Raw genomic sequence first — 56,624 nt, 5'->3', positions numbered from 1 at the left:
TCGGGGCCGGGGGCACGGGCCATGCCGTCGCCGAGCTCGGTGATGAGCGCGGCTGCGGCACGCCGATGAGGCCGAGCCGTGCGGCACGGGCGATCTGCTCGTCGGAGGCCACGCCGAAGTGCTCGATCCGGTTGCGCGGGTCGGTCCGCGGGTAGTCCCGCTGGGCGCCCTCGATGATGTCGAGGGCGTGGTCGACGGCGGCGTCGCCGATCGCGTGGGTGGCGAGCCGGAAACCCAGACGGTAGGCGCCGCGGAGGAGCTCGGTGAGCTCCTCGACGTCCCAGGCCATGTAGCCGCTCGACTCCTCGCCGTGGTAGCAGCACGTCATCGCCGCGGAGCGGCCGATGAGAGAGCCGTCGGTGAGCACCTTGACCGGGCCGATCCGCAGCCATTCGTCGCCCATCCCGGTGCGCAGGCCGAGGTCGAGGCCCTCACCGGAGGCGTCGTCGCGGCCGATGATGTGGTGCAGGGCCGTGAGGTACGGCATGACCGTGGCGCGCACGCCGAGTGCTCCGGTCTCCTACGCCGTGAGGTAGGCGTGGAGGTCGACCGGCGAGTTCCCGATGCTCGGCTCGGTGATCGAACCGATCCCCTCACGCAGCGCCTGCTCGGAGGCGGTGCGGAGATTGCGGACGATGTCGTCGACCGGCAGGGGCTTGTACACCCCGGTGATCAGGTCCATCGCTCGCTCCTGGACGAGCCCGGCAGCGGTGCGGCCGTCCTCCGTGCGCGCGACGTGCCCGCCGTCGACGTCGGGGACCTCGGAGAGCTCGGCGAATCCGGCGACCTCGAAGGCGCGGGAGTTCGCCACCCCCATGTGCCCGGACACGTGCTCGAGCCACACCGGGTTGTCCGGGGCCCGGCGGTCGAGCTCGGCGGCCAGGGGATGCGCGTCGTCGAGCTTGTTCTGGTCGTAGCCGGAGCCGTAGATCCACTCCCCCGGCTGCGCGTCGCGGGCCGCGGCGGCGACCGCGTCGTAGAGATCCTCCATCGAGGACACCGTGCTCGCCCGCAGGTCGACGCCGTTGAGGCGCTGCCCGCGCATGGAGAGGTGGTGGTGGACGTCATTGAAGGCGGGCGCCGCCGGGGCGCCGCCGAGGTCGTAGGTCCGGTGCGCCGGGAGCCGGGTGACGTCGTCGGCGAGCGCACGGATGCGGCCGTCGATGACGCCGATCGAGTGCGCCTCGGGGCGTTCGGGGTCCATCGTCCGGAACCGCCCGCCGGTGAATACTGCGTCGAAATGCATGATCGTCCCTCTCCGTTCCGTGTGCTCTCCGGGGGCCGACCGACCTCCTCACTGCGCCGTAGCAAAGGCGGGGATTTGGTGATCACCGGCGGGGCCAGAAGACTGGAGGCATGACCGACACCACGATCGCCCCGAATCATCCCTGCTGGGTCGAGCTCAGCTCCCCCGACGTCGAGAGCGCACGGACCTTCTACGGTTCGCTGTTCGGATGGGAGTTCACCGAGCCGGGTCCGATGGGCTTCGGGGTCAAGGCGGTCCGCGACGGCCGGGTCGTCGCGGGGATCAGCCCGCAGCCGGCCGAGGCCCCCGCCGGACAGCCGGCGTTCTGGTCGGTGTACTTCCGGGTGGCCGAGCTCACCGATTTCCTCGCCCGCGTCGACACGGGAGGCGGGCAGGCGATGATGGCGATCCCGGAGTTCGACGGGACCGCCGGCGTCGCTCTCGTCGCGGACCCCGCGGGTACCGCGTTCGGCGTCCTCGAGTACGAGGACGACCGCGGCCTCACCGGCGTCGACGTCACGGGTGCCGCCTGCTGGTTCGAGCTCCACACGAAGGATCCCGCGGTGCACGAGTTCTACGGCGCGGTGTTCGACTGGGAGATCAGCCCGGTGAGCGACACCGACGAGTTCCGCTACTCGACGTTCGCACTGCCCGGCACGGGGATCCCGCGCGGCGGGATCCTCGACACCTCGAACGTCGGGATCCCCGCGCACTGGGAGTCCTACATCCAGGTCGAGGACGCCGATGCGGTGGCCGGCCGGGTGCGTGAGCTCGGCGGTGACTGGCTCGCCGCCCCGCACAATTCCACCCACGGCCGGGTGGGCCGGTTCATCGACTCGCAGAACGCCGCGTTCACCGTCATCCAGCCGCGCTAGTCGCCCCTGTTCGGCCGCCGAGCGGAGCCGTGCCGGTGAGATGGCGATGGCAGTGGGATGACAACGGCTTTGGGGTGACAACGGAAACTGCTGCGGCGGCCGGAGAATTCGCAGTCTCCGGCCGCCGCAGCAGTTCGCGTTGCACTTTCGGGGAGCGCGGTCGACGGGTCGGCTGACCTGCCCGTGCGCCGGCCCGGATCAGTCGAGGTAGTCGCGCAGCACCTGGGAGCGGGACGGGTGGCGGAGCTTCGCCATCGTCTTCGACTCGATCTGCCGGATCCGCTCGCGCGTGACGCCGTAGACCTTGCCGATCTCGTCCAGCGTCTTCGGCTGCCCGTCGTTGAGCCCGAACCGCATCGAGACCACTCCGGCTTCGCGCTCCGAGAGGGTGTCGAGCACGGAGTGGAGCTGCTCCTGGAGCAGGGTGAAGCTCACGGAGTCCGCCGGCACGACGGCCTCGGAGTCCTCGATGAGGTCACCGAACTCGGAGTCGCCGTCCTCGCCGAGCGGGGTGTGCAGGGAGATCGGTTCGCGGCCGTACTTCTGCACCTCGACGACGCGCTCGGGCGTCATGTCGAGCTCCTTGGCGAGCTCGTCCGGGGTGGGTTCGCGCCCGAGGTCCTGGAGCATCTGGCGCTGCACACGGGCGAGCTTGTTGATGACCTCGACCATGTGCACCGGGATGCGGATGGTGCGCGCCTGGTCGGCCATCGCACGGGTGATCGCCTGGCGGATCCACCAGGTGGCGTAGGTCGAGAACTTGAAGCCCTTGGTGTAGTCGAACTTCTCCACGGCGCGGATGAGGCCGAGGTTGCCCTCCTGGATGAGGTCGAGGAACAGCATGCCGCGGCCCGTGTAGCGCTTGGCCAGCGACACGACGAGGCGCAGGTTGGCCTCGAGGAGGTGGTTCTTGGCGATCCGCCCGTCGTGGATGATCCACTTGTAGTCACGGATGTCGCGGGCCTCGGTCACGGTGCCCTCGGCGAGGAGGTGCTCGGCGTACATGCCGGCTTCGATCCGCTTGGCGAGGTCGACCTCCTCGGCGGCGTTGAGCAGCGCGACCTTGCCGATCTGCTTGAGGTAGTCCTTGACGGGGTCGGCGGTGGCGCCGGCGGAGACGACCTGCTGGGCCGGGGCATCGTCGTCGGCGTCGGAGACGACGAATCCTCCGGCCTCCTTGACGGCCTCGTTCTTCTTCTCCTCCTGGGAGTTCTTGGTCTCCGTCTCCTCCTTGGCGACGACCGCCTCGACCTCTTCGGCGGCACCGGGTTCGGGCACGGCTTCCTCGGTCGCCTTCGCTGCGGCACCGGTCGCCTTCGCGGTGGTCTTCTTCGCCGCAGGCTTGCGCGCGGTCGTCTTCTTCGCGGTCGTCTTCTTCGCCGTGGTCTTGGCGGGCGACTCGGCTGCGGCCGGCTCGTCCGCCTCCGACTGCGCGGCGGACTTCGCGGTCGTGCCCTTCGCGCCGGTGGACTTCGCGGTCGTGCTCTTCGCAGCCGTCGTCGTCTTCGCAGGTGCCCGACGGGCCGTGGTCTTCTTGGCCGGTGCCTCGGTGGCTTCAGCGGCGGTGTCCTCGACCGGGGTCGACTTCGCGGCCGTCGCCTTCTTCGCCGCCGTCGACTTCCTGGCCGGGGTCGACTTCGCAGCAGTGGGCTTCTCGTCTCCCGTCGCTGCCGCAGCGGGCTTCTTCGCAGTCGACCTGGCAGCAGGCTTCTTCGCCGCCGTCGTCTTCGCCGCCGTCGTCTTCGCGGCGGTGGTCTTCGCAGCGGGCTTCTTCGCCGTCGTCGACTTCGCGGTGGTCTTCTCCTCCGCGCCCGACTCCGCGGCCGTCTTCTTCGCCGTGGCCGTCTTCGCGGCAGTCGTCGACTTCGCCGCCGCGGGCTTCTTCGCTGTGGTGGACGCAGTGCGCTTGGTCGTGGAACTCGACCGAGTGGACTTCTTGGCAGGAGCAGTCTGTGCGGTGGTTTCGGCTGCTGTGCTCGAATCCTTCTCGTCTGTCGGCACGAGTTCACCTTTCGGGGAGTCTGGCGGCGGACCACCGATGCCGTGGAGGCATCAGTAAGACCCATGTCAAGCACGTCGGTGCAGAACAGGCCCTGCACAGTCGTACGACTGGGTCAACACCCCATTCTCGCACGATATTCCGGCTCGGGCGAATCCCCATCGGCGGTTCGACGGACCGGCGGACACGCCGATCCCCGGATCCGCTCCGGACCCCCGTGTCCGCTCAGCGGCCCGAAGCGGCCATCCAGCGCGGCGGCAGCCCTCGCGTCACCGCGCCGTGGACGAGACCGGCGAGCGTGTAGTCGGGGTCGAGCGCAAGGGACCGGCAGGCGTAGTGGTCGGCGAAGGAGTTGCGCGCCCGGCCCCATTCCAACCAGGCGAGCATCGCGAGGACGGCCGGACGGCTCGCCTCGTCCACAGCCGGGACCAGACAGTCGAGGTAGGCGACCGAGTACGCGGTCCGCGCGAAGTCCGGGCGCTCCGGGGACAGTCCGATCATCGACTCCGCTGCTGCGGCCGAGCGCGCGATCGGCCGCGCCCAGGCCGCGAAGGTGCCCGGCTCCAGCGCCGCGAGGCGGGCAGGTGAGAAATCGGGGTGGTCGAAGCCGAGGATCATCTCGATGCAGTCCCTGCTCCACAGCTCGGCGCACATGAGTTCCATGCCGACGACCCCGCCCGGACTCAGCACCTCGGGCACCTGGGCGACCGTCGCACTCGGATCCTCGGCGAGGTCGAGCAGCGCACGGAGGTCCGCGAGCGCCGCGTCGTAGCGGGCGGCCGCCGACGGTGCGGACGCCCGGATCCTCGCGGCGCCGGTGAGCAGCTCGGGCGGCGGGACCGGGTGGGCGGTCGCCGCGGCGAAGTCCTCGGCATGGCTGCGCCCATCGGCGATAAGGCGCACAGCGACCTCGGTGTCGGTGGTCTCCGCCCGGCCGTAGAGCTCCTCGGGGTCGTCGAGGCTGCCGCAGAAGCCGCCGCCTGCCCACAGCGGGTCGGCGACCTCGTACCCGGCCTCGGCGAGCGCGGCACAGATGAGGAACACGGGGAGTCGGAAATGGTCGACGAGGAGCTCGCTCTCCGGTTCGCCGAGCAGACCGAGCGCGGTGGGCACCTCGGCGCTGAACAGGATCGGGAAGACCGCCGCGGCGCCCTCGGCGTGCTCGAGCGTGGAGACGACGCCGGCGAGGTCCTCGGCGTCGAGGTGCGCGGCCTCGGAGAACCCGAAGTCGAAGCGGACGGTGAGGCCGACCTCGCCGCGGTCGCCGCTGCGGCTGCCGGTGACGAGGACGAGGGAGTCCGTGGGCGTATAGCCCAGGATGTGGGGGACGATGCCGACGAGGTCGGTGGGCCGGGTGACGGTGTATGCACTCATGGGTGCAGTCCACTCCGCGCGGGCCGGCGGCACCATGCCGCGTGTCCGCCTGTGGATATCCGCCGCCGTGCCAGGCCGGTTGTGACCTGCGGACGCGCTCACCTGTGACCTGACGAGGCCCGTCCCTGTGACATCGGGCGACGCGTAGGGTGGAGGACATGGGGAGGAAACGCGCCGCACACACCGCCGCGGCCCGCGAAGTGCCGATCTCCACCGGGATCGCGCGTCTCGAGCCGGTGCCCGGGGAGCCGGATTCGTGGGTGCTGTTCGTCAACGGGGTCCCGAGCTCCTCGATCACCGTCGGCGACCCGTTGCGCCTCGATTTCGAATACCTCGACTGGATGTCCCGGGTTGTCGACACCGTCTTCGCACCGAGGACGACGCTGCGCGCCGTGCACATCGGCGCCGCGGGGTGCGCCCTGCCGCGATGGCTCGATGCCTCCCGGCCCGGCTCGCGCCAGACCGCGATCGACATCGACGCCGAGCTCGTGCGGCAGGTGCGGGAGTGGTTCGACCTGCCCCGCTCCCCCGCGCTCGCACTGCGGTGCGGCGACGGCGCCGAGGAGATCGCCACCTTTCGCGACTCCGCGGTGGGCCTCGTCGTGCGCGATGCCTTCGCCGGCGACACCACCCCGGCGGCACTCGCCGCTCCGGAGTTCTTCGCCGAGGTCGCCCGGGTCCTCGGCCCCGGCGGACTCTACCTCGCCAACATCGCCGACCGGCCCCCGCACGCCGCGCTCCGCGCGGAGCTCGGCGAGATGCGCAGCCATTTCACCCACCTCGCGCTCGTCGCCGACCCCGGGCAGCTCCGGGGCCGGCGCTACGGCAACGTCGTCGTCGCCGGGACGCAGGAGCCGATCGACGCCGTGGGCCTCGCGAAGGCCATGCGCCGCGGCCCCGCCGTGGCGTCCGTGCGCTGCGGGGACGCGCTCGACGCATTCATCGACCATGGATCGCGGGCCGGCTGAAACCCGCGGGCACCGGCTCCCACCTGGAACGCGACATGACAACGGGGTGTCCGGGCGAGGAACTCTTCTCACGATGCGAGCGCGTCGACACCGTCGACCCCCGGCGACCCGGCATAATTGATTGCCGATTGGAAAGGTGGACGGTGAGCGAACAGACAGAGATCGACCACGAGCAGCAGAACCTCGACGTGGTGTATGCGCGCCTCGACGAGCTGCGGGCCGAGGCGCAGGGGAAGCTCGGCTCGGTGCGCCGCTCCCATGTGGGCGGGCATCACCAGAACCGCTCGGAGCGCGACGCCTTCGCCACGCTCTACGAGGACCAGCTCATCCGGCTCACCAACGCCGAGGAGGGTCTGTGCTTCGGTCGGATCGACTCCGCGGCCGGGGAGACGACCTACATCGGCCGGATCGGCATCTCCGACAGCGACCGCCGCCAGCTGCTCATGGACTGGCGCGCCCCCGCCAGCGAGCCGTTCTACCGCGCCACTGCGGCCGACCCCGGCTCGATCGTGCGCCGCCGCCATATCGCCACGCGCCGCCGCACGGTGATCGGCGTCGAGGACGACGTGCTCGACCTCGACGCGCTCGATGACGCCGAGATCCGCTCGCTCCACGGCGAGGGCGCGCTCATCGCCACCCTCGATGCCCATCGCACCGGCCGGATGAGCGACATCGTCGCGACCATCCAGTCCGAGCAGGACTCCATCATCCGCAAGCCGCTGTCCGGTGTCGTCGTGGTCCAGGGCGGACCGGGCACCGGCAAGACGGCGGTCGCGCTGCACCGCGCCGCCTACCTCCTCTACCAGCACCGGGAGCGGATCGCGAAGTCCGGCGTCCTCCTCATCGGCCCCTCGCCGGTGTTCCTCAAGTACATCGAGCAGGTGCTGCCGTCCCTCGGGGAGACCGGCGCGGTGCTGCAGACCCCGGGCCAGCTCATGCCCGGCTTCGACCTGACGGCCCGCGATCGCCCCGCCGCAGCCGCCGTCAAGGGCGATCTGCGGATGGTGCAGGTCATCGCCCGGGCGGTGAAGAACTATCAACGTGTCCCGCAGGAGCCGCGCCGGCTGCAGGTGGGGCGCCACACCCTCACCCTGACCCCGGAGATGGTGCGCACCGCCCGCGAACGGGCACGGCGCACCGGATACCCGCACAACCGGGCGCGCACGACCTTCGTCTCCCAGGTGCTCCGGCAGCTCGCTCCGGCGCTCGCCGATTCCATGGGGATCTCCGCCGACGAGGAGCGCATGCCCGAACTCCTCGAGGAGCTGCGCGGCGCCGCGGATGTGCGCGTGGCGATCAACCTGTGCTGGCTGCCGCTCACCCCGCTCGGCGTCCTCGACGCGCTGCTGTCCAAGCCCCACAAGCTCGTCGCAGCCGCCCACGGCCTGCTCGACTACGAGGAGATGGCGCTGCTGCGCCGGTTCAAGGGCGCCTCGCCGACGGTCGACGACGTGCCGCTGCTCGACGAGATCGCCGAGCTCATCGGCGGCTGGGCGGAGTCCGCGTCGGCCCCGCGGGCCGACACCGAGTACGCCGAGGCGGTGATCGAGATGACCGGCACCCAGGGCATGGTCTCCGCCTCGGCTCTGGCCGAGCGCTACGACTCCCGCGACCCGCATCTCACCGTGGCCGAGCGCGCCGTCGAGGACCGCGAATGGACCTACGGGCACCTCGTCGTCGACGAGGCGCAGGAGCTCAGCCCGATGCAGCTGCGACTGCTGTTCCGCCGGGTGCCGAGCAAGTCGGCGACACTGGTGGGCGACCTCGCGCAGGCGAGCTCAGTCGATCCCGATCGCACCTGGGCCTCGATGCTCCAGCCGCACGTCGGCGACCGCTTCGCACTCGAGCAGCTGACCGTGTCGTACCGGACGCCGGGGCGCATCATGGTGCTCGCCAACCGGCTGCTGCGCGATTACTTCCCGGATCTCGCCGTGCCCTCGCCTGCCCGCGAGGGCACGTGGGAGCCGCAGATCGAGGTGCTCGGCGATGTCGCCGCGGTGTGCGCGGGACTGCCGGGCATGATCCGGGAGGAGCTCGCACTGCTCGGCGGCGGGCGGGTCGCGGTGATCGCGACGGCCGGGCACGGGGAGCTCATCGAGCACGCGCTGACCCAGGACGGCGGGGTGGACTTCGGACTCGGTCCCGCCGGCATCGACCACACCGTCGCGGTGCTCACCCCGTACGAGGCGAAGGGGCTCGAGTTCGACAGCGTCATCATCGTCGAGCCCGCCTCGATAGCCCCTGCCGGTGATCCCACGGGGATCGGCGAGCTCTACGTGGCCCTCACCCGGTCGACCTCGCGGCTGCGCGTCGTCGGGGCGGAGCCGTCCGTGCTCAGCCCGTACCTCACCCGCTGACCGCGGACGGGGCCTGCCGGGTCACCTGAGCGGGTACGTGGCCTGCCCGGTCACCCGGATCGCTGTCCCGTCCGCAGCGTGAGATTGCACGAAATTGCGGATCCGCTCTCAGGAACCTTCGGAAATAGAGGTTTGGGGGTGGGTGAATAGAGGCCGCCGACGGCGTCGGCTTCCCCTCCGATGCCGCCGGCGGCGGGCGCGCCTGAGCGCGCAGAACTCATCCTATACCGAGAACACTCGGATTCGACAGCTCGATTTCACGAGTTCTGCTCAGGAACCTCGGAGGGAGCGGTCCCCGCAGCGGCCCCGGCGGGTTCGGCATCGCGCTCGGCGCGCAGCGAGGCGATCGCGGCCTCGAAATCCTCGAGCGACTCGAAGCCCTGGTACACGCTCGCGAAGCGGAGGAACGCCACCTGGTCGAGCTCGCGCAGCGGCTCGAGGATCGCCAGCCCCACCTCGTCGGCGTCGATCTCCGCGATCCCGCGGCTGCGGATCTTTTCCTCGACCCGCTGGGCGAGCTTCGCGAGGTCGTCCTCCCCCACCGGGCGGCCCTGGCACGCCTTGCGCACACCGGAGATCACCTTCTGCCGGGAGAACTCCTCGGACACCCCGGAGCGCTTGATCACCGCGAGGCTCGTGTGCTCCATCGTGGTGAAGCGCCGCATGCAGTTGGGGCACTGGCGGCGCCGTCGGATCGACGAGCCGTCCTCCGAGGTGCGGGAGTCGACGACGCGGGAATCGGGGTGGCGGCAGAACGGGCAGTGCATCAGTTCTCCTCATCCGCGGCGAAGCGCAAGCTCACCGCGGCGCCGTGGGCGGGCAGGTCCTCGTCCGCGGCGAGCGCGACGATGTGGTCGGCGACGGCGGCGAGCGCCGGGGCCGGGTAGTCGATGACCTGGCTGCCCTTGAGGAAGGACTGGATGCCGAGCGCGGAGGCGTGGGCCGCGTTCCCCATCGTCGGCAGCACGTGGTTGGAGCCGGCGCAGTAGTCACCGAGCGCCACCGGCGAGTGGTCGCCGAGGAACACCGCTCCCCCGTTCGTCACACGCTCCGCGACGGCGCGGGGCTCGGCGACCATGAGCTGCACGTGCTCCCCGGCGTAGGCGTTGAGCACGGCGATGCCGGCATCGAGGTCCCGCACGAGCACGATCCCCGACTGCGGCCCGGCGAGCGCCTCGGCGATCCGCTCCCGGTGGGCGGCGGCGGGCACCTGCGCGGCGAGCTCGGCGGCGACCGCGTCGGCCAGCGCCTCCGAGGCGGTGACGAGCACGGAGGCCGCCTGCGGGTCGTGCTCGGCCTGGCTGATGAGGTCGGCGGCGACGAAGCGCGGGTCGGCGGTGTCGTCGGCGAGGACGATGATCTCCGTCGGACCGGCCACCGAGTCGATCCCGACCACCGAGCGGACGCTGGCCTTGGCGGCGGCGACGAAGGCGTTGCCCGGGCCGGTGATGAGGTCGACCGGTTCGAGCACCTCGCCGTCGTCGAACCCGTGGGCGAACGCGGCGACGGCCTGTGCGCCGCCCATCGCCCACACCTCCTCGACCCCGAGCATCGCGGCCGCGGCCATGACGGTGGGGTGCGGCAGCCCGGTGGACTGCGGCGGCGAAGCGATCGCGAGCGAGGCGACACCGGCGACCTGCGCCGGCACGACGTTCATCACCACGGTGGACGGGTACACCGCGAGCCCGCCGGGCACGTAGAGGCCCACCCGGTCGACCGGGAGCCAGCGGGTGGTCACGGTGCCGCCGCCGTCGAAGCTCGTCGTCACCGGGGGCCGGGCATCGGCGGCGGCGACTGCGCGCGTGCGACGGATAGTCTCCTCGAGCGCGGCGCGGATCCGCGGGTCGAGCTCGGCGGCGGCGCGGGTGAGCTCGGCGGCCGGCACGCGCACGGTGTCGAGCGCCACCCGGTCGAAGCGCTCGGTGTACTCGAGGACGGCGGAGCGGCCGTGCTCGCGGACGGCGGCGAGCAGCGGGCCGACGGCGGCGACTGCGTCGGACAGGTCGACCTGGGCCCGCGGGACAGAGGCGCGCAGGGTGCGGCGGTCGAGTGCGGAGTCGCGGAGGTCGAGGCGATTGATCGGTGAAGTGGTCACTACCCCAGTCTACGACTCGCTACCGGCTGGTCGCCGTTCGCGCTCGAGCCCACAGCGCTGGATCGGCTCACCCGAACATCGACGGGGAGGACACCTGCAGGCACTGGGCGCCGAGGAGCGCCTTGAGGTCGCCGAACAGGCTCGGCCCCGGGGTCACCCGCACGCTCGCATCGAGCTTCATGACGATGCTGCGGCCGGGCTGGGTGAGGCTGAGCCGGACCTCGGTGGGCCCGGAGTTCGCGCGCAGGATCTCCCCGAGCTGCTCGACGAGCTCCGGGGTGCACCGCTGCACCGGCATGGTGATGTGGAGCGGCCGGTCCGCGGGGTCGGTGACGTCGGGGATCGTCATCGACTGCGCCATGAGGGAGGCCGGGCGGTCGTCGGAGCGCCGGATCCGTCCCGTCACGGTGACGACGAGGTCGGTCGCGAGCAGCGTCGCCACGGGCTCGTAGACGTCGCCGAAGAACATCACCTCGACGCTCGCCTCGAGGTCCTCGACGGTGACGATGCCGTAGGGCTTGCCGGAGTTCTTCGACACCCGGCGCTGCACCTGCGTAATCATCCCGCACACCTTCACCGAGGAGCCCTCCGGCCGGGTGTTCTCCGGGTCGACGATCTCCGCGATCGATGCCTCCGCCTCGCTCTGCAGGACGCCCTCGAGCCCGTTGAGCGGGTGGTCGGAGACGTAGAGGCCGATCATCTCCCGCTCGAACGCGAGCTTCTCCTTCTTCTCCCACTCCGTGCGGTCGGGGATCGAGACGGAGAAGCTCGTCTCGCTCGCATCGTCGCCGCCGAGCCCGGCGAACAGGTCGAACTGGCCCGCGGCCTCCTGCCGCTTGACGCCGATGACGGAGTCGACGGCCTCCTCGTGCACCTCGACGAGCGAGCGGCGGGTGTGCCCGAGCGAGTCGAACGCGCCGGACTTGATGAGCGATTCGATCGTGCGCTTGTTGCACACGTGGCTGGGCACCTTGTCGAGGAAGTCGGTGAAGGAGGTGAAGGCGCCCTTGTCCTGGCGCGCCTCGACGATGCCGTCGACCACGTTCGCCCCGACGTTGCGCACCGCGCCCATCCCGAACCGGATGTCGGTGCCGACCGGGGTGAAGTTCTGCGCGGATTCGTTGACGTCCGGCGGCAGCACGGTGATCCGCATCCGGCGGCACTCGCCGAGGTAGATCGCGAGCTTGTCCTTGTTGTCCCCGACCGAGGTCAGCAGGGCGGCCATGTACTCCGCCGGGTAGTGCGCCTTGAGGTAGGCGGTCCAGTAGGAGATCACGCCGTAGGCCGCGGAGTGGGCCTTGTTGAACGCGTAGTCGGAGAACGGCAGCAGGATGTCCCACAGCGCCTGCGCCGCGGCCTCGGAGAAGCCGCGCTCCTTCATCCCCTCGAAGAAGCCGACCTGCTGCTTGTCGAGCTCGGACTTCTTCTTCTTGCCCATCGCGCGGCGCAGGATGTCGGCCTGGCCGAGCGAGTATCCCGCGACCTTCTGCGCGATCGCCATCACCTGCTCCTGGTAGATGATGAGGCCGTAGGTCGTGTCGAGGATGTCGCGCAGCGGCTCCTCGAGCTCGGGGTGGATGGGCGTGATCGGCTGCTGGTCGTTCTTGCGCAGCGCGTAGTTCGTGTGCGACTGGGCGCCCATCGGGCCGGGCCGGTAGAGCGCGAGGGTCGCGGAGATGTCCTCGAAGTTGTCCGGCTGCATGAGGCGCAGCAGCCCCTGCAGGCCGGCGCCGTCGAGCTGGAACACCCCGAGCGTGTCGCCGCGGGCCAGCAGCTTGTAGGACTCCGCGTCGTCGAGCGCGAGCTGCTCGAGGTCGAGGTGGAAGTCGCGGTTGAGCTCGATGTTCGCGATCGCGTCGGAGATGATCGTGAGGTTGCGCAGGCCCAGGAAGTCCATCTTGATGAGCCCCAGGCCCTCGCTCGTGGGGTAGTCGAACTGGGTGATGACCTGGCCGTCCTGGAAGCGGCGCATGATCGGGATCACGTCGATGATCGGCTCCGAGGACATGATGACGCCCGCGGCGTGCACGCCCCACTGCCGCTTGAGCCCCTCGAGTCCCTTGGCGGTGGTGAAAGTCTCCTGCGCGTCCGGGTCGGAGGCGACGAACTCGCGGAACTCCCCGGCCTCGCCGTAGCGCTTGGCCTGCGGGTCCTCGATGTCGGCCAGCGGGATGTCCTTGGCCATGACCGGCGGCGGCAGCGCCTTGGTGAGCCGCTCCCCCAGCGAGAACGGCTTGCCGAGCACGCGGGCGGAGTCCTTGAGCGCCTGCTTGGTCTTGATCGTGCCGTAGGTCACGATCATCGCGACGTACTCGCTGCCGTACTTGCGGGTGACGTACTCGATGACCTCGCCGCGGCGACGATCATCGAAGTCGACGTCGAAGTCGGGCATGGAGACGCGCTCGGGATTGAGGAAGCGCTCGAAGATCAGGCCGTGCTCGAGCGGGTCGAGGTCGGTGATGCGCATCGCGTAGGCGACCATCGAGCCGGCGCCGGAGCCGCGGCCCGGGCCCACCCGGATGCCGTTGTCCTTCGACCAGTTGATGAAGTCGGCGACGACGAGGAAGTAGCCGGGGAAGCCCATCGAGATGATGACCTCGAGCTCGTAGTCCGCCTGTTTGCGCACCTCGTCGGGGATCCCGCCGGGATACCGGTAGTGGAGGCCCTTGTCGACCTCCTTGATGAGCCAGGAGGTCTCGTCCTCGCCCGGCGGGCAGGGGAACTTCGGCATGTAGTTCGCCGAGGTGTCGAAGGACACCGCGCAGCGCTCGGCGATCTCGAGGGTGTTGTCGCAGGCCTCGGGCATCTCCTTGAACAGGGCGCGCATCTCCGCCGGCGACTTGAGGTAGTAGCCGGATCCGGAGAACGCGAAGCGGCTGCCGCCCTGGTCGTAGGTCGGCTCGATGAGCTTGGAGCCGGACTGGATCGCGAGCAGCGCCTCGTGCGCCTTCGCATCCGATTCGTGCGTGTAGTGGAGGTCGTTCGTCGCGACGAGCGGGAGATCGAGCTCCTTCGCCAGCCGCAGCAGGTCCTTGATGACCCGGCGCTCGATGGACAGCCCGTGGTCCATGATCTCGCAGTAGTAGTTGCCGGCGCCGAAGATGTCCTTGTACTCCGAGGCCGCGCGCAGCGCCTCGTCGTACTGGCCCAGGCGCAGGCGCGTCTGCACCTCGCTCGAGGGGCACCCGGTGGTGGCGATGAGGCCGCTCGCGTGGTTCTCGATGAGCTCCCGGTCGAGGCGGGGCCACTTGCCGAACGCGGAGTCGAGCGAGGCCACCGAGGACGCCCGGAACAGGTTCTGCATGCCGGTGTTGTTCTCCGCCAGCAACGTCATGTGGGTGTAGGCGCCGCCGCCGGACACGTCGTCGCCGCGCTGGCTCTCGTCGGTCCGCCACTTGACGCGGGTCTTGTCCCCGCGTGCCGTCCCGGGGGTGACGTAGGCCTCGACGCCGATGATCGGCTTGACCCCGGCGCTCGTCGCCTGGCTCCAGAAGTCGAACGCGCCGAACAGGTACCCATGGTCGGTGGTGGCGATGGCGGGCATCCCCATCTCCTTGGTCGCCGCCATGAGATCGCCCACGCGGGCCGCTCCGTCGAGCATCGAGTACTCGGTGTGCACGTGCAGATGTACGAAGCTGTCGCTGCTCACGGATCCCTCTTCCCGGCCTCGGATTGTGCTCGTCCCAGGGTACCGCCGATCACGGACACGGGGGTGCTCCCGACTCCCCTGCGCGGTCCGTTCAGCGGACGATCGCGCGCACCTCGTCGCCCGTTCCCGGGCGCCAGGCGACCGGGTGCTCGGTGCCGGGGGCGAATCGTGATCTCTGCCACCGGGCGAGGTGCTTGATCTCCCAGCCGCGGAACGTGCGGCCGTCGGGGAGCCGGACGTCGTAGACGATGAGGTGCTCGTAGGCCTCGTTGCTGATCCGCCCCCGGAAGGTCTGCTCGGTCACGGTGCCGTGGGCCACCGGCGCCCCGACGAAGGCGGGGTCGAGGCGCCGCTCGCGGTGCCGGCGCAGCATCACACCGAGGACCGCGAGGCCGGCGACCGCGGCGAGGAACAGACCGCCGATGACGACGACGAGGCCGATCGCGAACAGCCGGTCCACGGGCGCCCCGTCAGCCCTGGGCGCGGCGCAGGCGGTCGAGCGCGGTCTGCAGATCCTCGGGATAGCTGCTCTCGAACTCGACGAACTCCCCGGTCTCCGGATGGGTGAAGCCGAGCCGCACCGCGTGCAGCCACTGGCGCTCGAGTCCGAGCTTGCCGGCGAGCACGGGGTCCGCGCCGTAGGGCAGGTCCCCGGCGCAGGGGTGCTTGGTGGCGGCCATGTGGACGCGGATCTGGTGGGTCCGGCCGGTCTCGAGCCGGACCTCGAGCAGAGTCGCCGAGCGGTAGGCCTCGAGGACCTCGTAGTGGGTGACGGCGTGCTTGCCGTCGGTGAGCACGGCGTAGAGCCCGTCGCGGCGCGGGTTCCGGCCGATCGGCGCCTCGATCGTGCCGACGACCGGGTCCGGCAGGCCCTGCACGAGCGCGTGGTAGGTCTTGGCCACGGTGCGCTCCTTGAACGCCCGCTTGAGCACCGAGTAGGCGTGCTCGCCCTTGGCGACCACCATGACGCCCGAGGTGCCGACGTCGAGGCGGTGGACGATCCCCTGCCGCTCGGCCGCGCCCGAGGTGGCGATGTCGTAGCCGGCGGCCGCGAGCCCGCCGATCACCGTCGGGCCCTTCCAGCCGGCGGCGGCGTGGGCGGCGACCCCGACGGGCTTGTCGACGACGACGAAGGCATCGTCGTCGTAGATCACGCGCATCCCCTCGACGGGTTCGGCGACGATCTCCAGCGGTTTCGCCGGCTCCGGCATGACGATGTCGATGCGGGCCCCGGCGCTCACCCGTTCGGACTTCCCGACGACCGTGCCGTCGACGTGGACGTCACCGGCGGCGGCGATCGCCGCGGCGGCGGAGCGCGACAGCCCGAGCATCCGGCTCAGGGCGGTGTCGACCCGCTCCCCCTCGAGGCCCTCGGGCACGAACATCGAACGCTGGGTCACACCTGCTCCTTCGTCTGGTCGTCGGCGGCCGGACCGGAGGCGGTGTCGAGCGTGCCGTCGAGGCCGATGCCGCGCAGGGTGGTGAGCACGATGACGACGGCGGCGGCCGAGATCGCGATGTCTGCGATGTTGCAGATGAAGAGCGAGAGGTCGATGAAGTCGACGACGGCGCCGTGGAAGAATCCCGGCGGCCGGAACAGGCGGTCGAGGAGGTTGCCGGTGAGACCGCCGAGGAGGAGGCCGAGGCCGCAGCTCCAGGCGCGCGAGCCCAGCCGCCGACTGGCGAACAGGATCCCGACGAGCACGATGATCGCGATGACGGCGAAGATCCACGTCGAGTTCGCGCCCATCCCGAACGCCGCTCCCGGGTTGCGGTAGAAGGTGAAGCCGGCGAGCTCGCCGATCACGGGGATCGAGGGCCGGCCCTCGAGCGTCGCGATCGCGATCTGCTTGGTGACCTGGTCGAGCACGATGACGGCGGCGGCGATCGCGAACAGCGTTCCGACGAGGAGCCCTCTCCTGCCGGTGGGGGGTGCGGTGCTCACGGCCGTGGGGTCTCCTCGGGTCGGGCGGCGATCGATTCGGCTCCCCAGTCTAGCGGCCGAACCGCCCTGGCTAGTACTCGGCGGAGCGCTGGGCGAGGAGCAGACCCTTGCCGACGGCGAGCATGAGCACAGCGAACCCGGGCGTCTCGCGCAGGGCGGCTGCGAAGTCGGCGGTCTCGTGCTCGTGGGAGATGACGTTGTCGACGACGAGCAGCCCGTCGAGCAGCCGCAGGATCTGCGGCAGGTAGTCGAGGTAGGCCGTGCGATCCGAATCGAGGAAGATCAGGTCGAAGGAGCCGTGGATCGCGGCGAGCTCCTCCCCCGCGTCGCCGACCCGCTGCTCGATCTGCGCCTCGAGGCCGACCTCGGCGAAGTGCCCGGCGGCCTCTGCGGCCCGCCCGGGGTGGTTGTCGATGGTGAGGATCCGCCCGCCGGGCGGCAGCGCCTGGGCGATCCACATCGTCGAGTACCCGTTCGAGGTGCCGACCTCGAGCACGTTCTCCGCACGCAGGCCGCAGACCAGGTCGGCGAGCAGGCGGGCCGAGGCCGGCTCGAGGTTGCGGTAGCGGCTCTCATGCGCTTCGACCCGGGAATCGTGGTCCCGGGACCGGGCGAGGACCGCGGCGCTGAAATCGTGGAAGTCGACCATGGTCCCACCCTAGGCTCCCGCGCCCGGCTTGGGAACAGTGCCGGACCGCACCGGGGAACAGCGGACGGCGTCGGCGAGCCGTGCTCGCCGACGCCGTCGCGTCGCTGCTGACCGAACCGGGGTGCGGCTCAGATCGAGTGCTGCGGGGAATTCCCGAGCTTGTTGCCGCCCAGCGTCTCCGGAGCCAGGGACCCGGAGTTCTCGAGCTCGCGCAGCTGATCGCCGAGGTAGCTCTTGAGACGGGTGCGGTACTGACGCTCGAAGTTCTGCAGGCCGTCGATCTCGCGCTCGAGGTTGGCCTTCTCGGTCTCGAGGTGACGCAGGGTGTCGTCGCGCTTCTTCTCCGCGTCTCCGACGATCTCCTGAGCCTTCTTCTCCGCGTCGGCGATGAGGCGGTCACGGGTGCGCTCGCCCTCGGCGAGGTGCTCGTCGTGGAGGCGCTGCGCCAGCGCGATGAGGCCGTGGGCGTCCTGCTCGGATCCACCGGACGTGGCAACTGCACCGGCGGCGGCGGGCCGAGCAGCACCTGCGGACGAATCCGGCTCCGGTGCGGGAGCGGCGGGCTTGGGCTCCTCGACGGGTGCTGGCTGCTGCTGGGCCGGGGCGGACGCCTGCGGCGCCGGTCCCTGCGGCGCGACGAGCGGCGAGGCCTGCGTCTGCGACTTGGGCTCGGGGCGCTCCTCGGCCTTGGGCTCGTTGCCGGGCACGGCTGCGGGCATCGCCTGGGTGGCCTGCGGGTCGACGGCCGGCTCCGGCTTCGAGTTCGAGGCCGGCGCGGATCCGCCCTGCGACAGTTCGTTGACGCGCTGCTCGGCGGCCGACAGCTTCTGACGGAGCTCGTCGTTCTCCTGGTAGAGACGGCGGAACTCGACGACGACCTCGTCGAGGAAATCGTCGACCTCGTCCTGGTCGTACCCGTCGCGGAACTTCACGTGCTGGAACCGCTTGTTTACTACGTCTTCAGGCGTAAGCGCCATGAGGCCACCTTCGGTCGACAATGATGTTCTTTACAAGTCTGTTATACAACAGGCAACAGGGCAACTGTATCCCATGCCCCGCAGTGTTGTCGTGTTCAGCGGCTTTCCGCATCGGAACGCCGTGGGCGAAGACCCGTGTTTCGGTCACGGAACGGTTACGACGCACCGCCGAGCGGGGACACCCTGCATCCGGCTCAGAGGAAGGAGTTGCCGGCCACCCGAAGCGCGCCGGCGAGCACCTGGACGAGGATGAACACGACGATGAAGCCGAGGTCGAGCGAGATCTGCCCGAGCCGCACGGGCGGGATGATACGGCGCATGAGCTTGACCGGCGGATCGGTGAGCGTGTAGACGACCTCGCACAGCACGAGCACGAAACCGGTGGGGCGCCAATCGCGCGAGAACACCTGGATGAGGTCGATGACGACCCGGGCGAGCAGCACGTACACGTACAGGCTCAGGAGCGTCGCCAGGAGATGGAAGATGATGCCCACGGGCGAGTCGAACCTCTTTCGTATGGGATGGACGACGGCGGTCTACCCCACCAGGGTAGACCGCCGTCGGAGGAAACCGGAACCGCGACCCGCTTCTCCCAGCGAGCCCTCGGGTGGCGTGCGGGTTCAGCTCTGGTTGAAGAAGCTCGCCTGCATGTCGCCGGCGCCCTCGTTCTCCGTCGACACCTCGATGTTCTCCGGGGTGAGGAGGAAGACGCTGTTCGTGACCTTCTCGATGGAGCCGCGCAGCCCGAAGATCAGGCCGGCGGAGAAGTCGACGAGGCGCTTCGAGTTGGCCTCGTCCATCGCGGACAGATTCATGATCACCGGGATGCCGTCGCGGAACGCGGTGCCGATCGCCTTGGCGTCGTTGTAGCTGCGGGGGTGGATCGTCTGGATGCGCTGCATGGCCGAGGCCGGCGCTGATTCGACAGGGCGCACGGAAGCGCGGATGGGGGTCACTGCGGCGGGCTCCTCGTACTCGACGACGTCGTAGTCCTCGACGCCGTACTCGTCGGCGTGGTCGTCGGTCTCGACGGTGCTGCGCTGGTGGCGGGTGTGCGGCTCGTCGATATCGTCCTCGACGAAGCCCAGGTAGGTGCCGATCTTCTTGAGAGCGGACATGTCGTCTCCTCGTGGTTCGCGGTTCGTGTCGCAGGTGCGTCTGCGCTGAGTCTCCCTCGATCCGAAACTAGCGCAGTCGGCGACCGGATCGCGGGAGGGTGCGCGGGTGTGTCGAGGGTGGGAGTGCGCCCGGTGCACCGCCGAACCGGGGTCAGTGCGCCTGGAGCCAGACCACGCCGGCGAACCGGCCGGTCACGCCCTCGCGCCGGTAGGAGTAGAGCGCAGGGTCCTCCGCGGTGCAGATGGGCACCCACTGGTGGATCGCGGCACCTGCCCGGCGCAGCTGCTCCGCCACGCCGGCGGCGACGTCGAGAGCCGGGGTTCCGTGGGCCGACACCGAGGCGGTCACGGGTTCGGCGGCCGCGACCTCGGCACGCAGCTCCGCGGGCACCTCGTAGCAGCGCGGGCAGATCGAGGGGCCGATGACGGCGGTGATGCGTTCGGCGCCGGCGGCCCCCATCGCCTCGAGGGTCGCGGGCACGACCCCGTCGGCCATGCCCTTGCGGCCGGCGTGCACGGCGGCGATGACCCCGGCATCGACGTCGGCGAGGAGGACGGGCGTGCAGTCGGCGACCTGGACGACGAGCCCGAGGTCGGCGCTGGTCGTGATCTGCGCGTCGGCGATGACGGGTGCGGTCGGCACGGAGGCGCTCGGGTCCGGGAGGTCCAGGCGGTGCACCGCGGTGCCGTGGACCTGGGAGACGAAGCTCAGGCGGTCGGCCTGGAGCTGGAGGACGGTGGCGAGCATGCTCCGGTTCGCCGCGACGTGCTCCTCGGTATCGCCCACGGGGCGGGCGAGGTTGAAGGAGTCGAAGGGAGCGGCGCTGTAGCCGCCCCGCCTGTCGGTGAAGGCGGCGTGCGCGGTGAAGCGATCACCCGCCAGGACGAAGCGGCTCTGCAGCACGGGACGGCCTCAGACGATCCCGGTCACTTGAGGAAGTCCGGGATGTCCAGATCCGAGTTGTCGAACCGGGACGGGCGCTGCTCCTCCGGGAGCGAGGACGGGACCTCGGAGTCCTGCTGGACTGCGGCGGGCCGGTCCTGCTGGAAGCGGTCCTGCTGCGGGAGGTCCTGGCCGCGCTCGGCGGCGGGCGCGGATTCCGCGGCGGGGGCCTCGGGCTCGGGCTCGACGACGGCGGGACGACCGGCCGGCTCGGGGGCGTCCCCGACCTGCGAGTCGAAGCCCGCGGCGATCACGGTGATCCGGCACTCGTCGCCGAGGTTGTCGTCGATCACGGTGCCGAAGATGATGTTCGCCTCCGGGTGCGCGGCCTCCTGGACGAGGCGCGCGGCCTCGTTGATCTCGAACAGGCCGAGGTCGGAGCCGCCCTGGATGCTCAGCAGCACCCCGTGCGCACCCTCGATGCTCGCTTCGAGCAGCGGCGAGGCGATCGCGGCCTCGGCGGCCTGGACCGCACGGTCCTCGCCGACCGCGGAGCCGATTCCCATGAGGGCGGTGCCGGCGTTCTGCATGACCGACTTCACGTCGGCGAAGTCGAGGTTGATCATGCCGGGGGTGGAGATCAGGTCGGTGATGCCCTGCACGCCGGAGCGCAGCACCTCGTCGGCGGACTGGAACGCTTCGAGCACGGAGACGTTGCGGTCCGAGATCGACAGCAGCCGGTCGTTCGGGATGACGATGAGGGTGTCGACCTCTTCGCGGAGCGCGGCGATGCCGGCTTCGGCCTGGGCCGAGCGGCGACGCCCCTCGAAGGTGAATGGTCGGGTGACGACGCCGATGGTGAGAGCGCCGAGCGAGCGGGCGATGCGCGCCACGACGGGAGCCGCGCCGGTGCCGGTGCCGCCGCCCTCGCCGGCGGTGACGAAGACCATGTCGGCGCCCTCGAGCGCCTCCTCGATGGCCTCCTCGGAGTCCTCCGCGGCCTTCCGGCCGATCTCCGGGTCCGCGCCGGCGCCGAGGCCGCGGGTGAGATCACGGCCGATCTCGAGCTTGAGGTCGGCCTCCGACAGGAGGAGCGCCTGGGCGTCGGTGTTGATCGCGATGAATTCGACACCGCGCAGACCGACGTCGATCATCCGCTGGACAGCGTTGACTCCGCCGCCGCCGGTGCCGGCGACTTTGATGTCCGCTCCGGATTGTGGGAATTCAGCCAAGTCGGTTCCTCTTTCGACGCATCTGGCCCGCGAGCGGGCGCTCCGGCGATTTTGCCTTCGACCCGACGCTATGGGGATCGCAGCCCGGGTGCAACCACTGCCCCCGGTGTGTCCGCCGGGGATCGAGAAATGTCCGCCCGCCCGCCGGCGGGCGGCTCAGCGGGTGACGGGCACCTCCGGCACGGACACGTCGATCTCCGTTGCCCCGGTGCGCATGAGGGCGAGCGCGACCTCGAACTTCCGGGCGGTGTCCTCCGGGGAGCCGAAGTGCACGGTGACCTCGGTGCCCTCGTGGTCGTACAGCATCCGCAGGTCCTGGTCGGAGCCGGCGCGCATCGAGGTGATGTGCTCCCGCTGCGCGGCGGGCACCGCGTCGATGAAGGCGACGGCGGCCCCGACCGCGGCGGGTGCGTCCGCGCCCTCGGCGAGCCCGAGCACGGGCAGGCCGTCGGGCGCCTCCGGCACCCTGTCGATGATGCGCCCGGTGATGTCATAGCGCTCGAAGGCATCCCCGGCGGGCACGGAGAGCACCGGCTGCCGGTCGCTGACCTCGACGGCGAGCGCCCGCGGCCCGGCCCAGCTCACCGTCACGGTGTCCGCCTTGGGGAACTCCGCGACGATCGCCTCCTCGAGCCGGCCACGCCGGATCTGCGGCAGCGGGGTGCCGGCGTGCGCGTCCGTGACGTACTCCGCGACGGCGTCCGGGTCGGTGAGCTCGGTCCCGGTGACCTCGACGCGCTCGAGCGCGAGCACGGGTGAGAACCAGGCGACGGCGGCGAGACCGATCACGGCGAGGGCCGCTCCGGCGACGATCGCCCAGGTCCCGATCCGGGCGCGCCGACGGGCGGCGAGCCGGTCGGCGAGGCTCGCGGTGCTCACGCTTCGAGGGCCGCCACGAGCTCGGGGCCGAGGAGCGTCACGTCGCCGGCGCCGGCGGTGATGACGACGTCTCCGGGCCGCACGCGCTCGCGCACGTAGGGCACGGCGTCGGCGAAGGAGGCGAGGAACACGACGTCCTCGTGGGGCACCTCTGCCGCGATGAGCGCCCCGGTGACCCCGGGGATCGGGTCCTCGCGGGCGGGGAACACGTCGAGCACGACGACGTCGTCGGCGATCCCGAGCGCACGGCCGAACTCCGCCTTGAAGTTCTGGGTGCGGGAGAACAGGTGCGGCTGGAAGATCACGTGGACGCGCCCGCCGGGGTCGACGACCTCGCGGGCGGCGGTGAGCACCGCTGCGACCTCGGTCGGGTGGTGGGCGTAGTCGTCGTACACCCGCACCCCGCTCCCGGTGCCGCGCAGCTCGAACCGGCGGCGCGTGCCGCCGAAGGATTCGACGCCGAGGATCGCGTCGGACAGCGGGAAGCCGAGCTCCGCGGCCACGCAGAGGGCGGCGGCGGCGTTCGCCGCGTTGTACTCGCCGGGCTGCCGGAGCCGGATCGGGCCGTGCTCCGTGCCGTCGAGCACGAGCGAGAACTCCGCGCCGGTGCGTCCGGGGCGGATCCCGACGATCCGGGCGTCGGCGTCCTCGGCCTGCCCGTAGAGGAGCACCCGGGCGCCCTCGGCGCGGGCGTGCTCGCCGATCTCGCGGGAGCCGGGGTCGTCGGCGCACACGATGACGGTGCCGCCGCGCTCGGCGACCCGGGAGCAGAAGTCGACGAACGCCTGCCGGACGGCCTCCCAGGTGCCGTAGTGGTCGAGGTGGTCGGCCTCGACATTGGTGATGACCCCGACGGCGGGCTCGTAGAGGAGGAAGGAGCCGTCGGACTCGTCGGCCTCGGCGACGAACACGTCGCCCGTGCCGTCGTGGGCGTTCGTGCCGGTCGCGGTGAGCACCCCGCCGATGACGAACGAGGGGTCCGCCCCGCAGGCCTGGAGGACGACGGTCGTCATCGAGGTCGTCGTCGTCTTGCCGTGGGTGCCGGCGATCGCGACGGTCCGCCGATCGGTCATGAGGGAGGCGAGCGCCTGCGAGCGGTGGATGATCCGCAGGCCGGCGGCGCGCGCCGCGGCGAGCTCCGGATTGGTCTCGCGGATCGCGGAGGACACGACGACGGTGTCCGCGCCGGTGACGTTCTCCGCGCGCTGACCGATCTCCACCTCCGCCCCCTGGGCGCGCAGCGTGGTGACGACGCTCGAGTCCTTGGCGTCGGAGCCGGTCACGGTCATCCCGCGCATGAGCATGATGCGGGCGATGCCGGACATCCCGGCTCCGCCGATTCCGATGAAGTGCACGCGGCCGAGCTCGGCGGCCGGCACAATGGCCTCGGTCATGGGTGTCCCTCGCTGTCGGGTGGTTCGGTGGTCGGGGAGTCGGAGCCGCCGCGGGCCCGCTCGTCGCGGGTGCGCCGCTCGGGCGGGTAGGGCCGGTGCGGGTGGTCGAGTCCGGCGGCGTCGAGGATCATCGCGACCATGGTGCGGGCGGCGGTCTGCGGGAACACCATGCTCCGGGCGGCCTGCTCCATCGCCTCCAGGCGAGCGTCGTCGGTAAGCAGCGGGATGATCCGGGTGCGGATGCTCTCGGCGGTGAAGTCGGCGTTCTCGATGATCTCGGCGGCACCGGCGGCCGCGGCGTCGGCGGCGTTGAGGCGCTGCTCGCCGTTGCCGATCGGCAGGGGCACGTAGATCGCGGGCACCTGCGCGGTCGTCGCCTCGGCGACGGTGCCCGCGCCGGCCCGGCAGATGAGGAGGTCGGCGGCGGCGTAGACGTTCTCCATCCCGTCGACGTAGTCGACGACGTGGTAGCCGTGGTAGCGCTCCGCGGCGGCGGCGAGATCGGCGCCCTTCCCGGCACCGGTGATGTGGAGGATCTGGAGGCCGGCGGCCATGAGCTCGGGCATCGCGGCGCGGAAGGCCTCGTTCATCGCCTGCGCGCCGAGCGAGCCCCCGGTGACGACGAGGGTGCGCCGCTGCGGGTCGAGCCCCAGGGCGACGGCGGCGCGGGCGCGGGCGGCCGGGTCGGTGCGGTCGACGGCCTCGATCGCCGAGCGCATCGGCATGCCGACGTGCTCGCCGGTGAGCGGGGTGCTCGCGAAGGTGTAGCCGACGCGCCGCCGGGGGGTGAGCCGGGCGCCGAGCCGGTTGGCGAGCCCCGGGCGGGCATTGGCCTCGTGGACGACGATCGGGGTGCCGGTGCGCCGCGCGGCGAGGTACGCCGGGGTCGACACGTAGCCGCCCACGCCGCAGACAACGTCGACGCCGCGCTCGCGGATGATCCGGGTGACGGCGGACACGGTGCCGAGGAGGCGGCCGGGGAAGCGGACGAGGCCGGCGTCGATCCGGCGCGGCGCGGGCACCTTGTCGATGGTGAGGAGCTCGTGGCCGGCCTCGGGCACGAGCCGGGTCTCGAGTCCCTCGGCGGTGCCGAGCATGAGGATCTGCGCGTCGGGGACCTGGAAGGCGAGGTCGTCGGCGATCGCGAGCATGGGCGAGATGTGGCCGGTGGTGCCGCCGCCGGCGAACAGGACTGTCAGGGGCATGGGGTTCTCACTTCTGTCGGGCAGGTCGGCGGGCGAGGACGGCCAGGGAGCTGCGGACGCGGTTCGACTGGGCGCGCATCGCCTCGCGGGCGCCCTCCTCGGCACGGGCGAAGGACAGCACCATGCCGATCGCGATGAGGGTGGCGAGCAGTGCGGAGCCGCCGTAGGACACGAGCGGCAGGGGGACGCCGATGACCGGCAGCACGCCGGCGACGACGCCGATGTTGACGACCGCCTGGCCGACGATCCACATGAATACGGCGGCGGTGGAGGTCTGCACGAAGCGGTCGCGCGAGCGCATGATGATGCGCACGAGGCCGTAGCCGAGCGCGGCGAAGAGGAGGAGCACGACGACGGAGCCGAGCAGTCCGAGCTCCTCGCCGATGATCGCGAAGATGAAGTCGTTGTGCGCCTCGGGCAGCCAGGACCACTTCTCGCGGCTGGCGCCGAGTCCGACCCCGAACCAGCCGCCGGAGGCGAGCGCGTAGAGGCCGTGGTTCGACTGCCAGTGCTGGCCCAGCGGATCCATCTCCGCGGAGTCGGATCCGGTGAGCATCGCGCGCACGCGGGCCATCCGGTTCGCACTCGTCACGACCATGAGGGCGACGACGGCACCGATCATGGCGAGCGCACCGAGGAAGTGCCTCCACGGCACTCCCCCGACGAACAGCGCGCCGAGCGCGAGGCCCATGATGATGAGGCCGGTGCCGAGGTCGCGGCCGTAGAGGATGAAGCCGAGGACGGTCATGAGGACGAGCACCGCGGGCAGCATCTCCTTGAGCGAGCGCAGCCGGTGGGCCTTGTTCGCGAGGAACACGCCGAGCCACAGTGCGAGTGCGGCCTTGACGAACTCGGCGGGCTGGCCCTGGATGCCGCCGATCGACACCCAGCTCGTCGAGCCGTTGACGGTCCGTCCGAGCCCGGGGATGAACGGCAGCACCTGGAGCGCGATGCCGACGATGATCGCGAGCGGGGCGATCATCCGCCAGCCGCGCAGCGGCACGAAGGACAGGCCGAGCATGCAGAGCAGGCCGACGACGGCGAAAGCCGCCTGGCGGCCGACGACGGAGAACGAGGACCCCTCGCCGGCCGCGTACGAGGTGATCGAGGAGGCCGAGAGCACCATGACCAGGCCGATCCCGGTGAGCGCGAGGGTCGCGGCGAGCACGAGGTAGTAGCTCGTCACGGGGAGGTCGTGGATCCGCCGGAGCACGGCGAGCACCCCGGTGTCCCCGCGCAGGAAGTCCTGCGGCCGGGTGCTCCGGGCCTGCGCGGACCCGGTCCGCGGGGCGGTCCTGCCGGGGCTGCTCATCAGGCCCCCGCGGCGCGGCGCACCGCGCGCGCGAACAGCTCGCCGCGGGTGGCGTAGTCGAGGAACTGGTCCATGCTCGCCGCCGCCGGGGCGAGGAGCACGGTGTCGCCGGCCTGCGCGGCGGAGGCGGCGAGGGCGACGGCGCGCTCGGCCACGGCGGTGCCGCGCTCGGCGGGGTCGGTGTCGGCGGGATCGGCGGGGAGGTCGACCTCGAGCACGGGGACCTCGGGGGCGCGGGCGGCGAGCGTGGTGCGCAGCGGCGTGCGGTCGGCGCCGATGAGGACGACGGCGCGCAGGCGGTGGGCGTGGGCGGCGACGAGCGCGTCGTAGTCCGCTCCCTTCGCCAGCCCCCCGGCGATCCACACGATCGGGTCGAAGGCGTGCAGCGCGGCATCGGCGGCATGCGGGTTCGTGGCCTTCGAGTCGTCGATCCAGCGCACGTCCCCGGACTCGGCGACGAGGGCGAGGCGGTGACCGCCGGCGGCGTGGGCGCGCAGACCGTCGCGCACCGCGGCCGGCGGCACCCCGATGGCGCGCGCGAGCGCTGCGGCGGCGAGCGCGTTCGCGATCTGGTGGGGCGGGGCGGGGCGGTCGGGCTGGCCCGAGGCGCGGGCGACGTCGGCGAGGGAGGCGAGCTCCGCGGCCGCGGAGTACCGCTGCGGGATGAAGGCGCGGTCGACGAGCGCGTCCTCCACCACCCCGAGCTCGCCAGGTGCGGGGATGCCGGGGGTGAAGCCGATCGCGCGGGCCCCGGCGATGACCTCGGCGTCCTCGACGAGGGTGCGGGTGGCGGGATCCTCGATGTTGTACACGCAGGCGGTGCGGACGTTGGTGTAGGCGCGCCCCTTGTCCGCGGCGTACGCCTCGGCGCTGCCGTGCCAGTCGAGGTGGTCGGCGGCGATGTTGAGCACCGCGGCGGCGTCGGCGCACATCGAGAACTGCCAGTGGAGCTGGAAGCTCGACAGCTCGATCGCGAGGACCTCCGCCTCCGGGTCGAGCACGGCTTCGAGCAGCGGGGCGCCGATGTTGCCGCAGGCGCGCACGTTCATCCCGGCCGCCCGGAGCATCGCCTCGAGCATCGTCGTCGTCGTGGTCTTGCCGTTCGTGCCGGTGACGACGAGCCAGGGCGCGGCGTTCGCACCGCGCACCCGCCAGGCGAGCTCGACCTCGCCGATGACGGGGATGCCGGCGGTCCGGGCGGCGCGGAGCAGCGGCTGGTCGGGCCGCCAGCCGGGCGAGGTGACGACGAGGTCGGGGGTCCGGCCGCTGCGGGGGCGCGGCAGGTCCTCGACGTGCTCGGGGCCGCGTCGGATGTCGACGTCGAACACCGCGAGGATCGCCTCCTGCTCGCTGCGGTCGCGCACGGTGTCGGCATCGACGACGATGACCTCGGCCCCGCGCTCGGCGAGGTGGACGGCCGCCGGGTACCCGGACACGCCGAGCCCGGTGACGACGACGGTGAGGCCGGCGAGCGAGGACTCCGGCCCGTGGAGGGCGGCGGGGATCGCCGCGGCGTCCGGGTAGTCGAGGGCGACCGCCCCGGGCGGGACGATCGGCGGCAGCTCTGCCGGGGCGGGGGCCTCATGCAAGGTGGGACACCCATTCCGCGTAGAACAGGCCGATCGCGGCCACGACGAAGAGCAGCGCGATGATCCAGAAGCGCACGACGATCGTCACCTCGGCCCAGCCGATGAGCTCGAAGTGGTGCTGGAGCGGGGCCATCCGGAACACCCGCTTGCCGGTGAGCTTGAAGGATGCGACCTGGATGATGACGCTGAGCGTGATGAGGACGAACAGGCCTCCCATGATGATGAGGAGGAGCTCGGTGCGCGACATGATCGCGAGCCCGGCGATCGCGCCGCCGATCGCGAGCGAGCCGGTGTCGCCCATGAAGATCTTCGCCGGGGAGGCGTTCCACCACAGGAATCCGATGCACGCCGCGGCCATCGCCGCGCCCACGATGGTGAGGTCGCGCGGGTCGCGCATGTAGTAGCAGCCGTCGCGGATCTCGCTCATGAGGTGGCAGTTCTGGGTCGACTGCCAGGTGGTGATCATGACGAACCCGGTGAACACGACGCCGGCGGCCCCGGCGGCGAGCCCGTCGAGGCCGTCGGTGAGGTTGACGGCGTTCGACACCGCGGTGACGATGAGGTTCGCCCACAGGATGAAGAGGATGAGGCCGACGATGCTGCCGGCGAAGGCGAGGTCGAGGCCGGTGTCGCGGACGAAGGAGATCGCCGTCGACGCCGGGGTCTGCCCGTACTCGTTGGGGAACTGGAGGGCGAGGACGGCGAAGCTGATGCCGACGAACCCCTGGCCCACGAGCTTGCCGACCGGCTTGAGACCGAGCGAGCGCTGCTTGGAGACCTTGATGTAGTCGTCAAGGAACCCGACCGCGCCGAGCCCGGCGGCGAGCCACAGGACGAGCACGCCCGAGGGCGTCGGCATCGAACCGGTGAGCAGGTGGGAGAGGAAGTAGGAGACGAGCGCGGCGCCGATGATGACGACGCCGCCCATCGTCGGGGTGCCGCGCTTGGTCGCGTGGGTCTCCGGTCCGTCGTCGCGGATGAACTGGCCGTAGCCGCGCTTGACGAGGACCCGGATGAACAGCGGGGTGCCGATGAGCGTGATGAGCAGGCTCAGGCACGCGGCGAGGATGACGGCGATCATTGCTGGCCCGACACTCCGGCGATCTCGTCGCCCAGATAGCGCAGCCCGGCGTCGCGCGAGGACTTGAACAGGACGATGTCGCCGGGCTGGAGCTCGACGTTGAGGAGCTCACGGGCCTCCGCGAGGCTCGACACCCACACCGCCTCGTTGCCCCATGAGCCCTCGAGGTTCGCGGCCTGGTAGATCGGCTTGGCGCCCTCGCCCACGGCGATCGTGCGGTGGATGTTCAGGCGCACGACGAGCCGGCCGATGGCGTCGTGCTCGGCCACGGAGTCCTCCCCGAGCTCGAGCATCTCGCCGAGCACGGCGAAGGTGCGGCGCGGACCGGTGGTGTCGTCGCCGCGGCCCATCGCGGCGAGCGTCTTGAGGCTCGCCCGCATGGAGTCGGGGTTGGCGTTGTAGGCGTCGTTGAGCACGGTGACGCCGCTCGGGGAGTCGATGAGCTCCATCCGCCAGCGGCTCGCCGCGCCCGAGGTGCCCAGGGTGGTGACGATCGAGCGGGCGGGGATGCCGCACAGGTGGGCGACGGCGGCCGCGGCGAGGGCGTTGTTGACGTGGTGCTCGCCGAGCAGCGCGAGCTCGACGGCCGCGGGCTCCTCCTCGGGCAGGTGGAGGGTGAAGGAGGTGCGGCCGGAGGCGTGCGTCTCGATGTCGGTGGCGCGCACCGCCGGGGTGCGCTCGGCGTTGCCGGCGGCGCTGAACCACAGCACGCCGACGCCGGGGTCGAGCACCTCGGTCATCGCCGCGACCCGCCGGTCGTCGGCGTTGAGCACGGCCCGGCCGCCGGAGATCAGCGATTCGACGAGCTCGGACTTGGCCCGGGCCGTGTTCTCGATCGACCCGAACACGCCGCCGTGGGCGGTGCCGACGTTGAGCTCGACGGCGATGTCGGGGCGCACGAGCGAGGTGAGGTACTCGAGGTTGCCGATCGACCGGGCTCCCATCTCGAGGACGAGGAAGCGGGTCGACTCGTCGGCGCGGATCGCGGTGAGGGGCACCCCGACCTCGTTGTTGTACGAGTTCGGCGGCCACACGGTCTCGGCGTGCCCGGCGAGCAGGTCGGCGGTGAGGTCCTTGACCGTCGTCTTCCCGGCCGAGCCGGTGATCGCGATGACGGTGAGCTCGCCCGCGGCGCGCAGCGCCTCGACGTTGAGCTGGGCGAGCCGGCCGAGCGCGGCGGTGGCGTCGGCGACATGGAGCGTCGGCAGGTGCTCGCCGTCGACGGTCGGCACCGCCCCGGCGATGATGAGCGCGGCGCCCGCCTCGAGGGCGGCCGGTGCGTAGTCGAGGCCGTCGGCGGTCTCCCCGCGCCGGGCCACGTAGATGTCCCCCGGGGAGACCTCGCGGGAGTCGGTGACGACTCCTCCGCTGAGCTCCTGCTCGGGGGAGATTCCGTAGAGTTCGCCTTTGAGGGCTGTGGCCACCTCATGGACTGAGAATCGCTTCATATCACTTCCGAACTCTACCGGTTCCGATGTCGCCGCCCCGTGATGCGAGTGCGGCGCGTGTCTGCTCACGATCGTCGAAGTCGTGGACGACCCCGGCGATCTCCTGTCCCGTCTCGTGCCCCTTGCCCGCGATGAGCAGGGTGCCGCCGGGTCCGGCGGCGTCGATGCCCGCGGCGATCGCGTCCGCGCGCGGTCCGATCTCCGCGACCGCATCCTCAGCGACCCGCGCGGTGCCGGCGGACCGGGCCTCCGCGACGCCTGCGAGCACGGCGGCGCGGATCGCCGCGGGGTCCTCGCTGCGCGGGTTGTCGTCGGTGACGATGACGACATCGGCCTCCTGCGCGGCGGCCCGGCCCATCGCCGCGCGCTTGCCGCGGTCGCGGTCCCCGCCGGCGCCGAGCACGATCGCGAGCCGGCCGGGGCCGTCGTCGAGCCCGGCGAGCACTTGGGCGATCGCGTCGGGGGTGTGGGAGTAGTCGACGATGACGCGCGGGTCCGCGGGGTGCACGACCTCCATCCGGCCGGGCACGGGCGCGGCGAACTCGAGGGCGGGGCCGGCGAGCTCGGCCGCGTCCACCCCGGCGGCGAGCAGCATCGCGAGGGCGAGCGCGGTGTTGAGGACGTTGAAGGCGCCGGGCAGCGGGGAGCGGGTGCGCAGCTCGACCCCGTCCCCGCGCAGCGTGAAGGCGCCCGCGGACTCCTCGGCGACGAGGTAGTCGGGGGCGTCGGACGGGTCGCGGCTGATCGTCGCGACCGGGATCGGGGACTCCGCCGCGAGCCGGCGCGCCCAGTCGTCGGCGAGGACGACGACCCCGGTGTCGGCGAAGCCGGGGGTGAAGAGCTGCGCCTTGGCCCGGAAGTACTCCTCCATCGACCCGTGGAAGTCGAGGTGGTCCTGGGACAGGTTGGTGAATCCGACGACCCGGAAGCGCGCGCCGTCGACCCGGTGCTGGCTCAGCGCGTGGGACGACACCTCCATCGCGCAGGTGTCGACGCCGGCTGCGCGCATGCGGGCGAACAGGGCGTGGAGGTCGGGGGCCTCCGGGGTGGTGCGCACGGCGGACTGGCGCTGCCCGGCGATGAGTGTGGCGACGGTGCCGATGACGCCGGTGGTGCGGCCGAGCGCGGTGAGCAGCCCGTCGAGCATGTACGTCGTCGTCGTCTTGCCGTTCGTGCCGGTGATGCCGAGCAGCTGCGGGTGGGCCGGGTCCGTACCGTGGAGGCGGGCGGCGAGCGCGCCGAGGTGGGCGCGCGGCCGCTCGACGACGAGCACCGTGGCCTCCTCGAGCAGGTCGGCATCCCCCGCCTCGGCCAGCGCGGTGCGGACGAGCTCGAGGCCGTCCGGATCGGTGAGCACCGCGCGCACGCCGCGGGCGAGCACCTCCGGGACGAAGCGGGCGCCGTGGACGTTCGCTCCCGGCAGCGCGGCGTAGAGGTCGCCGGGGGCGACGGCGCGGGAGTCGAGCGAGGCCCCGGTGACGGAGCGCTGCGGGTCGCCGAGGACGCGCACGTCCGGGGACAGGCCGAGGTCGGCGATCTGCATCAGTTCCATTCCTCCGGGGGGAGTTCGGGGTCGGTGGTCGAGGGCGGGACCCGCAGGTGGCGCAGGGTGAATCCGGCGACGTCGGAGAACACGGGTGCCGCAGCCGATCCACCGTAGTAGCCCTTGCGCGGCCGCTGCAAGGTCACCGAGACGGCGATGCGCGGGTCCTCGATCGGGGCGACGCCGACGAACGAGGCGGTGTAGCCGTCGTAGCCGCCGCCGGAGTCCGCGGGCGCCTGCGAGGTGCCGGTCTTGCCGCCCACCCGGTAGCCGGGCACCGCGGCGTTGTCACCGGTGCCGTCGACGACGGTCGCCTCGAGCATGCTGAGCACCTGCGCGGAGGTGTCCTCGGACACCACCCGCGTGCCGGCGCCCTGCGGGACCGGGGTGACCGTGCCGGAGTCGTCGACCATGCCGGACACGAGCTGCAGGGGCATCCGCACTCCCCCGTTGGCGATCGTCGCGAACGCCGAGGTCGTCTGCAGGGCGGTGCCGGACATGCCCTGGCCGAACATCACGGTGTACTTCGTGCGCCCGTCCCATTCCTCGTAGGGGTGGAGGATGCCGCCGGTCGCGCCGGGGAACTCGATGCCCGAGGCCTCGCCGAAGCCGAAGTCGTGCATGTAGTCGTAGCGCTGCTCGAGGGAGAGCTTGTCGCCGGCGAGGATGGTGCCGGTGTTCGAGGAGTTCATGAGGATCCCGGCGAAGGTCAGCTGCTGATCGGGGTGCTCGCTCGAGTCGCGGAACTCCTCGTCGTTGGGCGCCGTCCAGCGATCGGGGACGGTGAACTCGGTGGTCGGGGTGACGAGCCCCTCCTCGATGAGCGCGGCGGCGGTGATCATCTTCGCCGTCGACCCGGGTTCGAACATCCCGGTGAAGATCCGGGACCCGCGGTCCTCGGCGTCGACGGCTCCGGGGTCGTTGGGGTCGACGCTGGGCGCCTCGGCCGCGGCGAGGATCCGGCCGGTGCCGACCTCCTCGATGACGACGGAGGCCCATTCGGCGTCGTGCTCCGCGGCCTGGTCGGCGATCGCCTGCTGCGCGTAGTACTGGATGGTCGGGTCGATGGTGAGCTGGAGCCCGGTGCCGTTGCGGGCGGGCACGAGGTTGGAGTCGCCGAGCGGGATCATGTCCCCGGCCAGGCCGCGCTCGTACTGCTGCTCGCCGTCGCGGCCCTGGAGGGACTCGTCGTACTCGAGCTCGAGGCCGGCGAGCGCCTGGCCGTCGGAACCCGTGAAGCCCATGAGGTTGCCGCCGACCGCGCCGGCCGGGTACGTGCGGATGGAGTACTCCTCCATGCTCACCCCGGGGATGTCGAGCGCGTCGATCTCGTTCCACACCTCGCTCGTCAGCCCCTCGGCGACGGGGTTCCACAGCTTGTCCCCGGCGAGCTCGGGCAGCAGCAGGCCGGGGTCGGTGTCGAGCGGACCGGCCATCGCCTGTGCCGCCCCCCACGCGCCCACGAGCTCGCCCTCGGCATTCTCGTAGCGGGCGATGTTCTGCTGGTCGACGACGACGCGGTAGCGCATCGCGTTGTCCGCGAGCACAGTGCCGTCGGCAGCGGTGATGACCCCGCGGGCGGCCGGCAGCGGCTTGGACACGAGGCGCGAATCGAGCGCCTCCTGCGCGAGCCGCATCGTGTCCATGCCCTGGATCGCGACGAGCCGGCCGGCGAGCAGGAGGAGGGCGGCGAGTGAGGCGACGACGAGCCAGGCCATGCGCCGGCGCGGATCCGGGGGGCCCTGCGGCTTCGACCCGCGGCGGCGGAACAGGCCGGGCCGGCGGGCGGCGCCCGATCTACCGGCGCCCTTCCGCCCAGCGGGCCGGCCGGAGGAGGACTGCGAGGAGCGGCTGCGGGGCGGGGTCACCGTCGGCATCCACCTTCCTCGCTTTCCTCATCGCACTTCTCGGGTCACTCGGGCTTCATCGGGGGCTGCGCTGGCTCGGGGCGGAGATCTCGGACGATCCTCCTCCGACCGCGGGCAGCGTCTCATCCGATCGTAGGTTCGGACGGACGTCTCCGCGGGCATCGGCACGCGGGCCCGGCACGGTTGAGGGATTTCGCAGGGTGTTCCCCGGCACACTGCCCGGGGAGAGCACCTCGCCGTCGGAGAGCCGGATGTACTCCGGGGTGAGGTCGCGGGTCATCCCGAGTTCCTCGGCGGCCGCCGCGATGTTCTGCGGGCTCTCCCGGTAGGAGATGTCCTCGGTCAGCCGGTCGCGCTCCTCGTGGAGGCGGGCCTGCTCGGCGGTGAGCTGCTCGACCCGGTAGGTGCTGTGCGAGATCGTGATGTTGAGGAGGAGCACGCCGAGGATGCCGAGCACGATGATGCCGACGCAGATCACGGAGAACGGCATCCGGCGCCGGGCGACCTGCGGCACGACGAGCCGCAGCCGCGAGATCTCCTCGTCGCGCAGCGGGGTCGCCGCGCGCCTGCGGGCGGGGGCGGTGTGGACGGCCTGGGCGAGTGGACTCATGATGCCGGCTCCCTCGTCTTGCTCACGGCCCGCAGGCGCACGCTCGCCGCACGCGGGTTGGATTCGATCTCCGCGGCGTCGGCCTTCTCCGCGCCGCGAGTGATCTCCCGCAGCCAGGGCTGCAGGTGGTCGGGCACGACGGGCAGCTCCGGGGGCGCCGCCGAGGTCGTCCCGGCCCTGAAGATCCGCTTGACGATGATGTCCTCGAGGGACTGGTAGGACTCGACCACGGCCACTCCCCCGACGTGGAGGGAATCGAGGACCGCCGGCAGCGCGGTCTCGAGGATCGCGAGCTCGCGGTTGACCTCGATGCGCAGCGCCTGGAAGGTCCGCTTGGCCGGGTGCGAGCGCTTCCGCGCGCCCTTGGGCTCGGGGATCACCCGCTGGAGCATCCCGGCGAGCTGCTCCGAGGTGGCCCAGGGCGTGTGCTCCCGGTCGGCGACGATCACCCGGGCGATCCTGCGGGCGTAGCGCTCCTCGCCGTACTCGGCGATGATCCGGGCGAGGTCGGCCTCGGAGTACGTGTTGAGGACGTCGGCTGCGGTGAGCCCGTCGTCCGGATCCATCCGCATGTCGAGCGGGGCCGGGCGGGAGTAGGAGAAGCCGCGCTCGTCCTCGTCGAGCTGGAGGGAGGAGACGCCGAGGTCGAACAGGGCCGCGGAGATCGCATCGAGACCGTGGGAGGCCAGGGCTGCGGGGATGATGTCGTCGGTGCCGTGGACGGGGACGAAGCGGTCCCCGAACGGGGCCAGCCGGGCGCTCGCGATCGCGATCGCCTCGGGGTCGCGGTCGACGCCGAGGAGCACGACGTCGTCGAAGGCTGCGAGCACGCCCTCGCTGTGGCCGCCCATCCCGAGCGTGGCGTCGACGACGACGGGGGTGCGGCCGGCGTCCCGGGCGGCGTCGATGCCGATCCCGAGGAGCTCGACGCAGCGCTGGAGGAGCACGGGGGTGTGACGGTTCTCGATCACGGTCGCCTCCTCTCGGCGTCGGCACGGACACTGCTGCGATCTCTCACTCGATCCAGAACCTCGCCCGCCCGTCGCCCTGGCACCGGGGAAGTGTGACAGGACCCGTGGCTTCGGAACCGGGGAAGTGTCCCGAAACCTGCGGCGGACGAGGATCTCAACCGAGTGCTCAGATCACTCCGGGAATCACCTCGTCGGTGCGCTCGGCGAATCCCTGCTCCGTTTCGGCCAGGTAGCGCTCCCAGGTGGGGGCGTCCCAGATCTCGACACGGTTGCCCATGCCGATGACCGCGAGGTCGCGGTCGAGCGAGGCGTACTGGCGCAGGATCTGCGGAATGGTGATCCGCCCCTGCTTGTCCGGCTGCTCGGCCGAGGCCCCGGAGAGGAACATGCGCAGATAGTCGCGGGCGTCCTTGCTGGTCATGGGCGCCGCTCGCATCTGCTCGTGGACGGACTCGAACTCCCGGGCGGAGAACAGGGTGAGGCAGTGCTCCTGACCCCGGGTCAGCACCAGTCCGTTCGCGAGCTCCTCTCGAAACTTCGCGGGCAGGATGAGTCGGCCCTTGTCATCGAGCCGCTGCAGATGCGTGCCCAAGAACATGCCGTCTCACCCCTTTCGAAACCCGTCGGCTCCGATGCTGCCCACTGTACTCCACTTTCCCCCACGATTCGCCTGAATTTTCCCTGCATGCGCTTATCAAGTCCTGTTTCTCCAGGTCAACCGCGTGGAGGAAAGTGGGGGAAACGTGGTTGGACACTGCGGGAGCGAGGCGCGGCGGCCCAGTCCGGCAGGGCTCGAGGGCCCCGCGAGCCCGGATTCCCGCCCCGATTCCCGGGGCGGTGGGTGGCCGGGGAGTGAAGTGGGGGGGATTCCGTGGAGGGAAGTGGGGAGGGCGGTGGAGCGGGGTGGGGCGGGCGCCTCGGGGGGGGGTGTGGAGGTGGGTGGGGCGAGGGCCCCGGGAAGGGTGTCGATCACCACCCTGCGGGCACCTCGGGAGCGGTGGGGAGGGAAGTGGATCCGGCCCGAGGTGGAGCGCGGCGGCCGGGTGCGCGACAATGGACGAATGAGCTATCCGAGCGAATCCGACCAGCCCACCTCGCGCCGCGCCGCCCGCACGGGCGGCTACCCCCAGGTCGCCGCCCAGCAGCCGGCCGCCGCGGGCGGGGACTCCCGCCTCATGGCGGGCACCGGGGTCGGCTCCCAGTCGACCGATCCCGCCCTGTCGCAGGTCCAGCAGATCGCCGGGCAGGCCCGGCAGGCGATGAACTCCGTGCTCGAGGGCAAGGACCACGCCGTCCGGCTCGCCCTCATCACGCTGCTGGCCGGCGGGCACCTGCTGCTCGAGGACGTCCCCGGCGTGGGCAAGACGCTGCTGGCGAAGTCGCTCGGCCGGGTCGTCGACGGCTCGGTGCGGCGTGTCCAGTTCACTCCCGACCTGCTGCCCTCCGACGTGCTCGGCGTCAACCTGTTCAACCAGGAGTCCCGGCACTTCGAGTTCCGGCCCGGCCCGGTGTTCGCGAACATCGTCATCGCCGACGAGATCAACCGGGCCTCGCCCAAGACGCAGTCGGCGATGCTCGAGTGCATGGCCGAGTCGCAGGCGAGCATCGACGGCACGACTTACCGGATGCCCGACCCGTTCATGGTCGTCGCCACCCAGAACCCCATCGACATGGAGGGCACGTACAGCCTGCCCGAGGCGCAGCGCGACCGCTTCATGGCCCGGATCTCGATCGGCTATCCGAGCGCCCAGGCGGAGATCGACATGCTCGACCACCATGTCGACCACGACCCGCTCGCCGGTCTCGCGGCGGTGACGAGCCTCGAGTCGATCATGCAGGCGCGCGACACCGTGCGCCGGATCACCGCCACGCCGGAGCTGCGGACGTACATCGTGTCGCTCCTCGAGGCCACCCGCCGGGATCCCGGGGTGGCGCTCGGCGCCTCGCCCCGCGGCGGCGTGCAGCTGCTCCGCGCGGCGAAGGCCCTCGCGGTGCTCAGCGGCCGCTCCTTTGTCACCCCGGACGACGTCCAGTCGCTCGCCGTCGACGTGCTCGCCCACCGTGTGATCGCCAAGGACGACGACGACCCGCAGGCGTCGGCGGAGATCGTGTCCCAGGTCGTGTCGCGCACCCCCGTGCACTGATGCGCCTGACCACTGCGGGGATCGTCTTCACCCTGGCCGGCATCACGCTGTGCGTGGCGGCCTACCGGTTCTCCCTGCCCGGTCTGCTGCCGGCGGGGATCCTGCTGCTCGGGCTCGTGCTGCTCAGCGTGGTCCTCGCCTTCTTCTCCGGCGCCCGGCTCGCCGCATCGCTCGACGCGCGCACGCGCCGGGTCGACGGCGTGCCCGTGGCCGAGGTCGGCGCGCCGCTCGATCTGCGTGCGACCCTGACCAACCGGACCCCGCTGTCGCTCGGGGCCTTCGAGGTCGAGTTCGTGCCCCAGGAGGGGTTCGGCGAGACGCGCGGCCTGCGGATCCCGGGCATGGGGCCCGGCGGCACGATCACCATCGACGCCGATTTCGCCCCGGCCCGCCGCGGGATGTCCGGGCTGCAGGCGGTGAAGTCCGTCATCGACGGGCCGTTCGGCCTGTGCAGCGTGACGAAGACGGTGCACCGGGAGTACCCGGTGGCCGTGTCGACCCCGATCCAGCGGGTCGGGCTGCCGGTCTCGGCCGGGATCGCACGGCCGATGAGCGACAGCCCGCAGGTGGTGCGCGGTGACACGAGCCGCGACTTCCACACCCGCGAGTACGTGCCCGGCGACGACCTCCGCCACATCCACTGGGCCTCGACGGCCCGGGTGGGCGAGCTCATGGTCCGGCAGGAGGCCGAGGAGGAGACCCCCTTCGCCGCGGTCGTCCTCGACACCGCGGACCTCGCCGCCGGCGACCACCCGACCGAGGTGCTGATCTCCGGGGCCGCCTCCCTGACGACCGCCTACCTGCGCGCCGGGTACGACGTCCTGCTCTACGCCGAGGGCCGCCGCGAGGTGCTCTCCGGGCGTCGGGGCGAGGACCGGCTGCGGCTCGTCACCGCCCGCTACTCGGCCGGCGGCCGGGCGCTGCCGGGCGAGCTCGGCCGGCTCGGCGCAGTCGTCGCCGCGATCGTCTGCGCCCCCTCCCCCGCCCGCGCCGACGAGATCGCCGCCCACCTGCCGCGCAAGACCTCCGTCCGCCGGCTCACCGCAGACGAGGTCGCGGTCTCCGCAGGGCTCGACTCCGAGCTGTTCAGTCACCGCCTCGCGCTGCCGGAGTCCTGGACGCGCCGCACCCGAAGGAGCCGCCGATGACCGCCGCGCCCGCAGCGGCCCCGACCGCCCCGCGCACCCCGCCGATCCTCCTGCCCGCACTCATCGTGCTGCTGGCGATGACGCTCGCGGCGGTGAGCATGACCGCGGTGTTCTCCGACACCGTGTGGCTCGTCCAGGTCCTCGCGATGGTCGCGGTGGTCCTGCTCACCGGCGCCGTGTTCCGCGCCGTGCCCGCGCTGCGCGCCACCGGCATGACGGTGATCGCGCAGTTCGTCGTCGCCGCGCTCGCCGCCGTCTACCTGTGCGTCCCGGACACGCTCGCCGCCGGCGTGCTGCCGAGCGGCTCCTCGTTCGGCCAGCTGTTCGCCCAGCTCGCCACCGGCATCGACGACATCTACAGCACCACCGCCCCGACGCAGAGCACCCCGGGCTTCCGGACGATCCTCACCGTCGGCTTCGGACTCATCACCATGCTCATCGACGGCCTCGTGTCCGACATCCGGGCGCCCAAGGTCGCCGGCATCCTCCTGCTCCTCGTCTACATCATCCCGGTGCTGCTCGCTCCGCGGGAGCTGAAGTGGTGGCACTTCGCGGTCATCGCCGCCGCCTTCCTCCTCCTCATGCTCTCGAGCTATGTCGGGTCCGTGCACCTGCGCTCCCCGGCGACCGCGATCACCGCCGGCGCCCTGGCGCTCGCGCTCGGCGTCGGCCTGCCGGTGCTCCTGCCCGACATCGCCGTGCGCCCCGATCAGCCGGTCGACGCGCAGGGCGACCTCACGGTGATCAACCCGTTCCTCGACCTCAAGCAGGACCTCAGCACCGACGACGACTCGATGGCGTTCACGTACACCACCGACGACCCGCTCGCCCCGCCGATCCGGCTGACCTCGGTGAGCAATTTCGACGGGACCACGTGGATGCCCGCCGAGTTCGACCTCGACCCCTTCGCCGTCGCGGTCGACGGGATGCCGAGCGCACCCGGCGTGTCCGCCGACACCCGCACCGCCGAGCGACGCACCGACATCAGCATCGTCGACCTCGACCAGCAGCACCTGCCGGCGCCCTACGCTCCGCAGTCCGTCGACGGCGTCTCCCGGCGCTGGATCTACGACGCACAGACCTTGACGATCGTCGGCAACGGCGAGATCACCGCCGGTGCGCAGTACGGCGTCGACTACCTCTCCGTCGAACCCACCGCCGAGGCCCTGCGCGAGGCCCAGCCGGTGTCCGCGACGGAGTTCGAGGACCTGCTCGCGCTGCCGCAGGACACCCCGCAGATCATCGCCGACACCGCCGACCAGGTCACCGCGGGCTCGGAGAACGAGTGGGAGAAGGCCGTCGCGCTCCAGGAGTACTTCCGCTCCGACGCATTCACCTACTCCACCGATGCGCCCGAGGAGGCCTCCGGCGACGTGCTCGCCGACTTCCTCGAGGACAAGCAGGGCTACTGCGTCCAGTTCTCCGGGGCGATGACCGCGATGGCCCGCTCGCTCGGCATCCCGGCGCGGATCGGCGTCGGATTCACCGGCGGCACCCCGGCCGGCGAGGGCGCCTACGAGGTGCGGATCAACCAGGCCCACGCCTGGCCCGAGCTGTGGTTCGAGGGCACCGGCTGGGTGCGCTTCGAACCCACCCCGGGCGGACCGGCCGGCACTCCCCCGCCGTGGACCGAGGCCGGCGGCTCCGACGACACCGAGGAGACCGCCTCGCCGGAACCCACCGAGGAGCCGACGACCGAGGAGCCGGACTCCGGTACCGAGGACGCCGGTGAGCCGACGGCCGAGGCCACCGAGGACACGACCGGCGGCGACGCCGCATCCTCCGGCCCGTCCTGGCCGCTCATCGCGACCCTCGGTGCGCTCGCACTCGTCCTCCTCGCGCTCCCGGCGCTGCTGCGGCTGCTCGCCGCCGGCCGCCGCCTGCGCGAGCCGCTCGACCCCGAGCGGGTGTGGGAGGAGGTCCGGGCACTCGCCCGTGACCACGGGATGCCGCTGTCGCCGGCGATCACGGTGCACGAGCACCTCGAGCGGCTCGGCGAACTCGTCCCGGGTCCCGAACGCGACGGTCTGGCGGAGATCGGCCGGGCCGTCGACGAGTCACGGTACGCCGGGGCCGTGCGCACCGAGCTCGACGGCGCCCGAGTGCGCTCGACGCTCGGTACCCTGCGCGAGGGTCTGCGGAAGCAGGCCGGGACGGCGGCCGGGGTGCGCGCGCGCCTGTGGCCGGCGAGCGTCTTCGGCCTCCGCTGACCCGAGGTCCACGCTCCCGTCGAGCTGTCATTCATGCTCGATCCCTCCGTCGAACTGCCGTTCGTGCTCGATTCCCGGCCCGGATCTCGAGCAGAGGCGACAGCTCGACGGCGTGAGCGAGCAGAAGCGGCAGGTCGACGGGTCTCGGCGCGCTCGAGCACAGGCGGCAGGTCGACGGAGTGGCCAGGCGACCAAGGGCACGACGCGGATCGGCCCCGGACGGGTGTCCGGGGCCGATCAGTGTCTGCGCGGTGCTCGGGTCAGGGGGGCGCAGTGGATCATTCGCCGCGGCGGCGCTTGTCCCAGCGGTCCTCGAGGCGATCCATGAAGCCGCCGTTCGCGCCGCCGGCGGCGCTCTTCGCCCTACCCGGCGCACGGGTGGCGGAATCGGCGGCACCGGTGGGCGCCGCGGACGGGGCATCGTTCCCGGCGACCGCCCAATAGCCGCCGAGCACCATGATCGCGAAGCCGATCACCCCGCCGATGACGTTGAAGGGGAGCTCGAAGAGATAGATCGAGGCGACGACCACGGCCGCCCCGGCGATGAGCGCGAGCGCACCGCCGACGAACCGCTTGGCCGAGATCGGCGAGCCGGCTTCGCTGCGCGGCTGCGTGATGTTCTGGGCGAAGCGGGGGTCCTCGCTGCGCAGCTGCTTCTCGAGCTGATCGAGCAGCTGTTGTTCATGGTCCGAAAGCGGCATGCCGGCCCCCTAGTGCACACGCGGAAAACTGAGTATCCCCATCATAGTCCGCCGACGCCGAGTTGGACATCCGGCCGCAGCCATTGGTCCGAATCTCTGACGAACCACTCAGCCTCCCCGGTCGCGCTTCCTCCGCATCAAGGATGCTTGGCTGATCGCTGCGCTCCCGAACCGCTGTCGCACGGCGTCGAGGGCGAGTTCGGCCTCGCGCGGGGAGTGCTCGGGCTCGTCGAGCGTGGACTGGCGCCCGGCGGCGGAGATGTCGACGAGGTCGGCGGCCCGCAGCCCGAGCAGCCGCACCGGCTGCGCGTGCGCCTCGCGGAGCCGGTGGAGGGCCGGCAGCAGCGCCTCGTGGAGCTCGGCGGCGACGTCGGACGGGGCGGCGAGCGTGACCGAGCGGGAGAAGGTGGTGAAGTCCGCCAGCCGGTACTTGAGCCCGACGACCGCCGCCGCCTTGCCCTCGCCGCGCAGGCGGGAGGCCACGGTGTCGGCGAGCCGGAGCAGCTCGAGCTCGAGCACAGCGGGGTCCGCGACGTCGTGCGGGAAGGTGTGCTCGCCGCTGATCGTGTGGTCCCGCGCGGAGCTGTGGACCGTGCGCCCGTCGCGGCCGTGGGCGTAGCCGTGGAGCGTGATCCCCGCGGAGCCGAGGATGCGCTGCAGCCAGGCGGGGTCGGCATCGGCGAGCTGGGCGATCTGCCGGATGCCGTAGCGGGCGAGCACCGACTGCGTGCGGGCACCCACCCCGGGCAGCGCCTCGACCGGCATCGGGCGGAGGAAGTCGGCGACCTCGGCGACGGGGACGACGAGCAGACCGTCGGGCTTGGCCCGGGCCGAGGCGAGCTTCGCCACCACCATGCTGTCGGCCGCACCGATCGACGCGGCCAGTCCGGTGCGCTCCCGGATCGCTGCCCGCAGGTCCGCGGCGATGCGCGCGGGGCGGCCGAGCCGGCGCAGCGCGGAGCTCACATCGAGGTAGCCCTCGTCGACGCTGACCTGCGCGTAGTCCTCGGTGACCGTGGACACGACCTCGAACACCTGGCGGGAGAACGCGCCGTAGCGGCCCTTGGAGGGCGGGATCACCGTGGCGTGCGGGCACAGAGCGACCGCCCGGGACATCGGCATCGCCGCGTGGACGCCGTACTCGCGGGCCTCGTAGCTCGCCGACACCACGACCCCGCGGCCGCTGCGACCGCCGACGATGACTGCGGTGCCGATGAGCTCGGGGCGCTCGAGGAGCTCGACGGACACGAAGAAGGCGTCCATGTCGAGGTGGAGGATCGTGCACCCGGTGTCGTCGGTGCCGAGGGCGGCGAGGTCCCCGCCGGAGCGCGACAGCTGCTTTCGACTCATCTCACCCCTGCCCGGTAAACTCGAGAGCATGATACATCGCATCGCGCTCATGGGCGCCGGACTCGCGACCGCTGCGGCGCTGACCGCCTGCACCGCTCCGGACCCCGTCACGGAGGAGTCCTCTCCCGCGGCGGCCGAGTCCGCCGAGCCGACCGAGGAGGAGCGGACCCCCGGTGTGATGACCACCCAGGGTGCCCTGCTGCCCGATTTCCCGGCCGCGATCGAGCAGCTCCCCGACAGCGAGATCATCTCCTCCTCGCTCGGCACCGTCGACGCCGGGGAGGCCGGACAGTCCGCAGATGCATCCGCCCCGGCCGAGGGCGAGGAGGCCCCCGAGGGCGAGGAGGCGCCGGCCGAGCATGTCAACGCGGCGCTCGTCATGCGCACCGACATGTCCGAGGAGGACATCCTGTCCTTCTACACCGAGTCCCTCGAGGGCCACGGCTTCGCCGCGGTCGGCGAGGCCGGGTCGAAGGACGGCGTGACCACGCAGGCGTTCCACGCCGAGGGCGACGCGCAGACCGTGTCCGTCTCGATCGGCCCCGACCCCGACGACGAGGCGAAGCGCCTCGTGACCGTCGGCGGCGTGGTCGCTCCGTGAGCCGGCTCACCCCACCGGCCGCCGTCATCGAGCGGGTCGACGCCGCGCTCGCCGAGTCACTGAGCGCCGCAGCGGACTCCTTCGCCGCGATCTCACCGAGCGCCGCGGAGCTCATCGACCCGATCCGCGAGTTCACCGCGAAGGGCAAGCGGATCCGCGCGCTCATCACCTGGTGGGGCTTCGAGCTCGGCGGCGGCGACGCGGCTGCGGAGCCCGGCATCGCCCGGGTCGCCGCGTCCGTCGAGCTGCTCCATGCCGCAGCCCTCATCCACGACGACATCATCGACGACTCCGACACCCGCCGCGGGCGTCCGGCCGTCCATGCCGCGCACCGCACCGCGCACGCCGAGCGCGGCTGGGCCGGTGACGCCGCCCTCTACGGCACCGGCGCCGGGATCATCGCCGGCGACCTGTGCCTGTCGCTGAGCGAGGAGATCTACAGCTCCGCCGGGCTCTCCCGGCTCGCGGAGCCCGAGGCCGTCCGCCGGCACGACGACTTCCGCCGCGAGGTCATGGTCGGCCAGTTCCTCGACATCCGGCTCCAGGCCGCACCGGTGGAGCCCGCGGACCTCATCGATCGCGCCCGCGAGGTGCTCACCTACAAGTCCGCGAAGTACTCCGTCGAGCACCCGCTCCTGCTCGGTGCCGCGCTCGGCGGCGCGGACGAGGACCAGCTCGCCGCGCTCGCAGAGTTCGGGCTGCCGCTCGGGCGCGCCTTCCAGCTCCGCGACGACGAGCTCGGCGTGTTCGGGGACCCGCAGGTCACCGGCAAGCCCGCCGGGGACGACCTGCGCCAGGGCAAGAAGACCGTGCTCGTCGGCTCCGCCCTCACCCGCCTCGATCCGGACACCGCCGCCTGGTTCGCCGAGCGCCTCGGCGCCGCGGACCTCACCGACGCGGAGATCGGCCGGATGGAGGAGCTGCTGATCTCGACCGGCGCGCTCGCCGCGTTCGAGGAGCAGATCGATGCGGAGACCACCCGCGCGGAGTCCGCGCTCGCCGAGCTCCCGCTCGCCGCGACGGACCGCGCGCTGCTCGAGGCGTACATCCTCCGGCTCACCCGCCGCGCCGCCTGACGCCGGCTCCGCGACGCCGATCGCGACGGCTCGGTGAGCGCGGCGCAGCTCAGCAGTCCGGGGGTCGAGTCAGCCGGGTGGATCAGCTGGCCGGGAGCCGGATCAGAAGGCCAGGGCCTGGGCGCGGCGGCGCACCTCGCCCTTGTTGTTCGCCCGGAGCAGGTCGATCGGCCGCCCGGGCAGCGTGTCGTCGGGGTTGAAGAGCCAGGCGATCGCCGCCTCGGCGTCGTAGCCTGCATCCTCGAGGAGGATGAGGGTGCCCTTGAGCGCCGGGACGGGTGCCTCGCCGTCGATGAAGAGGGTCGGCACCCGGAACACCATCGGGTCTCCGTGCTTGAATCCGGCGATCGCCCGGTCCTCGACCCAGCGCCGCACCTTCGAGATGCCGACGCCGGTGTCCTCGGCGATATCGGGCAGGGTCGTCCATTCCTCTACGAGGGTCTCTGCTGTGCTCACCCGTCCAGGGTACTGCCCGACACGCCGGGCGCGCACGCTCACCCGATTCTGCGCCGTCTCCTCGCTAGGCTGGTCATGACTCCATCCGCAGCTTGTCTTCCCCCTATGAACTGCAGGTCATCGCATGAGCACTCCAGCGACGCGTCCCGCCTCACCGCGGGCCCGACGGGCGTACAGCACTGCCGCCGCGTCCGCGCCCCTCATGGTCGCCGCCCTGCTCGCGGGCACCGCCCCCGCTCAGGCCGCGCACCCCGATGCCCCCGGCTCCCCGCTGCAGCCGGATTCCCGTCCTGCCCCGGCTCCCGGTCCCACCGCACCGCTCGAGGCGGCCGCCGCACCCGTCACCGAGGCTCCCCAGCTGCCCTTCGTCGTCGACGGACCCGGCTTCACCTCGGGCACCACGACCGCCGCGGTCCCGGTGTCCCACGGCGGGCGCACCTACCAGGTGCGGACCGGGGACACGGTGATCTCCATCGCCGCGAAGCACGGGGTGTCCGCCCCCGCCCTGCTCGAGCTCAACCGCCTGCGCGGGAAGGCGGGCGTCCGCCCCGGCCAGGTCCTCTCCCTGCCCGAGCAGGCCTCGGTCCCGGCGCCGGCCGGGCACCGTGTGCGCCCCGGTGATACGCTCGCCGCGATCGCGCACCGGCACGGCACCACCGTCCCGGCGCTCCAGCGGGCGAACGCGATGGGCACCTCGACGGTCCTGCGCACCGGGGAGCTCCTCGCGCTTTCCGGCACCGGCGCATCGAGCCAGCGGCCCTCGCCGCCCGCCGTCATCGACCTCCCCCATCTGCCGCGCGCCTTCGAGGGCCGCGCCTACCCCGCCGCGGTCCACACCGCCGCTCGGATCAACAAACAGACCCTCGCCGCCCGCCCGGCCCCGCACCGGACGGAGATCACCGCGCTCGTCGCCTCGATCGCCCGGCAGCTCGGCGTCGACCCGAGCCTCGCGCTCGCCGTCGCCCAGCAGGAGTCCGGGTTCAATCAGCGCGTCGTGTCCCCGGCGAACGCGATCGGCGTCATGCAGGTCTCGCCGGCCGCCGGGGCCTGGGCGGGACAGCTCGCCGGCCGCGATCTCGACATCCTCGACGCCGCGGACAACATCACCGCCGGCACGGCGATCCTGCGCTGGCTCACCCGCACCGCGGACTCCGAGTCGCAGGCACTCGCGGGCTACTACCAGGGGCTGAGCTCGGTGCAGGAGAACGGACCCTACGCGGACACCCGGCGCTACGTGCGCGCAGTGCAGGTCCAGAAGGACCGATTCAGGACACAGGAGCAGAAATCATGATGGCCCTCCAGGACCCGCTGCTCGGCATCGTGCTCGACGAGCGGTACCGCATCGAGGCGGTCGTCGCCCGCGGCGGCATGGCCATGGTGTACCGCGGCACCGACCTGCGGCTCGACCGCGAGGTCGCGATCAAGGTCATGCACGCCCACCTGCTCAGCGACGACACCTTCGTCGAGCGCTTCAAGCGCGAGGCGATCAACGCCGCGCGCCTCAGCCACCCCAACCTCGTCGCCGTCCACGACCAGGGTCGCGACGGCGACGTCGTCTACCTCGTCATGGAGTACCTCGAGTCGGTGACGCTGCGCAAGGAGCTGGGGCACCGCGGCCGGCTCAGCCCGCGCCAGGCGATCGTCGTCATGGACTCGATCCTCGCAGCGCTCGAGGCTGTCCACGCCGCCGGCATCATCCACCGCGACCTCAAGCCGGACAATGTGCTGCTCGGCACCGACGGCCAGATCAAGCTCGCCGATTTCGGCCTCGCCCGGGCGGTGACGAGCGCGACGACGACGAAGACGCTGATCGGCACGGTCGGCTACGTCGCCCCGGAGCTCGTCACCCGCACGGGAGCCGACGCGCGCACCGACCTCTACACGCTCGGCATCATGTTCTACGAGATGCTCACCGGCTCCCAGCCGTACACCGACGAGGTGCCGATCCAGGTCGCCTACCGTCACGTCCACGATTCGGTGCCCGCCCCCTCGGAATCGCGCGCCGGGATCAGCCCCCTGCTCGACGCGATCGTGCTGTGGGCGACCTCCCGCGAGCCCGACGACCGGCCGGGCGGCGCGAGCGCCCTGCGCACCGCGCTCACCGAGGCGCGGATGTCGCTCTCCGAGGCCGAGCTCGACCTCGCCACCTGCGACGGCGACCCCACCGCCCACTCCCCCGTGCTCACCGCGACGATGGTCATCGACGAGGATCCAGAGCAGCCCGAGCCCAAGGAGCCGCGGGCGCGCACCGACGAGATCCCCTACCTCGCCGACGAGGAGGACGACGACGCGGAGCGGGACGTCGACACCGGAGCCGCACAGGACTCCCGGGTCGCCGCTGCCGGTGCTTCCGCCGGTGCGCACGGGGCGGCGGGTTCCACCGGTCCCGGTCGCACGAAGCGCACCCGGATGCTCGCCGGGTCCGGCGGCGGGCCCCACGGCGGCGCGGGCACCCGTCCGGGCGGTCGCCGCGGGCCGCGCAAGCGGGTCGCCGGAGTGCTCGCCGCCGCTGTCGCGCTCGGCCTCGTGGCCTGGGGCGTGACGCCCACGGAGGAGCCGATGGCAGCGGTGCCCGCCGCGGTCGCCGGCCAGGATCAGCGCGACGCCTCCCGCACCATCACCGATGCCGGGCTCGAGGTCCGCACCCACGAGGTCTTCAACACCGCGGTGCCGGCGGGCAAGGTCGTCGGCACCGAACCGGGGCCGGGCACCGAGCTCGCCCCGGACTCCGTCGTCACCGTGCTCGTGTCGAAGGGCGAGGAGCTGTTCGGCACCCCGGACACCGCCGGCGGCACCGAGGAGGAGGCGCGCACCGCGCTCGAGGAGGCCGGCCTCACCGTCGGCACGGTGTCGCGCGAGCACTCGTCGAGCGTGCCCGACGGCGAAGTCATGTCCCAGTCGGTGGAGGCCGGCGCACAGGTGCCGCCGGGCACCGCGGTCGACCTCGTCGTGTCGAAGGGCGTCGCCCCGGTCACCGTGCCGATCGTCACCGGGCTCGAGTACGACACCGCGTTCGGCAAGCTCACCCGCCTGGGCTTCCTCGTGGCGAAGGAGGAGAAGTACGACGACTCCGTCGAGAAGGGACGCGTGATCTCGCAGTGGCCGCGCGGAGAGAAGGAGGTGGGCCCGGGCGAGCTCGTCATCCTCACCGTGTCGAAGGGCAAGGAGCCCGCCGACGGCGAGAAGAAGGACGAGGCGGAGTCCGAGGAGAAGACGGACTGACTCCGGGTCAGGCGTTCTCGGCGAGGCTGCGGGCGAGGATCTCCCCGGCGCGCCGGGCATCCTCGGCGGACACATCGAGGTGCGTGACGATCCGCACCGAATCCTCGTCCATGACCGACACCCGCACCCCGGCGGCCTCGGTCGCCGCGGCGTAGGCCTGCGCGTCGAGTCCGGTGGGGCCGAGATCGATGAAGACGATGTTCGTGTCCACGGTGTCCGGGTCGACGACGGCCGGGTCGACCTCGGCGATGGCCCGGGCGATCCGGGCCGCGGCCGCGTTGTCCTCGGCCAGTCGCTCGAGGTTGTGCTCGAGCGCCCACAGGCCGGCCGCGGCGAGGATCCCCGCCTGTCGCATGCCCCCGCCGTAGCGCTTGCGGAGCACGCGCGCCTCGGCGATGAGCTCGGCGGAGCCGACGAGCACGCTGCCCACCGGCGCCCCGAGCCCCTTGGACAGGCACAGGGAGACCGAGTCGGCGAGCGCACCGTACTCCCCCAGTCCGACCCCGGTGGCCGCGGCGGCGTTCGCGATCCGCGCGCCGTCGACGTGGACTGCGACCCCGAGCTCGCGGGTGCGCGCGTGCAGGGTACGCAGCTGCTCGATGTCGGCGACCCGACCCCCGCCGAAGTTGTGGCTGTTCTCCACCGAGATCACCGCGGTACCCACCTGGTTGTAGCCGCGCGGGCGGCTCACCATGGACAGCGCCTGCGCGGCATCGAAGGTGCCGTCGGCCGACACCCAGGTGCGGGAGGTGACGCCGGCCAGCGCAGCATGCCCGCCGCACTCGGCGCGCAGGATGTGCGCGCGGTGGTCGGCGAGCACCTCCCAGCCGCGGGGCACCTGCGCGGCGATGCCGAGCATGTTCGTCATCGACCCCGAGGGGCAGAACAGGCCCGCCTCATGGGACAGCAGCCCCGCCACCTGCTCCTCGAGGGCATTGATCGTCGGGTCCTCGCCGTAGACGTCGTCGCCCACCTCGGCCTCGGCCATTGCGCGGCGCATGTCCGGCGTGGGGCGGGTGACGGTGTCGGAGCGCAGATCGATCATCGGGGCCCTCCCGGGGTGTGTGCGGATGCCGTGGGTGCGGGGCGTCGCGGTCGCGGGGGTTCCCCGCCGGTGCGGTGCTCCGGTCCCGGCCTCGTCAGTGCTGGGTCTTCTGGCGGTCGGTGAGGTACTCCGCGACCTGGAAGGCCATCTCGAGGGACTGGTCGTGGTTGAGGCGCGGGTCGACGAGCGTCTCGTAGCGCCGCCGCAGGCCTTCCTCGTCGATCTCGGAGGCCCCGCCGAGCACCTCGGTGACGTCGTCGCCGGTGAGCTCGATGTGGAGGCCGCCGGGGATCGTGCCGGCGTCGTAGTGGGCGTCGAAGAAGCCGGCGACCTCGCCCATGACGTCCTCGAAGCGACGGGTCTTGTAGCCGGTGTTCGAGGTGATGGTGTTGCCGTGCATGGGATCGCACACCCAGGTGACCTGGGGCAGGCGATCGCCGATATCCCCGAGGAGCTTCGGGAGGCGCTCGCGGATGACCTCGGCGCCCATCCGGGTGATGAAGGTCAGGCGGCCGGGCTCGCCCTCGGGGTCGAGCTTGTCGGCCAGCGCGAGCGCGTCGTCCGCGGTGGCGGTGGGTCCGAGCTTGACGCCGATCGGGTTCTTCACCCGCGACAGGAAGTCGACGTGGGCGGAGTCGAGCTGTCGGGTCCGCTCGCCGATCCACAGGAAGTGGCCCGACACGTCGTAGGGGTCGCCGGTGCGGGAGTCGATCCGGGTGAGAGCGCGCTCGTACTCGAGCAGGAGCGCCTCGTGGGCGGAGAAGAACTGGACGGAGCCGATCGCGTCGAAATCGGCTCCGCACGCGTCCATGAACTTGAGCGCGCGATCGATCTCGCGGGCGAGCTGCTCGTAGCGGTGGTAGTTCGGGTTCGAGCCGAGGAAGCCGCGGTTCCACTCGTGGACGAGGCGCAGGTCCGCGAAGCCGCCGGTGGTGAAGGCGCGGATGAGATTGAGCGTCGACGAGGACACGTGGTAGGCGTCGAGCAGCCGGTTCGGGTCGTGACGGCGCGCCTCGGGGGTGAACTCGTGGTCGTTGACGATGTCGCCGCGGTAGGACGGCAGCGTCACACCGTCGCGGGTCTCCATGTCCGAGGACCGCGGTTTGGCGAACTGCCCGGCCATCCGGCCGATCTTGGCGACCGGCAGGGATCCGCCGTAGGTGAGGACGACGGCCATCTGGAGCACCGTCTGCACACGGCGCCGGATGGCGTCGGCGGAGGCGCTGGCGAAGGACTCCGCGCAGTCTCCCCCGGCGAGCACGAAGGCCTCACCGCGGGACGCCTGCGCGATGTGGTCGCGCAGCCGGTCGGCCTCGCCGGCGAAGATCAGGGGCGGCACCTCGCGCAGGCGGTCGAGGACCCCTGCGAGCTCCTCGGCGTCCTGATACGTCGGCTGCTGCAGCGGCTCGAGAGAACGCCAGGCGTCGAGACCGGCGATGGTCTCCTCGCTGGCCTCGGCCTGTCCGGCGGCTTCGTACAGTCGGCTGGTATTCAAGCTCACGGATGTCTCACCTGGTTCGATCGTTGTGATGGGGCGGGCGGGTGCGGGACGTACGGCGGCTCAGGACCGGCCCTCGAAGTCCTCGGGCGACACGTGGTCGAGGAACTCGCGGAACTGCGCGACCTCCTCCTCGTCGGGCGCCGGGGCGTCGATGCCGTTCTCCGCGACGACCTCCTCGGCCGCATAGACCGGGCTGTCGGCGATGAGCGCCATCGCGATCGCGTCCGAGGGGCGCGCCGAGATCGTCTTGCCGGCCTCGGTGCGGAGCTCGGCGAGGAAGGTGTGGTTCTCCCGACCGGTGATCACGACTCGGCTCAGGCTGTCGCCGTGCGCTTCGAGGATGTCGAGCATGAGGTGGTGGCTCAGCGGCCGCGGCGGTGTCAGCCCGCGCTGCACGATCCCGATCGCGTTGGCCTCGGCGGCGCCGATCCAGATCGGCAGGAAGCGGGGCAGGTTCACCGCCTTGAGCAGGAGGATGGGCTGGTTGGCAGGGAGCTCGATGCGCACCCCGACGACCTCGACTTCGACAGCGGCCATGGACAGCCCCGCCTCAGGCGGTCCGCGGTCGCTGCTGGAAGATCATCCGGAACTTGCCGATCTGCACGTCGGCACCGTTCTGCAGCTCCACGGAGTCGATGAGCTGACGGCCCACGTAGGTGCCGTTGAGCGAACCGGTGTCGCGCAGGGTGAATCCGGCAGGGGTGCGGACGAACTCCGCGTGCTTGCGCGACACGGTGACGTCGTCGAGGAAGATGTCGGCGTTCGGGCTGCGCCCGACGGTGACGACATCGGTGTCGAGGAGGATCTGGGCACCGGCGTCCGGGCCGGAGACCACGACGAGCAGCGCATCGGAATCCTGCAGGTGCGCGAGGTCCGGGACCGGGTGGATCTCACCGGTGTGCGGGTCGAGGAACCCCTGGAACTGCTGCGACTGGGGCTGCGAGTCCGCGGGCGCGGCCCGGCCGGAGTCGGTCTGGTGGTCCTGCAGTCCCCCGGCGGCGCCGTAGGGCTGGCCCTGGGAGCCGTACTGTCCCTGGTCCTGGGGCTGCTGCCACTGACCCTGGTCGCCGTAGGGCTGGCCCTGCGAACCGTACTGGCCCTGATCCTGCTGCTGCCACTGGCCGTGCTGCGGCGCCGGTGCACCGATGGGCTGACCGTAGGGCTGCCCCTGGGAGCCGTACGGCTGCTGTGCGCCGTACTGTCCCTGGTCCTGGGGCTGCTGCCACTGCTCCTGGTGCACGGGGGCCTGCTGCCGGCCGTAGGGCTGTCCCTGCGAGCCGTACTGTCCCTGGTCCTGCGGCTGCTGCCACTGACCGTGCTGCGGCGCGGAACCGGCCTGGGCGTGCGGATCGGGCGCGACAGGGGCGTGGTTCTGCGTCGGCGGCTGCGCGCCGCCGTCGGCCTCACCCTGCGGACCGGGCTGCTCGCCCTGGTCCCCGAACGGGAAGGTCTTCGGAGCCCGCTCCTCGTCGGTGCCGCCGTACCAGGGGGCCTGCGGGACTCCGGAGTCGTTCCGGGGGTCGTGCTGCTGGGACATCAGGCTCCCTCGCTTTCCACTTCCTGGCTGTACGTGTCTGCATCCATGAGCGCGTCCGCCTCGGCGGGGCTGCTCATCCTCACCTCGAAGAGCCAGCCGGCGCCGTAGGGGTCGGAGTTGACGGTCTCCGGGGTCTCGACGACCTCGTCGTTGACCGTGACGACCTCTCCGCTGACAGGGGCGACGACGTTGGACACACTCTTCGTGCTCTCGATCTCCCCGCAGGTCTCATCTGCGGTGATGGTGTCACCGACGGCAGGCAGGTCGACGAACACGACGTCTCCCAGGGAGTCCTGGGCGAAATCGCTGATCCCGACTCGGACGACGGCGTCCTGCCCCGTACCGGCGACCCATTCGTGATCGCGCGAGTACTTGAGGTCGGCCGGGAAGTCCAACTGAGCCATGTCATCTCCTGCGTCGTGTGGTGGTGCCACCAGCATAGCCGTTCGCCCACCTCAGGTAACATTCGGGCGACGAATTCGTCACACACCTTATCCGGGTGCTGTTCCGCGGTCGAGCGGGGCGCCGCACCCCTGCTCGGAGGCCGCTCGCCCGCCGGTCCCGGCTGCGCACCTGACCAGCCATGATGCGGGCGTCGGTTCACGCACCTCCGGGTTCGGATCGCTCCGCGCACCGCCCCTGTTCAGCCCCCGTCGCCATCGTCGCCGTCCTCACCCTCGGCCGGGGCGACCACGCTGTCGATGTCCACCGCATCATGCGTCTCCACGGTGAACGTGCCCCCGCGCTGCTCGATCGTATCGGCAACGCCGCCGGGGATCCGCATCGCCGTGGCCATGGTGTCCGGCTCGCCGATCGCGGTGATGGTGATCGGTCGGCTGAGATCCGCGCCGGCGACGCGCAGCCTGCCGTCCTCGGACTCGGTGAAGTAGGTGTCGACGACCACCCGGGTGCCGTTGATGTCGATCGCCTCGGCCCCGGCATCGCGCAGCTCCTGGACGAAGGTGACGAGGTTCGCCGCGGTGACGACGCCTGCGGAGCCGTCGATCGTGGCGACGATGCCCGGCCCGGTGACGGCGACGGTGCCGGCGAGGATCGACAGTGCCTCGACCCGGTCGCGCGCCTGCTGCCGGGCGGCCTCGCGCTGATTAGAACCGGATTCGAGCTCCTGCTCGTCCCGGCTCAGCTGGGAGGCCTCCGACTCGAGCCGGGCGTTGCGGTCGTCGATGTCGTCGAGCACCCGGACGAGCTCGGTCTCCGAGAGCTGGCTGAGGCCGGATTCCTCGGTCTGCTGGATCTGGGCGACGAATGCGAAGCCGAGCAGCGCGCAGAGCACTCCGGCGAGCGCCTGGGAGCGCCAGGAGGAGAGACCGAGGGCGGAGCGCAGCCTCTCCCAGGCCTGCTCCCGGGTGCCGGCGTGCTCCGGCTCCGGGTTGGGCCCGGGCGGACCGGACTCCGGTCGCTCCCGCGGATCGAGGTCGCCGGTGCTCATGCCTTGAACAGCTGTCTGCGGATGGCCGCGGCGTTGGTGAAGATGCGGATGCCGAGGACCACGACGACGCCGGTGGATAGCTGCGAGCCGACTCCGAGCTTGTCGCCGATGAACACGATGAGCGCGGCGACGAGGGAGTTGGAGAAGAAGGAGATGACGAAGACGCGGTCGTCGAAGTTCCCGCTGAGCACTGCCCGCAGGCCACCGGCGAGCGCGTCGAGCGCGGCGACCACGGCGATCGGGAGGTAGGGCTGGATGACGGCGGGGACGGCCGGGTCGAGGATGATCCCGAGCCCGATCCCGATGACGAGTCCGATGATGGCGATCACAGAATGGCCTCCGGTCCGGGGTCGGTGCGTTCGGCGAAGCGCGGGGCGGAGACCTCGGCCGCGGGCAGGGTGCGCTCCTCGCGGGAGATCTGCGAGCCGATCCCGTATTCGGTCCGGATCGTCGTGAGGTAGTCGGCGGCGGGCGCGGCGAGGAACCGGTCGCCGAGCTCCTCGTCGCCGATCGCGACGACCTCGTAGGGCGGTTCGAGCGGATCGAAATTCACGAGGATCGCGCTGCCGGCCGAGCGGATGGCCGAGGCCGAGGTGAGCCGGTGGCCGTTGATCGCGATGCCCTGCGCACCGACGGCGTTCAACCCGTTGACGACGGTCTGCAGGTCGATGTCCTGCACCCGGTTCTCCGCGGCGGTGGTCTGCCGGGGGTCGTCCTCGGCCTCGGCCCGGTCCTGGTCACGCAGGGTGATGATCGTGCCGGGGCCGGTGAGCTCCTCGGCGCCGGCAGTGCGGGCGAGCGCGTCGAGCTCGCGGCTCTGCTCCTCGGTCAGCGCCGAGCGCTGAGCGGAGGCGAGCGCAGCCGTGCGCTCCTCGATGTCGGAGGCGAGCCGCTCGTTGTCCTGCTGCCGGGACTCGATCTGCCCGGCGAGGAAATCGGCGGTGCCCCGCTCCCCGTCCTCGGTGCGGGTGAGCTGGACGACCGCGACGGTGAAGGTCAGCCCGAGCACGACGGCGACAGCGCCGAACATCATCCGCGAGCCGGTGGTGCGGGGCACCTTCTTGCTCGCCGCGATCTCGTAGTCGGGCTCCGGAGTGCGGTTCCACAGGGATTCGAGCAGGGATTCGGAGAACGAGGTGCGGGGCCGGTCGGATTCGCGCGAGGAGATGCGGCGCTCGGCGAAGCGGCGGGCGCGCGCCGGATCGGAGCGGCGAGTGCGGGAGCGGCGGCTGCGGCGGGTGTCGGAGGCGGCGAGGGCGGCGCGCCTCTCGGAGATCGGCGGCTCCCGGTCGGAGCCTTCTGCGCGTGCTCGGGGGTCCTCGGAGTGCTCGTCCGCCACGCGCCCCTCCTCGTCTCGTCCGTCCCGATGCCGCGTCGATTCCCCATCGTGGCATATCCGGGCCGGTGTCGCACTCAGTCCAGGAGCGCGGACCGGCGGGGTCCGTGCGGATCACGCTGCGGGTGGGTCACACCTCGATCAAGGCGGTGCAGATGCCGCAGGTCTCGAACTCGCGGCGGCCCCAGCGCGCGATAGGGATGAAGAAGAGGGTGAACCGGGAGAACTCGCGCATCCGGTTCCACCGGGTGGTGTTGTGGCAGCGCGGGCAGTCGCGCAGCGCGCCGGGGCCCTGGGGTCTCTGCCGCTTGCCGAAACCGAAGATGACGAACATCGGGCCAGTCTACGCGTCACCGGCCCGCGGGGTGCCGGCCGTTTTTGCCCGCACGGCGGGCGGGGTATAAGGTTGTCCAGGATCGTTTCGCCGCAGGGCGGACCAATCGGGCTATGGCGCAGCTTGGTAGCGCGCTTGACTGGGGGTCAAGAGGTCGTGGGTTCGAATCCCGCTAGCCCGACAGTGTGATGTCTCAGTACATCGGAAACACCCCGAACCCATGGTTCGGGGTGTTTTTCATTGCTTCTGGTAACGGCGTGTGGGGTCCAGGGTGAGGTCGCGGATGACTTCTCCGGTGGTCTTGTCCACGATCGTGATGTGGCGGTCTTTGATGATGAGGACGACGCGGGTTCGGGCGTGGGTTCGGCCGACGCCGATGGAGTACATGCGGGAGTCGTAGCGGAGGCTGACTTTCCCGGTTCTGTCGATCCGGTCGTGGCGGTAGCGGGTAGTGTCGGCCGGCAGTGGTGAGGGCGTGTCCTTGGGTTTGCTGATGTAGGCGGCGTAGGGGGTGGTCTTCTTCGCGCTCTGAACGCGCTGGGTGTTGTAGATGGTGGCGAACGCGTTGAGTCGGGTGTTGAGCTCTGCGATCGTGGTGGCCGGTTCGGTGGCGGCGAGCCATTTCTTCATCGTCTGTTGGAAGCGTTCGACTTTCCCTTGGGTCTGGGGGTGGTTGCCGGTGCCGTTGCGCTGTTCGATGTCGTGGGCGCGCAGGTGTTTCTCGAAGCGGTTGATGTCGCCGCGGTAGCGGGCGGTGTAGACGAGTCCGTTGTCGGTCAGGGTGGCTGCCGGGAGGCCGTGGCTGCTGGTGGTGCGGGTGAATGTGGATACCACGGTGTTGACGGTGATGCGCGGGTGGGCGGAGATGTGCAGCGCGTAGCGGGAGTAGTCATCGAGCCAGGTGATGACTTCGACGTCGGTGTCGTCGGCGAGTCGGACGTGGGTGAAGTCTGATTGCCAGCAGCCGGTTGCGTCGCCTGAGCTCACGCAGTGTCGCGCGTCAGATTTAGTGGCAGGGCCGTTATGTAGGTCCTGAAGGAGAGTCAGACATGGGTAGACCACCCTCGATTCCGGCGGAGAAGAAGACCCGGATAGTGCTGAGCGTGCTGGCCGGCGAGATGTCCATCGCCGAAGCGGCACGCAAGGAGAAAGTCAGTGAGCATTCCATCGGACGGTGGAAGGCCGAGTTCCTGGAAGCCGGCAAGACCGCCCTGGCGGCCGGCAGGTCCGGACCATCCTCCCGAGA

General features: G+C 71.5%; 51 protein-coding genes, 1 tRNA gene and 1 pseudogene (1 of these 53 running past the window's edge). 12 read left to right on the top strand and 41 right to left on the bottom strand.

Annotated features, from left to right (window positions below):
• Both ABD883_RS08050 and ABD883_RS08045 read right to left on the bottom strand, forming a co-directional pair.
• Positions 1–23, bottom strand: the 5' end (the start) of a protein-coding gene (locus ABD883_RS08050) for an amidohydrolase family protein (protein WP_345031270.1). 385 nt of this gene lie to the left of the window's left edge; the window shows 23 of its 408 coding nt (coding positions 1–23); its start codon is at positions 21–23; its stop codon lies off the left edge, out of view.
• An 86-nt stretch (positions 24–109) separates the two neighbouring features.
• Positions 110–1,204: pseudogene (locus tag ABD883_RS08045) on the bottom strand (amidohydrolase); the annotation flags it as partial.
• 152 nt (positions 1,205–1,356) lie between these two features.
• On the opposite strand from ABD883_RS08045, the gene ABD883_RS08040 reads away from it, so the two are divergent.
• Positions 1,357–2,121 carry a VOC family protein gene (locus tag ABD883_RS08040; protein WP_345031267.1) on the top strand — a complete coding sequence of 255 codons (765 nt, stop codon included), beginning with the start codon at positions 1,357–1,359 and terminating at the stop codon, positions 2,119–2,121.
• Positions 2,122–2,319: 198 nt separating this feature from the next.
• On the opposite strand, the gene ABD883_RS08035 is transcribed toward ABD883_RS08040, so the two are convergent.
• Both ABD883_RS08035 and ABD883_RS08030 read right to left on the bottom strand, forming a co-directional pair.
• A complete protein-coding gene (locus ABD883_RS08035) occupies positions 2,320–4,122 on the bottom strand; it encodes an RNA polymerase sigma factor (protein ID WP_345031264.1) in 1,803 nt (600 codons plus the stop codon).
• A gap of 223 nt (positions 4,123–4,345) precedes the next feature.
• Positions 4,346–5,494, bottom strand: coding sequence for a DUF4192 family protein (locus ABD883_RS08030; RefSeq protein WP_345031262.1), 1,149 nt, complete (start codon positions 5,492–5,494; stop codon positions 4,346–4,348).
• A gap of 158 nt (positions 5,495–5,652) precedes the next feature.
• Here ABD883_RS08030 and ABD883_RS08025 point away from each other — a divergent pair, with 158 nt between their 5' ends.
• On the top strand, positions 5,653–6,462 hold the full coding sequence (locus ABD883_RS08025; RefSeq protein ID WP_345031259.1) for a spermidine synthase: 810 nt from the start codon (positions 5,653–5,655) through the stop codon (positions 6,460–6,462).
• Positions 6,463–6,605: 143 nt separating this feature from the next.
• Entirely contained in the window at positions 6,606–8,819 is a 2,214-nt protein-coding gene (locus tag ABD883_RS08020; RefSeq protein WP_345031256.1) for a HelD family protein, read from the top strand.
• A 257-nt stretch (positions 8,820–9,076) separates the two neighbouring features.
• Here ABD883_RS08020 and nrdR read toward each other — a convergent pair whose 3' ends face one another.
• The 24 genes from nrdR to mraZ all read right to left on the bottom strand — a co-directional run bounded on the left by nrdR (position 9,077) and on the right by mraZ (position 35,865).
• Positions 9,077–9,586: a transcriptional regulator NrdR gene (gene nrdR, locus ABD883_RS08015; protein WP_137319944.1), complete on the bottom strand. Its 510-nt coding sequence runs from the start codon at positions 9,584–9,586 to the stop codon at positions 9,077–9,079.
• Complete coding sequence (gene hisD, locus ABD883_RS08010) at positions 9,586–10,914, bottom strand: histidinol dehydrogenase (protein WP_254668803.1); 1,329 nt, start codon at positions 10,912–10,914, stop codon at positions 9,586–9,588. Before hisD ends, nrdR begins: the two co-directional genes overlap by 1 nt.
• Before the next feature lie 67 nt (positions 10,915–10,981).
• A complete protein-coding gene (gene dnaE, locus ABD883_RS08005; protein ID WP_425548427.1) occupies positions 10,982–14,515 on the bottom strand; it encodes a DNA polymerase III subunit alpha in 3,534 nt (1,177 codons plus the stop codon).
• Positions 14,516–14,654: 139 nt separating this feature from the next.
• The gene (locus tag ABD883_RS08000) at positions 14,655–15,023 is read right to left on the bottom strand and encodes a hypothetical protein (RefSeq protein ID WP_345031250.1); all 369 of its coding nucleotides are present in this window, start codon (positions 15,021–15,023) and stop codon (positions 14,655–14,657) included.
• Between the two features lie 10 nt (positions 15,024–15,033).
• On the bottom strand, positions 15,034–15,963 hold the full coding sequence (locus ABD883_RS07995) for an RluA family pseudouridine synthase (protein WP_345031247.1): 930 nt from the start codon (positions 15,961–15,963) through the stop codon (positions 15,034–15,036).
• Entirely contained in the window at positions 15,960–16,508 is a 549-nt protein-coding gene (locus tag ABD883_RS07990; RefSeq protein WP_137319947.1) for a signal peptidase II, read from the bottom strand. Before ABD883_RS07990 ends, ABD883_RS07995 begins: the two co-directional genes overlap by 4 nt.
• Positions 16,509–16,578: 70 nt before the next feature.
• Positions 16,579–17,157, bottom strand: a complete 579-nt coding sequence (locus ABD883_RS07985; RefSeq protein ID WP_345031244.1) for an O-methyltransferase — start codon at positions 17,155–17,157, stop codon at positions 16,579–16,581.
• Between the two features lie 128 nt (positions 17,158–17,285).
• Positions 17,286–18,134: a DivIVA domain-containing protein gene (locus tag ABD883_RS07980; protein WP_345031241.1), complete on the bottom strand. Its 849-nt coding sequence runs from the start codon at positions 18,132–18,134 to the stop codon at positions 17,286–17,288.
• A 194-nt stretch (positions 18,135–18,328) separates the two neighbouring features.
• A complete protein-coding gene (locus ABD883_RS07975; protein WP_137319950.1) occupies positions 18,329–18,628 on the bottom strand; it encodes a YggT family protein in 300 nt (99 codons plus the stop codon).
• A gap of 126 nt (positions 18,629–18,754) precedes the next feature.
• A complete protein-coding gene (locus tag ABD883_RS07970; RefSeq protein WP_137319951.1) occupies positions 18,755–19,252 on the bottom strand; it encodes a cell division protein SepF in 498 nt (165 codons plus the stop codon).
• 151 nt (positions 19,253–19,403) lie between these two features.
• A complete protein-coding gene (gene pgeF / locus ABD883_RS07965; protein WP_345031238.1) occupies positions 19,404–20,156 on the bottom strand; it encodes a peptidoglycan editing factor PgeF in 753 nt (250 codons plus the stop codon).
• 23 nt (positions 20,157–20,179) lie between these two features.
• On the bottom strand, positions 20,180–21,367 hold the full coding sequence (gene ftsZ, locus ABD883_RS07960) for a cell division protein FtsZ (protein WP_137319953.1): 1,188 nt from the start codon (positions 21,365–21,367) through the stop codon (positions 20,180–20,182).
• A 156-nt stretch (positions 21,368–21,523) separates the two neighbouring features.
• The gene (locus ABD883_RS07955) at positions 21,524–22,246 is read right to left on the bottom strand and encodes a cell division protein FtsQ (RefSeq protein WP_295687458.1); all 723 of its coding nucleotides are present in this window, start codon (positions 22,244–22,246) and stop codon (positions 21,524–21,526) included.
• On the bottom strand, positions 22,243–23,640 hold the full coding sequence (gene murC / locus ABD883_RS07950) for a UDP-N-acetylmuramate--L-alanine ligase (protein WP_137319955.1): 1,398 nt from the start codon (positions 23,638–23,640) through the stop codon (positions 22,243–22,245). Before murC ends, ABD883_RS07955 begins: the two co-directional genes overlap by 4 nt.
• A complete protein-coding gene (locus tag ABD883_RS07945; protein ID WP_175406974.1) occupies positions 23,637–24,845 on the bottom strand; it encodes a UDP-N-acetylglucosamine--N-acetylmuramyl-(pentapeptide) pyrophosphoryl-undecaprenol N-acetylglucosamine transferase in 1,209 nt (402 codons plus the stop codon). Before ABD883_RS07945 ends, murC begins: the two co-directional genes overlap by 4 nt.
• Positions 24,846–24,852: 7 nt before the next feature.
• Entirely contained in the window at positions 24,853–26,157 is a 1,305-nt protein-coding gene (gene ftsW, locus ABD883_RS07940) for a putative lipid II flippase FtsW (RefSeq protein ID WP_295687465.1), read from the bottom strand.
• On the bottom strand, positions 26,157–27,746 hold the full coding sequence (gene murD / locus ABD883_RS07935) for a UDP-N-acetylmuramoyl-L-alanine--D-glutamate ligase (protein WP_345031229.1): 1,590 nt from the start codon (positions 27,744–27,746) through the stop codon (positions 26,157–26,159). The genes ftsW and murD overlap by 1 nt, the downstream gene beginning before the upstream one ends.
• Positions 27,739–28,827, bottom strand: a complete 1,089-nt coding sequence (gene mraY, locus ABD883_RS07930) for a phospho-N-acetylmuramoyl-pentapeptide-transferase (protein WP_295690768.1) — start codon at positions 28,825–28,827, stop codon at positions 27,739–27,741. The genes murD and mraY overlap by 8 nt, the downstream gene beginning before the upstream one ends.
• The gene (locus ABD883_RS07925) at positions 28,824–30,275 is read right to left on the bottom strand and encodes a UDP-N-acetylmuramoyl-tripeptide--D-alanyl-D-alanine ligase (RefSeq protein ID WP_345031225.1); all 1,452 of its coding nucleotides are present in this window, start codon (positions 30,273–30,275) and stop codon (positions 28,824–28,826) included. Before ABD883_RS07925 ends, mraY begins: the two co-directional genes overlap by 4 nt.
• 1 nt (position 30,276) lies before the next feature.
• Positions 30,277–31,818, bottom strand: a complete 1,542-nt coding sequence (locus ABD883_RS07920) for a UDP-N-acetylmuramoyl-L-alanyl-D-glutamate--2,6-diaminopimelate ligase (RefSeq protein ID WP_345031223.1) — start codon at positions 31,816–31,818, stop codon at positions 30,277–30,279.
• The gene (locus tag ABD883_RS07915) at positions 31,818–33,695 is read right to left on the bottom strand and encodes a peptidoglycan D,D-transpeptidase FtsI family protein (protein WP_345031220.1); all 1,878 of its coding nucleotides are present in this window, start codon (positions 33,693–33,695) and stop codon (positions 31,818–31,820) included. Before ABD883_RS07915 ends, ABD883_RS07920 begins: the two co-directional genes overlap by 1 nt.
• Positions 33,696–33,741: 46 nt before the next feature.
• Positions 33,742–34,296, bottom strand: coding sequence for a cell division protein FtsL (gene ftsL, locus ABD883_RS07910; protein WP_137319960.1), 555 nt, complete (start codon positions 34,294–34,296; stop codon positions 33,742–33,744).
• Positions 34,293–35,267, bottom strand: a complete 975-nt coding sequence (gene rsmH / locus ABD883_RS07905; protein ID WP_425548426.1) for a 16S rRNA (cytosine(1402)-N(4))-methyltransferase RsmH — start codon at positions 35,265–35,267, stop codon at positions 34,293–34,295. Before rsmH ends, ftsL begins: the two co-directional genes overlap by 4 nt.
• A gap of 166 nt (positions 35,268–35,433) precedes the next feature.
• A complete protein-coding gene (mraZ, locus tag ABD883_RS07900) occupies positions 35,434–35,865 on the bottom strand; it encodes a division/cell wall cluster transcriptional repressor MraZ (protein WP_137319962.1) in 432 nt (143 codons plus the stop codon).
• Between the two features lie 577 nt (positions 35,866–36,442).
• Between mraZ and ABD883_RS07895 the strand changes: the two genes are divergently transcribed.
• From ABD883_RS07895 to ABD883_RS07885, 3 genes are read left to right on the top strand one after another with little or no spacing between them, the layout of a single operon-like run.
• On the top strand, positions 36,443–37,411 hold the full coding sequence (locus ABD883_RS07895) for an AAA family ATPase (RefSeq protein WP_137320503.1): 969 nt from the start codon (positions 36,443–36,445) through the stop codon (positions 37,409–37,411).
• Positions 37,411–38,559: a DUF58 domain-containing protein gene (locus tag ABD883_RS07890; protein WP_345031216.1), complete on the top strand. Its 1,149-nt coding sequence runs from the start codon at positions 37,411–37,413 to the stop codon at positions 38,557–38,559. The genes ABD883_RS07895 and ABD883_RS07890 overlap by 1 nt, the downstream gene beginning before the upstream one ends.
• Complete coding sequence (locus ABD883_RS07885) at positions 38,556–40,769, top strand: transglutaminase TgpA family protein (RefSeq protein WP_345031214.1); 2,214 nt, start codon at positions 38,556–38,558, stop codon at positions 40,767–40,769. Before ABD883_RS07890 ends, ABD883_RS07885 begins: the two co-directional genes overlap by 4 nt.
• Before the next feature lie 278 nt (positions 40,770–41,047).
• On the opposite strand, the gene ABD883_RS07880 is transcribed toward ABD883_RS07885, so the two are convergent.
• Both ABD883_RS07880 and dinB read right to left on the bottom strand, forming a co-directional pair.
• Complete coding sequence (locus tag ABD883_RS07880) at positions 41,048–41,470, bottom strand: DUF3040 domain-containing protein (protein ID WP_137319965.1); 423 nt, start codon at positions 41,468–41,470, stop codon at positions 41,048–41,050.
• 108 nt (positions 41,471–41,578) lie between these two features.
• On the bottom strand, positions 41,579–42,820 hold the full coding sequence (gene dinB, locus ABD883_RS07875; RefSeq protein WP_137319966.1) for a DNA polymerase IV: 1,242 nt from the start codon (positions 42,818–42,820) through the stop codon (positions 41,579–41,581).
• A 28-nt stretch (positions 42,821–42,848) separates the two neighbouring features.
• Here dinB and ABD883_RS07870 point away from each other — a divergent pair, with 28 nt between their 5' ends.
• Together ABD883_RS07870 and ABD883_RS07865 are read left to right on the top strand one after the other, a co-directional pair.
• Positions 42,849–43,421: a hypothetical protein gene (locus ABD883_RS07870; RefSeq protein ID WP_345031209.1), complete on the top strand. Its 573-nt coding sequence runs from the start codon at positions 42,849–42,851 to the stop codon at positions 43,419–43,421.
• Entirely contained in the window at positions 43,418–44,497 is a 1,080-nt protein-coding gene (locus ABD883_RS07865) for a polyprenyl synthetase family protein (protein ID WP_345031207.1), read from the top strand. The genes ABD883_RS07870 and ABD883_RS07865 overlap by 4 nt, the downstream gene beginning before the upstream one ends.
• A gap of 102 nt (positions 44,498–44,599) precedes the next feature.
• Here ABD883_RS07865 and ABD883_RS07860 read toward each other — a convergent pair whose 3' ends face one another.
• Positions 44,600–44,953, bottom strand: coding sequence for an Rv2175c family DNA-binding protein (locus ABD883_RS07860; RefSeq protein WP_295690179.1), 354 nt, complete (start codon positions 44,951–44,953; stop codon positions 44,600–44,602).
• A 124-nt stretch (positions 44,954–45,077) separates the two neighbouring features.
• Between ABD883_RS07860 and ABD883_RS07855 the strand changes: the two genes are divergently transcribed.
• Positions 45,078–46,244: a LysM peptidoglycan-binding domain-containing protein gene (locus ABD883_RS07855; RefSeq protein WP_254668805.1), complete on the top strand. Its 1,167-nt coding sequence runs from the start codon at positions 45,078–45,080 to the stop codon at positions 46,242–46,244.
• Positions 46,241–48,175, top strand: coding sequence for a protein kinase domain-containing protein (locus tag ABD883_RS07850; RefSeq protein ID WP_137319970.1), 1,935 nt, complete (start codon positions 46,241–46,243; stop codon positions 48,173–48,175). The genes ABD883_RS07855 and ABD883_RS07850 overlap by 4 nt, the downstream gene beginning before the upstream one ends.
• Before the next feature lie 7 nt (positions 48,176–48,182).
• Here the strand turns inward: ABD883_RS07850 and ABD883_RS07845 are convergent, their stop codons facing one another.
• From ABD883_RS07845 to ABD883_RS07805, 9 genes are all read right to left on the bottom strand, one after another.
• Complete coding sequence (locus ABD883_RS07845; protein ID WP_137319971.1) at positions 48,183–49,220, bottom strand: threonine aldolase family protein; 1,038 nt, start codon at positions 49,218–49,220, stop codon at positions 48,183–48,185.
• Between the two features lie 94 nt (positions 49,221–49,314).
• Entirely contained in the window at positions 49,315–50,715 is a 1,401-nt protein-coding gene (locus tag ABD883_RS07840; RefSeq protein WP_295690188.1) for a class II 3-deoxy-7-phosphoheptulonate synthase, read from the bottom strand.
• A 66-nt stretch (positions 50,716–50,781) separates the two neighbouring features.
• Positions 50,782–51,258, bottom strand: coding sequence for a bifunctional nuclease family protein (locus tag ABD883_RS07835; RefSeq protein ID WP_137319973.1), 477 nt, complete (start codon positions 51,256–51,258; stop codon positions 50,782–50,784).
• Positions 51,259–51,271: 13 nt separating this feature from the next.
• A complete protein-coding gene (locus ABD883_RS13780) occupies positions 51,272–52,258 on the bottom strand; it encodes an FHA domain-containing protein (protein ID WP_425548425.1) in 987 nt (328 codons plus the stop codon).
• On the bottom strand, positions 52,258–52,662 hold the full coding sequence (gene gcvH / locus ABD883_RS07825) for a glycine cleavage system protein GcvH (protein WP_137319975.1): 405 nt from the start codon (positions 52,660–52,662) through the stop codon (positions 52,258–52,260). Before gcvH ends, ABD883_RS13780 begins: the two co-directional genes overlap by 1 nt.
• Positions 52,663–52,901: 239 nt before the next feature.
• A complete protein-coding gene (locus ABD883_RS07820) occupies positions 52,902–53,708 on the bottom strand; it encodes a DUF881 domain-containing protein (RefSeq protein ID WP_345031200.1) in 807 nt (268 codons plus the stop codon).
• Positions 53,705–54,037 (bottom strand): small basic family protein, encoded by a 333-nt coding sequence (locus ABD883_RS07815; RefSeq protein ID WP_137319977.1) that lies wholly within the window; start codon positions 54,035–54,037, stop codon positions 53,705–53,707. The genes ABD883_RS07820 and ABD883_RS07815 overlap by 4 nt, the downstream gene beginning before the upstream one ends.
• Entirely contained in the window at positions 54,034–55,047 is a 1,014-nt protein-coding gene (locus tag ABD883_RS07810) for a DUF881 domain-containing protein (protein ID WP_345031197.1), read from the bottom strand. The genes ABD883_RS07815 and ABD883_RS07810 overlap by 4 nt, the downstream gene beginning before the upstream one ends.
• Positions 55,048–55,174: 127 nt before the next feature.
• Positions 55,175–55,378 carry a zinc-ribbon domain-containing protein gene (locus ABD883_RS07805; RefSeq protein ID WP_345031196.1) on the bottom strand — a complete coding sequence of 68 codons (204 nt, stop codon included), beginning with the start codon at positions 55,376–55,378 and terminating at the stop codon, positions 55,175–55,177.
• Between the two features lie 107 nt (positions 55,379–55,485).
• Here ABD883_RS07805 and ABD883_RS07800 point away from each other — a divergent pair.
• A tRNA-Pro gene (locus ABD883_RS07800) sits at positions 55,486–55,559 on the top strand.
• A 56-nt stretch (positions 55,560–55,615) separates the two neighbouring features.
• Here ABD883_RS07800 and ABD883_RS07795 read toward each other — a convergent pair.
• On the bottom strand, positions 55,616–56,365 hold the full coding sequence (locus ABD883_RS07795) for a DDE-type integrase/transposase/recombinase (protein ID WP_175406975.1): 750 nt from the start codon (positions 56,363–56,365) through the stop codon (positions 55,616–55,618).
• A 62-nt stretch (positions 56,366–56,427) separates the two neighbouring features.
• Between ABD883_RS07795 and ABD883_RS07790 the strand changes: the two genes are divergently transcribed.
• Positions 56,428–56,624, top strand: a 197-nt coding sequence (locus tag ABD883_RS07790) for a transposase (protein WP_345031193.1), incomplete at its 3' end; no start/stop codon positions are given.

This window comes from Brevibacterium pityocampae, assembly GCF_039541555.1.
Taxonomy (GTDB): domain Bacteria; phylum Actinomycetota; class Actinomycetes; order Actinomycetales; family Brevibacteriaceae; genus Brevibacterium; species Brevibacterium pityocampae.
Note: the sequence above shows the minus strand (reverse complement) of the source record. Positions and strands in the feature narration are given on the sequence as shown.

Excerpts from the sequence above, each read along its gene's own strand:
- ABD883_RS08040 (WP_345031267.1), top strand. The coding sequence starts at position 1,357 with ATGACCGACACCACGATCGCCCCGAATCATCCCTGCTGGGTCGAGCTC.
- ABD883_RS08030 (WP_345031262.1), bottom strand. The coding sequence starts at position 5,494 with ATGAGTGCATACACCGTCACCCGGCCCACCGACCTCGTCGGCATCGTC.
- ABD883_RS08025 (WP_345031259.1), top strand. The coding sequence starts at position 5,653 with ATGGGGAGGAAACGCGCCGCACACACCGCCGCGGCCCGCGAAGTGCCG.
- nrdR (WP_137319944.1), bottom strand. The coding sequence starts at position 9,586 with ATGCACTGCCCGTTCTGCCGCCACCCCGATTCCCGCGTCGTCGACTCC.
- dnaE (WP_425548427.1), bottom strand. The coding sequence starts at position 14,515 with ATGCTCGACGGAGCGGCCCGCGTGGGCGATCTCATGGCGGCGACCAAG.
- ABD883_RS07985 (WP_345031244.1), bottom strand. The coding sequence starts at position 17,157 with ATGGTCGACTTCCACGATTTCAGCGCCGCGGTCCTCGCCCGGTCCCGG.
- ABD883_RS07980 (WP_345031241.1), bottom strand. The coding sequence starts at position 18,134 with ATGGCGCTTACGCCTGAAGACGTAGTAAACAAGCGGTTCCAGCACGTG.
- ABD883_RS07970 (WP_137319951.1), bottom strand. The coding sequence starts at position 19,252 with ATGTCCGCTCTCAAGAAGATCGGCACCTACCTGGGCTTCGTCGAGGAC.
- murC (WP_137319955.1), bottom strand. The coding sequence starts at position 23,640 with ATGACCGAGGCCATTGTGCCGGCCGCCGAGCTCGGCCGCGTGCACTTC.
- ABD883_RS07945 (WP_175406974.1), bottom strand. The coding sequence starts at position 24,845 with ATGCCCCTGACAGTCCTGTTCGCCGGCGGCGGCACCACCGGCCACATC.
- ftsW (WP_295687465.1), bottom strand. The coding sequence starts at position 26,157 with ATGAGCAGCCCCGGCAGGACCGCCCCGCGGACCGGGTCCGCGCAGGCC.
- mraY (WP_295690768.1), bottom strand. The coding sequence starts at position 28,827 with ATGATCGCCGTCATCCTCGCCGCGTGCCTGAGCCTGCTCATCACGCTC.
- ABD883_RS07925 (WP_345031225.1), bottom strand. The coding sequence starts at position 30,275 with ATGAAGCGATTCTCAGTCCATGAGGTGGCCACAGCCCTCAAAGGCGAA.
- ABD883_RS07920 (WP_345031223.1), bottom strand. The coding sequence starts at position 31,818 with ATGCAGATCGCCGACCTCGGCCTGTCCCCGGACGTGCGCGTCCTCGGC.
- ABD883_RS07915 (WP_345031220.1), bottom strand. The coding sequence starts at position 33,695 with ATGCCGACGGTGACCCCGCCCCGCAGCCGCTCCTCGCAGTCCTCCTCC.
- ftsL (WP_137319960.1), bottom strand. The coding sequence starts at position 34,296 with ATGAGTCCACTCGCCCAGGCCGTCCACACCGCCCCCGCCCGCAGGCGC.
- mraZ (WP_137319962.1), bottom strand. The coding sequence starts at position 35,865 with ATGTTCTTGGGCACGCATCTGCAGCGGCTCGATGACAAGGGCCGACTC.
- ABD883_RS07895 (WP_137320503.1), top strand. The coding sequence starts at position 36,443 with ATGGCGGGCACCGGGGTCGGCTCCCAGTCGACCGATCCCGCCCTGTCG.
- ABD883_RS07890 (WP_345031216.1), top strand. The coding sequence starts at position 37,411 with ATGCGCCTGACCACTGCGGGGATCGTCTTCACCCTGGCCGGCATCACG.
- ABD883_RS07885 (WP_345031214.1), top strand. The coding sequence starts at position 38,556 with ATGACCGCCGCGCCCGCAGCGGCCCCGACCGCCCCGCGCACCCCGCCG.
- ABD883_RS07880 (WP_137319965.1), bottom strand. The coding sequence starts at position 41,470 with ATGCCGCTTTCGGACCATGAACAACAGCTGCTCGATCAGCTCGAGAAG.
- dinB (WP_137319966.1), bottom strand. The coding sequence starts at position 42,820 with ATGAGTCGAAAGCAGCTGTCGCGCTCCGGCGGGGACCTCGCCGCCCTC.
- ABD883_RS07870 (WP_345031209.1), top strand. The coding sequence starts at position 42,849 with ATGATACATCGCATCGCGCTCATGGGCGCCGGACTCGCGACCGCTGCG.
- ABD883_RS07855 (WP_254668805.1), top strand. The coding sequence starts at position 45,078 with ATGAGCACTCCAGCGACGCGTCCCGCCTCACCGCGGGCCCGACGGGCG.
- ABD883_RS07850 (WP_137319970.1), top strand. The coding sequence starts at position 46,241 with ATGATGGCCCTCCAGGACCCGCTGCTCGGCATCGTGCTCGACGAGCGG.
- ABD883_RS07845 (WP_137319971.1), bottom strand. The coding sequence starts at position 49,220 with ATGATCGATCTGCGCTCCGACACCGTCACCCGCCCCACGCCGGACATG.
- ABD883_RS07835 (WP_137319973.1), bottom strand. The coding sequence starts at position 51,258 with ATGGCCGCTGTCGAAGTCGAGGTCGTCGGGGTGCGCATCGAGCTCCCT.
- ABD883_RS13780 (WP_425548425.1), bottom strand. The coding sequence starts at position 52,258 with ATGTCCCAGCAGCACGACCCCCGGAACGACTCCGGAGTCCCGCAGGCC.
- gcvH (WP_137319975.1), bottom strand. The coding sequence starts at position 52,662 with ATGGCTCAGTTGGACTTCCCGGCCGACCTCAAGTACTCGCGCGATCAC.
- ABD883_RS07820 (WP_345031200.1), bottom strand. The coding sequence starts at position 53,708 with ATGAGCACCGGCGACCTCGATCCGCGGGAGCGACCGGAGTCCGGTCCG.
- ABD883_RS07805 (WP_345031196.1), bottom strand. The coding sequence starts at position 55,378 with ATGTTCGTCATCTTCGGTTTCGGCAAGCGGCAGAGACCCCAGGGCCCC.